General features: G+C 73.2%; 53 protein-coding genes (2 of these 53 only partly in view). 23 read left to right on the plus strand and 30 right to left on the minus strand.

Translation table 11 applies throughout. The features are described from left to right. Nucleotides 1–288, plus strand: the 3' end of a protein-coding gene (locus tag ACIBJF_RS15445) for an RICIN domain-containing protein (protein WP_399174205.1). It extends 1,425 nt beyond the left edge of the window; the window shows 288 of its 1,713 coding nt (coding positions 1,426–1,713); its start codon lies beyond the left edge, outside the window; its stop codon occupies nt 286–288. A gap of 153 nt (nt 289–441) precedes the next feature. Here the strand turns inward: ACIBJF_RS15445 and ACIBJF_RS15450 are convergent, their stop codons facing one another. The 4 genes from ACIBJF_RS15450 to ACIBJF_RS15465 form a co-directional block, all read right to left on the minus strand. Beyond that, on the minus strand, nt 442–1,611 hold the full coding sequence (locus ACIBJF_RS15450) for a lactate 2-monooxygenase (RefSeq protein ID WP_399174206.1): 1,170 nt from the start codon (nt 1,609–1,611) through the stop codon (nt 442–444). A gap of 85 nt (nt 1,612–1,696) precedes the next feature. Continuing rightward, entirely contained in the window at nt 1,697–2,368 is a 672-nt protein-coding gene (locus ACIBJF_RS15455; RefSeq protein ID WP_399174207.1) for a cyclase family protein, read from the minus strand. Then, a complete protein-coding gene (locus ACIBJF_RS15460; protein WP_399174208.1) occupies nt 2,365–3,960 on the minus strand; it encodes a purine-cytosine permease family protein in 1,596 nt (531 codons plus the stop codon). Before ACIBJF_RS15460 ends, ACIBJF_RS15455 begins: the two co-directional genes overlap by 4 nt. Nucleotides 3,961–4,115: 155 nt before the next feature. Next, nucleotides 4,116–4,679 carry a hypothetical protein gene (locus ACIBJF_RS15465; RefSeq protein ID WP_365325020.1) on the minus strand — a complete coding sequence of 188 codons (564 nt, stop codon included), beginning with the start codon at nt 4,677–4,679 and terminating at the stop codon, nt 4,116–4,118. 335 nt (nt 4,680–5,014) lie between these two features. Between ACIBJF_RS15465 and ACIBJF_RS15470 the strand changes: the two genes are divergently transcribed. Continuing rightward, nucleotides 5,015–5,449 (plus strand): protease inhibitor, encoded by a 435-nt coding sequence (locus tag ACIBJF_RS15470; protein WP_356316869.1) that lies wholly within the window; start codon nt 5,015–5,017, stop codon nt 5,447–5,449. A gap of 211 nt (nt 5,450–5,660) precedes the next feature. On the opposite strand, the gene ACIBJF_RS15475 is transcribed toward ACIBJF_RS15470, so the two are convergent. The 6 genes from ACIBJF_RS15475 to ACIBJF_RS15500 all read right to left on the minus strand — a co-directional run bounded on the left by ACIBJF_RS15475 (nt 5,661) and on the right by ACIBJF_RS15500 (nt 10,150). Next, nucleotides 5,661–5,870, minus strand: a complete 210-nt coding sequence (locus ACIBJF_RS15475; RefSeq protein WP_365325022.1) for a CDGSH iron-sulfur domain-containing protein — start codon at nt 5,868–5,870, stop codon at nt 5,661–5,663. Next, nucleotides 5,851–6,525: a HemK2/MTQ2 family protein methyltransferase gene (locus ACIBJF_RS15480; protein ID WP_399174209.1), complete on the minus strand. Its 675-nt coding sequence runs from the start codon at nt 6,523–6,525 to the stop codon at nt 5,851–5,853. Before ACIBJF_RS15480 ends, ACIBJF_RS15475 begins: the two co-directional genes overlap by 20 nt. Further along, on the minus strand, nt 6,526–7,545 hold the full coding sequence (locus tag ACIBJF_RS15485) for an iron-containing redox enzyme family protein (protein ID WP_399174210.1): 1,020 nt from the start codon (nt 7,543–7,545) through the stop codon (nt 6,526–6,528). A gap of 272 nt (nt 7,546–7,817) precedes the next feature. Beyond that, the gene (locus ACIBJF_RS15490) at nt 7,818–7,997 is read right to left on the minus strand and encodes a hypothetical protein (RefSeq protein ID WP_399174211.1); all 180 of its coding nucleotides are present in this window, start codon (nt 7,995–7,997) and stop codon (nt 7,818–7,820) included. A gap of 56 nt (nt 7,998–8,053) precedes the next feature. After that, nucleotides 8,054–8,551: an isoprenylcysteine carboxylmethyltransferase family protein gene (locus ACIBJF_RS15495; RefSeq protein ID WP_356316878.1), complete on the minus strand. Its 498-nt coding sequence runs from the start codon at nt 8,549–8,551 to the stop codon at nt 8,054–8,056. A gap of 90 nt (nt 8,552–8,641) precedes the next feature. After that, nucleotides 8,642–10,150 carry an MFS transporter gene (locus ACIBJF_RS15500; protein ID WP_399174213.1) on the minus strand — a complete coding sequence of 503 codons (1,509 nt, stop codon included), beginning with the start codon at nt 10,148–10,150 and terminating at the stop codon, nt 8,642–8,644. A gap of 171 nt (nt 10,151–10,321) precedes the next feature. Between ACIBJF_RS15500 and ACIBJF_RS15505 the strand changes: the two genes are divergently transcribed. The 5 genes from ACIBJF_RS15505 (at nt 10,322) to ACIBJF_RS15525 (ending at nt 14,220) form a co-directional block, all read left to right on the plus strand. Beyond that, nucleotides 10,322–10,663, plus strand: coding sequence for an ArsR/SmtB family transcription factor (locus ACIBJF_RS15505; protein WP_399174214.1), 342 nt, complete (start codon nt 10,322–10,324; stop codon nt 10,661–10,663). A gap of 6 nt (nt 10,664–10,669) precedes the next feature. Beyond that, nucleotides 10,670–11,197 carry an SRPBCC family protein gene (locus ACIBJF_RS15510; RefSeq protein ID WP_399174215.1) on the plus strand — a complete coding sequence of 176 codons (528 nt, stop codon included), beginning with the start codon at nt 10,670–10,672 and terminating at the stop codon, nt 11,195–11,197. Nucleotides 11,198–11,596: 399 nt separating this feature from the next. After that, nucleotides 11,597–12,451, plus strand: a complete 855-nt coding sequence (locus ACIBJF_RS15515; protein ID WP_399174216.1) for an SDR family NAD(P)-dependent oxidoreductase — start codon at nt 11,597–11,599, stop codon at nt 12,449–12,451. A gap of 6 nt (nt 12,452–12,457) precedes the next feature. After that, complete coding sequence (locus ACIBJF_RS15520; RefSeq protein ID WP_399174217.1) at nt 12,458–13,384, plus strand: DMT family transporter; 927 nt, start codon at nt 12,458–12,460, stop codon at nt 13,382–13,384. Between the two features lie 26 nt (nt 13,385–13,410). Beyond that, nucleotides 13,411–14,220 (plus strand): polysaccharide deacetylase family protein, encoded by an 810-nt coding sequence (locus ACIBJF_RS15525; RefSeq protein ID WP_399174262.1) that lies wholly within the window; start codon nt 13,411–13,413, stop codon nt 14,218–14,220. Nucleotides 14,221–14,482: 262 nt separating this feature from the next. On the opposite strand, the gene ACIBJF_RS15530 is transcribed toward ACIBJF_RS15525, so the two are convergent. Next, nucleotides 14,483–15,529: a galactosyldiacylglycerol synthase gene (locus tag ACIBJF_RS15530; protein WP_399174263.1), complete on the minus strand. Its 1,047-nt coding sequence runs from the start codon at nt 15,527–15,529 to the stop codon at nt 14,483–14,485. A 244-nt stretch (nt 15,530–15,773) separates the two neighbouring features. Here ACIBJF_RS15530 and ACIBJF_RS15535 point away from each other — a divergent pair, with 244 nt between their 5' ends. Continuing rightward, nucleotides 15,774–16,604, plus strand: a complete 831-nt coding sequence (locus tag ACIBJF_RS15535) for a ribonuclease BN (protein WP_399174218.1) — start codon at nt 15,774–15,776, stop codon at nt 16,602–16,604. A 27-nt stretch (nt 16,605–16,631) separates the two neighbouring features. Here the strand turns inward: ACIBJF_RS15535 and ACIBJF_RS15540 are convergent, their stop codons facing one another. The 5 genes from ACIBJF_RS15540 to ACIBJF_RS15560 form a co-directional block, all read right to left on the minus strand. Next, nucleotides 16,632–19,448 (minus strand): NHLP bacteriocin export ABC transporter permease/ATPase subunit, encoded by a 2,817-nt coding sequence (locus ACIBJF_RS15540; protein ID WP_399174219.1) that lies wholly within the window; start codon nt 19,446–19,448, stop codon nt 16,632–16,634. 1 nt (nt 19,449) lies between these two features. Beyond that, a complete protein-coding gene (locus ACIBJF_RS15545; protein WP_399174221.1) occupies nt 19,450–21,672 on the minus strand; it encodes an NHLP family bacteriocin export ABC transporter peptidase/permease/ATPase subunit in 2,223 nt (740 codons plus the stop codon). Beyond that, complete coding sequence (locus tag ACIBJF_RS15550; RefSeq protein ID WP_399174223.1) at nt 21,669–22,475, minus strand: HlyD family efflux transporter periplasmic adaptor subunit; 807 nt, start codon at nt 22,473–22,475, stop codon at nt 21,669–21,671. The genes ACIBJF_RS15545 and ACIBJF_RS15550 overlap by 4 nt, the downstream gene beginning before the upstream one ends. 99 nt (nt 22,476–22,574) lie before the next feature. Further along, complete coding sequence (locus tag ACIBJF_RS15555) at nt 22,575–22,790, minus strand: type A2 lantipeptide (RefSeq protein ID WP_399174224.1); 216 nt, start codon at nt 22,788–22,790, stop codon at nt 22,575–22,577. Between the two features lie 455 nt (nt 22,791–23,245). Then, nucleotides 23,246–23,659, minus strand: coding sequence for a PaaI family thioesterase (locus tag ACIBJF_RS15560; protein ID WP_399174225.1), 414 nt, complete (start codon nt 23,657–23,659; stop codon nt 23,246–23,248). A 184-nt stretch (nt 23,660–23,843) separates the two neighbouring features. Here ACIBJF_RS15560 and ACIBJF_RS15565 point away from each other — a divergent pair, with 184 nt between their 5' ends. Beyond that, nucleotides 23,844–25,235 (plus strand): S1 family peptidase, encoded by a 1,392-nt coding sequence (locus ACIBJF_RS15565; protein WP_399174226.1) that lies wholly within the window; start codon nt 23,844–23,846, stop codon nt 25,233–25,235. A gap of 120 nt (nt 25,236–25,355) precedes the next feature. On the opposite strand, the gene ACIBJF_RS15570 is transcribed toward ACIBJF_RS15565, so the two are convergent. Further along, nucleotides 25,356–27,500, minus strand: coding sequence for a SpoIIE family protein phosphatase (locus ACIBJF_RS15570; protein ID WP_399174227.1), 2,145 nt, complete (start codon nt 27,498–27,500; stop codon nt 25,356–25,358). A 197-nt stretch (nt 27,501–27,697) separates the two neighbouring features. Here ACIBJF_RS15570 and ACIBJF_RS15575 point away from each other — a divergent pair, with 197 nt between their 5' ends. From ACIBJF_RS15575 to ACIBJF_RS15585, 3 genes are all read left to right on the plus strand, one after another. Then, nucleotides 27,698–30,157, plus strand: coding sequence for a SpoIIE family protein phosphatase (locus ACIBJF_RS15575; RefSeq protein WP_399174228.1), 2,460 nt, complete (start codon nt 27,698–27,700; stop codon nt 30,155–30,157). Nucleotides 30,158–30,701: 544 nt separating this feature from the next. Further along, the gene (locus ACIBJF_RS15580) at nt 30,702–30,977 is read left to right on the plus strand and encodes a hypothetical protein (RefSeq protein WP_399174229.1); all 276 of its coding nucleotides are present in this window, start codon (nt 30,702–30,704) and stop codon (nt 30,975–30,977) included. Continuing rightward, complete coding sequence (locus ACIBJF_RS15585; protein WP_399174230.1) at nt 30,974–32,467, plus strand: cytochrome bc complex cytochrome b subunit; 1,494 nt, start codon at nt 30,974–30,976, stop codon at nt 32,465–32,467. Before ACIBJF_RS15580 ends, ACIBJF_RS15585 begins: the two co-directional genes overlap by 4 nt. On the opposite strand, the gene ACIBJF_RS15590 is transcribed toward ACIBJF_RS15585, so the two are convergent. After that, nucleotides 32,403–32,786, minus strand: a complete 384-nt coding sequence (locus tag ACIBJF_RS15590) for a cytochrome c oxidase subunit 4 (protein ID WP_399174231.1) — start codon at nt 32,784–32,786, stop codon at nt 32,403–32,405. The genes ACIBJF_RS15585 and ACIBJF_RS15590 overlap by 65 nt on opposite strands. Beyond that, nucleotides 32,783–34,447 carry a cytochrome c oxidase subunit I gene (gene ctaD, locus ACIBJF_RS15595; RefSeq protein ID WP_399174232.1) on the minus strand — a complete coding sequence of 555 codons (1,665 nt, stop codon included), beginning with the start codon at nt 34,445–34,447 and terminating at the stop codon, nt 32,783–32,785. The genes ACIBJF_RS15590 and ctaD overlap by 4 nt, the downstream gene beginning before the upstream one ends. Nucleotides 34,448–34,573: 126 nt before the next feature. Here ctaD and ACIBJF_RS15600 point away from each other — a divergent pair, with 126 nt between their 5' ends. The 6 genes from ACIBJF_RS15600 (at nt 34,574) to ACIBJF_RS15625 (ending at nt 39,082) form a co-directional block, all read left to right on the plus strand. Then, nucleotides 34,574–34,930 (plus strand): DUF6479 family protein, encoded by a 357-nt coding sequence (locus tag ACIBJF_RS15600; RefSeq protein WP_399174265.1) that lies wholly within the window; start codon nt 34,574–34,576, stop codon nt 34,928–34,930. A 109-nt stretch (nt 34,931–35,039) separates the two neighbouring features. Then, on the plus strand, nt 35,040–35,228 hold the full coding sequence (locus ACIBJF_RS15605; protein ID WP_399174233.1) for a hypothetical protein: 189 nt from the start codon (nt 35,040–35,042) through the stop codon (nt 35,226–35,228). 140 nt (nt 35,229–35,368) lie between these two features. After that, nucleotides 35,369–36,436, plus strand: coding sequence for a glucose-1-phosphate thymidylyltransferase (locus ACIBJF_RS15610; protein ID WP_399174234.1), 1,068 nt, complete (start codon nt 35,369–35,371; stop codon nt 36,434–36,436). Continuing rightward, entirely contained in the window at nt 36,433–37,404 is a 972-nt protein-coding gene (gene rfbB, locus ACIBJF_RS15615) for a dTDP-glucose 4,6-dehydratase (protein ID WP_399174235.1), read from the plus strand. The genes ACIBJF_RS15610 and rfbB overlap by 4 nt, the downstream gene beginning before the upstream one ends. After that, entirely contained in the window at nt 37,401–38,282 is an 882-nt protein-coding gene (gene rfbD / locus ACIBJF_RS15620) for a dTDP-4-dehydrorhamnose reductase (protein WP_399174236.1), read from the plus strand. The genes rfbB and rfbD overlap by 4 nt, the downstream gene beginning before the upstream one ends. After that, a complete protein-coding gene (locus ACIBJF_RS15625; RefSeq protein ID WP_399174237.1) occupies nt 38,279–39,082 on the plus strand; it encodes a class I SAM-dependent methyltransferase in 804 nt (267 codons plus the stop codon). Before rfbD ends, ACIBJF_RS15625 begins: the two co-directional genes overlap by 4 nt. On the opposite strand, the gene rfbC is transcribed toward ACIBJF_RS15625, so the two are convergent. The 5 genes from rfbC to ACIBJF_RS15650 all read right to left on the minus strand — a co-directional run bounded on the left by rfbC (nt 39,072) and on the right by ACIBJF_RS15650 (nt 44,193). Then, complete coding sequence (gene rfbC, locus ACIBJF_RS15630; RefSeq protein WP_399174238.1) at nt 39,072–39,680, minus strand: dTDP-4-dehydrorhamnose 3,5-epimerase; 609 nt, start codon at nt 39,678–39,680, stop codon at nt 39,072–39,074. The two genes, ACIBJF_RS15625 and rfbC, sit on opposite strands and share 11 nt — an antisense overlap. Nucleotides 39,681–39,683: 3 nt before the next feature. Next, entirely contained in the window at nt 39,684–41,633 is a 1,950-nt protein-coding gene (locus ACIBJF_RS15635) for a glycosyltransferase family 2 protein (RefSeq protein ID WP_399174239.1), read from the minus strand. A 127-nt stretch (nt 41,634–41,760) separates the two neighbouring features. Next, entirely contained in the window at nt 41,761–42,345 is a 585-nt protein-coding gene (locus ACIBJF_RS15640; RefSeq protein ID WP_399174240.1) for a hydrolase, read from the minus strand. 7 nt (nt 42,346–42,352) lie between these two features. Further along, a complete protein-coding gene (locus tag ACIBJF_RS15645; RefSeq protein WP_399174241.1) occupies nt 42,353–43,759 on the minus strand; it encodes an MFS transporter in 1,407 nt (468 codons plus the stop codon). Then, nucleotides 43,756–44,193: a MarR family transcriptional regulator gene (locus tag ACIBJF_RS15650; RefSeq protein WP_356315706.1), complete on the minus strand. Its 438-nt coding sequence runs from the start codon at nt 44,191–44,193 to the stop codon at nt 43,756–43,758. Before ACIBJF_RS15650 ends, ACIBJF_RS15645 begins: the two co-directional genes overlap by 4 nt. Nucleotides 44,194–44,357: 164 nt before the next feature. Here ACIBJF_RS15650 and ACIBJF_RS15655 point away from each other — a divergent pair, with 164 nt between their 5' ends. From ACIBJF_RS15655 to ACIBJF_RS15675, 5 genes are read left to right on the plus strand one after another with little or no spacing between them, the layout of a single operon-like run. After that, complete coding sequence (locus ACIBJF_RS15655; RefSeq protein WP_399174242.1) at nt 44,358–47,393, plus strand: FAD-binding and (Fe-S)-binding domain-containing protein; 3,036 nt, start codon at nt 44,358–44,360, stop codon at nt 47,391–47,393. Between the two features lie 10 nt (nt 47,394–47,403). Further along, nucleotides 47,404–48,513, plus strand: coding sequence for an enolase C-terminal domain-like protein (locus tag ACIBJF_RS15660; RefSeq protein ID WP_399174243.1), 1,110 nt, complete (start codon nt 47,404–47,406; stop codon nt 48,511–48,513). A gap of 41 nt (nt 48,514–48,554) precedes the next feature. Beyond that, nucleotides 48,555–49,565: an SDR family oxidoreductase gene (locus ACIBJF_RS15665; protein ID WP_399174244.1), complete on the plus strand. Its 1,011-nt coding sequence runs from the start codon at nt 48,555–48,557 to the stop codon at nt 49,563–49,565. 9 nt (nt 49,566–49,574) lie between these two features. Further along, nucleotides 49,575–50,075 (plus strand): metallophosphoesterase family protein, encoded by a 501-nt coding sequence (locus tag ACIBJF_RS15670; protein ID WP_399174245.1) that lies wholly within the window; start codon nt 49,575–49,577, stop codon nt 50,073–50,075. 23 nt (nt 50,076–50,098) lie between these two features. Further along, nucleotides 50,099–50,689 (plus strand): GNAT family N-acetyltransferase, encoded by a 591-nt coding sequence (locus tag ACIBJF_RS15675; RefSeq protein ID WP_399174246.1) that lies wholly within the window; start codon nt 50,099–50,101, stop codon nt 50,687–50,689. A 14-nt stretch (nt 50,690–50,703) separates the two neighbouring features. Here ACIBJF_RS15675 and ACIBJF_RS15680 read toward each other — a convergent pair whose 3' ends face one another. The 6 genes in view from ACIBJF_RS15680 to ACIBJF_RS15705 are tightly spaced (at most 21 nt apart) and all read right to left on the minus strand, a layout consistent with a single transcriptional unit that may run on beyond the window. Beyond that, nucleotides 50,704–51,339 carry an SRPBCC family protein gene (locus ACIBJF_RS15680; RefSeq protein ID WP_399174247.1) on the minus strand — a complete coding sequence of 212 codons (636 nt, stop codon included), beginning with the start codon at nt 51,337–51,339 and terminating at the stop codon, nt 50,704–50,706. Between the two features lie 21 nt (nt 51,340–51,360). Next, entirely contained in the window at nt 51,361–52,464 is a 1,104-nt protein-coding gene (locus ACIBJF_RS15685; protein ID WP_399174266.1) for an XdhC family protein, read from the minus strand. Beyond that, nucleotides 52,457–53,674, minus strand: a complete 1,218-nt coding sequence (locus tag ACIBJF_RS15690) for a VWA domain-containing protein (protein WP_399174248.1) — start codon at nt 53,672–53,674, stop codon at nt 52,457–52,459. Before ACIBJF_RS15690 ends, ACIBJF_RS15685 begins: the two co-directional genes overlap by 8 nt. Before the next feature lie 4 nt (nt 53,675–53,678). Continuing rightward, nucleotides 53,679–54,554, minus strand: a complete 876-nt coding sequence (locus ACIBJF_RS15695; protein WP_399174249.1) for an AAA family ATPase — start codon at nt 54,552–54,554, stop codon at nt 53,679–53,681. Nucleotides 54,555–54,569: 15 nt separating this feature from the next. Beyond that, nucleotides 54,570–55,424 carry an FAD binding domain-containing protein gene (locus ACIBJF_RS15700; RefSeq protein ID WP_390679982.1) on the minus strand — a complete coding sequence of 285 codons (855 nt, stop codon included), beginning with the start codon at nt 55,422–55,424 and terminating at the stop codon, nt 54,570–54,572. Beyond that, nucleotides 55,421–56,155, minus strand: partial view of a xanthine dehydrogenase family protein molybdopterin-binding subunit gene (locus tag ACIBJF_RS15705; RefSeq protein WP_399174250.1) — the final stretch only. The gene runs 1,743 nt beyond the window's last position; only the last 735 of its 2,478 coding nucleotides appear in the window; the start codon falls outside the window, past its right edge — the gene reads right to left on this strand; the stop codon is at nt 55,421–55,423. The genes ACIBJF_RS15700 and ACIBJF_RS15705 overlap by 4 nt, the downstream gene beginning before the upstream one ends.

Raw genomic sequence — 56,155 nt, forward strand, 5'->3', positions numbered from 1 at the left:
GGAGTGGTGATCCTCGGCACCTGCGCGGACGCCGGGGCGCAGCGCGGCGACGACGTGCGCTACGACCTCACCGTGCAGGGCGAGTTGCTGCCCCGCTGGGACCGGACGCTGGCCCTCGCCACCACCGCGTCGAACGCCGGCGCCGACCTCGTCGTCAAGGTCCGCGACGGGTCGGCCGGGCAGCGCTGGGCGACCGACGGAGCCACCGCGAGCCCGGGCTCGCTCTCCATCGCCGGTACGGGCGGTCCACCGGCGCGGCCGGCGACGCTGTCGGACCGGCACGCCTAGGGGCTGTCGGGTGCGGTGCGGAGACTCGCCGTAGGGGTGCGGGCCGGCTGCCGGCAGCGGGTCCGCCGTGGCCGGCCGCGCCCACGCGGCGGTCGCCGCGTATCGGCACAGCCCCGCGCCCCTCGGGGAGTTGCCGCTCCGTCGCCGGCACGGTCAGGACGACTCCTCGACCAGGTCCGCCGCCGAAACCGTCCCCGGACCCGCGTGCCCGGACAGGGCCAGCGTCAGGTCCAGCTCCGCCAGCACGCACCGGACGACATGCTCCACGCCGGCCTGTCCGTCCAGCCCGAGGCCGTAGACGTACGGCCGGCCGAGGAGCACGCAACGCGCGCCCAGGGCCAGCGTCTTGAACACGTCGTCGCCGGTGCGCACCCCGCTGTCGAACAGCACCGTCAGCCGGTCGCCGACCGCGTCCGCGACCCGGGGCAGCGCATCGGCCGCGGCGACCGAGCCGGCCACCTGCCGGCCGCCGTGGTTGGAGACCACCACCCCGTCCACCCCAGCGTCGGCGGCGAGCCGGGCGTCGTCCGGGTGCAGGACGCCCTTGAGCACGATCGGGCCGTCCCAGTGCTCGCGCAGGAACGCCAGGTCCGGCCAGGTGTGGCCGGCGTCCCCGAACAGGCCGAGGAAGTGCAGCACCGCCGCGTTCGGGTCCTCGTGCACGGGCTTGGCGAGTCCGGCCTGGAACGCCGGGTCGGTGAAGTAGTTCGCGGTGCCCACCCCGTGCAGGAACGGCAGATACGCCTGGTCCAGGTCGCGCGGCCGCCATGCCAGCAGCGGGGTGTCGAGGGTGACCACGAGCACCGAGAACCCGGCGGCCCCCGCCCGGCCCAGGAAACTCCGGGTCACCTCACGGTCCTTGCCCCAGTACAGCTGGAACCACCGCTCGGCGTCCCCCATCGCCTCCGCCACCTGCTCCATCGGCGTGCTCGACGCCGAGGACAGGACGAACGGTACGCCCTGCGCGGCGGCGGCCCGGGCGGCGGCGAGCTCGGCGTCCGGATGCATGATCGACAGCACGCCGACGGGCGCCAGGGCCAGCGGCGCCGGCAGTGCCCGGCCGAGCACCTCGACCGACAGATCGCGCTCGGCGACGTCGCGCAGCATGCGCGGCACGATCCGGCGCCGGGCGAGCGCGGCCCGGTTGGCGCGGGCCGTGCTGCCGTCGCCCGCGCTTCCCGCCACATAGCCCACGGGGCCTGGACCGAGCCGGTGTTCGGCCAGCTCCTCCAGCCGGGTCAGGTCGGTGGGGAGCCGGGGCACGGCACCCGTCATCCCGTTCAGATAGATCTCGTACTGGAAATCAGCCCAGTGCTTCGCCATCCGGCCGTCCCGCCTCTCGTTGTCGAGGTTGCGCCGCGCCGACGATACTCGTGGGTAAGTGTGGCTCCGTCCAGCGGGGATGCCGTCACTGCAGCCGCGCCACCGCACGCACCGGAGCGCCGTCCGCGCCGGGGAGCCGCAGCGGGAAGAGGTACACCTCCACCGCCGGAGCGCCCACCAGCCGGTCGAGGCCGGTGAGGTTCTCGGCGATCACCCCGCCCGCACCGCACAGCACCCGATGGGCCGGCAGGCCGAACTCCGCCTGCGGATCGCCCGGTCGGGGCGTCGGGTCGACGCTGAGCGCGTCCACCGCCACGGTGCGGGCACCGGCCTGTACGACGGCCCCGGCGGCCTCGGGGGTCAGCCAGGGGTGGTCGAGATAGGCGTCGGTGCCCCAGTGCGCCGACCAGCCCGTGACGAGCAGCAGGAGCGCGCCGGGCGCCGCGGCCAGCGCGTCGAGCGCGGGGGCCAGCAGGCGGGGCGTGATGGGGGAGCGGGGCGCCAGTCCCCGGACGTCGGCCACGACCGCGGGTCCGGCGAACCGGTCCAGGGGCAGTTCGTCCAGGCGGGGCCAGGCGTCGTCGACGTGGTACGGCGCGTCGACATGGGTGCCGGACTGCGAACCCAGGTGCAGGTCGAGGACGTTGACGCCGTCGACCGGGGCCCGCAGCGCGGCCGAGACCGTGACCTCCGGGTCACCGGGATACACGGGCATCCCGGTGACCACGGGCACCGACAGATCGAGCCAGCCGCTCATCGGCCGCCCTCGGCCGCGAGCGCCGTCGGCAGGTCGTCCGCCGGGCCCCCGGGGCCGGTGATCGGCGGCACCGGTGCCTCGACGGTACGCGCCAGTCGCGCGCCCTCGGGTCCGTACACCGCCCGGGGCTCGGGGAACAGCCGCAGCAGCGAAAGGAACAGCACGGCGGCCACCGCGAGCGACAGCGGCAGGCTGATGTCGACGCCGTTCGCCAGGTCGCCCAGCGGGCCGACGAACTGACCCGGGATGTTCGTGAACAGCACGCCGATCACCGCGGCCACCCACCAGGCCGTCATGCCACGCCAGTTCCAGCCGTGCGCGAACCAGTAACGGCCGCCGCGCTGACGGCGGTTGAAGACCTGCAGGGCGTCGGGGTCGTACCAGCCGCGGCGGGTGTAGAAGCCGAGCATCATGACGACCATCCACGGGGTGGTGCAGGTGATGATCATCGTGGCGAACGTCGAGATGGACTGCACGAGGTCCAGGCCGAACCGGCCGATGAAGATGAACGCGATGGACAGCACGCCGACCAGCAGCGTCGCCTGCACACGGGACAGCTTCGGGAACACCGAGGAGAAGTCCAGGCCGGTGCCGTACAGCGAGGTGGTGCCCGTCGACATGCCGCCGATCAGGGCGAGCAGACATACCGGCAGGAAGAACCAGCTCGGCGAGATCGCCAGCAGCCCGCCCACGAAGTCGGGCGCGGCCGGGTCGACGTACTTCGGCGCCTTGGCCGCGATGATGCTCGCGGTCGCCAGGCCGAAGACGAACGGCAGCAGGGTCGCGATCTGGGAGAGGAACGCGGCGGCGACCACCTTGCGGCGCGGGGTGCCGGCCGGGATGTAGCGCGACCAGTCGCCGAGGAACGCGCCGAACGAGACCGGGTTGGACAGCACGATCAGGGCCGCCCCGATGAACGACGGCCAGAACATCGACTGGGTCGCCGCGTCCGCCGAGGCCGTGAACACACCGGCGTACGACGGGTCGAAGTCACCGGCGAAGGCGATCGCGCCGAGCAGGAAGAGCACGGTCGCCGAGGTCACCGCGATCTTGTTGACGAACAGCATGAACCGGAAGCCGTAGACGCACACCGCGAGGACCAGCCCGGCGAACAGGGCGTACGCCACGACGTACGACGGCGTGCTGCGCTCCAGGCCGAACAGCCGGTGCGCGCCGCCGACCAGGGCGTCGCCGGAGCTCCACACCGAGATCGAGAAGAACGCGATGGCCGTCAGCAGCGAGAGGAACGAGCCGACCACGCGGCCGTGCACGCCCAGGTGCGCGGAGGACGAGACCGCGTTGTTGGTGCCGTTGACCGGGCCGAACACGGCCATCGGGCACAGGATCAGCGCCCCCGCGACGACCCCGAGAAGGGTGGCCGCGAGCCCCTGCCAGAAGGACAGCCCGAACAGGATCGGGAACGCGCCGAGCACGCAGGTGGAGAAGGTGTTGGCGCCGCCGAAGGCGACCCGGAACAGGTCCAGCGGGGTCGCGGTGCGGTCGGCGTCGGGGATGCGCTCGACGCCGTAGGGCTCGACCTCGGTGAGGGACGGCGGGGGCGCGGTGGGTGAGTCGGGGGACTGAGGGGTCACGGGGGCTCCAGCGAGGTGGCGGCGATGGAGCGCTGGGTCGCGCGGTGGTGGTGGACGGCCGTCGGTGCCGCGGGGGTGTCGCGGCGCGCGCGGCGGCCGTCCGGAGCGGTTCGCCGACGGTACGGCTTGGGCCCGGACCCCTGCCAGAGGACGATTCATCCATCTTCGTCGTCGTCAGTGGAGGAATCGGCCACCTCCTCCGCGTCGGGTCCCTGCGCCCGCACCCGCTGGACGTGTTCCAGCGACTCGCGCAGCTCGGTCAGCCAGTCCTCGGTGTGGCGCTGGACCAGGCGCACGCACCAGGCCAGGGCGTCACTTCGGCTGCGGGCGACGCCCGCGGCGATCAGGGTGTCCAGCACCTGACGCTCCGGCTGGCGCAGCCGGGTCATGACCGGTGCGGCGAGATGGGTGAACAGGGCGCGCTCCGGACCGCACACCACACCCCACGAGACCTTCCTGCGGAACAGGTGTTCGGCCTCCCGGGCCACCTCCATCCGGTCCTCGCGGGTCCGCTCGCGGAACTCCTGGATCCGGGCCCGCCGGGCGCTCTCCCGCTCGGCGTCCGGGGCGCCCTCGGCGAGCCGGGGCTCGGGGACGCGGCCGATCACCGTGATCTCCTCGCGGTCGGCGGTGACCTCGACCAGTTCCTCGAAGAGATCGTCCGGCAGCCGGCCGGCGAACCAGCCGCGCAGCTTCTCTTTTTGCTCGGGTGTAATCATGTAATCAGCGTTACGCGGCGGTCTTCATGAACGCAAGGAGTCGTGAAGGCGTCGTGAAAGCTTTCACTCACGGCGAACCCGGAATGTTTCAGGCCGATTAACGAGCCGGTGATTTTCGGCCATGGGAACGCTTTCCGCGATCAAGAACCGCTCAGTTACGCGGTCGGGCCCGTTCATTTCCGTAACTTCACGCCACTGTTTCAACACGCAAGGTTACTGAAAGCGGTGGGTTCGATGTGTGTTTCGGCGGCGGACTCGGCAGAGTGGCGCTCGCCGCTCCGGCGCCGACCGGCCCGGAGCCGGCACCCGTCTATCCGAGCGGAAGGATGCACACAATGCGGAACACCGCGCGCTGGGCAGCGGCCCTCGGCCTCACGGCCGCCGCCGTTTGCGGACCCCTGACCGGGGCCGCCGTCGCTGCACCGGGCGCCGCCCCGTCGTCGCTCTACGCGCCCTCGGCGCTGGTCCTCACCACCGGCCACGGCAACGACGCGGCCACGGCCACTCCGGAGCGCGCCGTCACCCTGACCTGCGCCCCCACGGCGTCCGGCACCCACCCGGCAGCGGCCGCGGCCTGCGCCGAACTGCGCGGCACCGGAGGCGACTTCGACGCCCTCAAGCCCGCCGGCGACGTGTGGTGCAACAAGCTGTACGACCCGGTCGTCGTCACCGTCGAGGGCGTCTGGCAGGGCAAGCGCGTCTCCTACGAGCGCACCTTCGGCAACACCTGCGTGCGGGACTCCGTGGGTGGCGGCGTCTTCGCCTTCTAGGGCGCCCTCCAGGACCGGGATCGCAGCGGACCCCGCACACGCCGGAACAGGTCCGCAACCGGGGAGTGCGGCCCCTGCGGCGGGGAACCTGCGATCTCGCACCGGAACCGACGGGCGGAGTGGGGCCGCCCGCCGGCTTCCGGGCACACAGCCGCTCCCCGGGCGGGCCCGTGGGGGGCCTGTCCCGGGGGGCGGCGAAAAGCAGCCGGTTTCAACCGCTGTCCCTGGTCTTGCGCCGGTGACTCGTGTCGCACCAGGGATAGCGGCGACTGCGCCGGCAGGTACACAGAGCGACCATGAACCGGTCCGAGGACACCGTGGTGCCGTCCTCCAACTCGACCTCCACCGGCCCCTCCACGAGCAGCGGCCCCGGTTGCCGGACGGTGATCCGGCGGGCGCGGTCAGCGTGTTCGTTCGGCACGGACGACCACCAACTCCTCCTCCTGTGCGGCAGGCGCGAGCAGACCGCGCCGGCGCAGCCAGTCCTCCCGTGAGCGCAGCACCGGACCGAAGGGGACCCAGCGGCGCCGGACCACCGAGGCCTTCAGGCGTGCGGCGCGCAGCAGTTGCAGGGTGCGGTCGGGATCGCTGAGCGCGGAGTGCACGATCAGCAGCACGCCTCCGGGGCGCAGCAGCACGGGCGCGTCCCGGCAGATCCGGTCCAACAGCAGCCGGCCGTCCCGGCCCGCGTCCCAGGCCCGGGAGCGGCCGCGCGGCCCGCGTCCGGCATCGGGGGCGGGGACGTAGGGCGGGTTCGCGAGGATGAGGTCGTAGGTGCGGCCCCGGACCGGTCCGAAGAGGTTGCCGCGCCGGATCCGCACCGGCAGCCGGGTCAGCCAGGCGTTCATCCGCGCCGTCCACACCGCCAGCCGGGACACGTCCACCGCGGTCACCTCGGCGCCGCGCCGGGCCGCCTCCAGGGCCAGCGCCCCGCTGCCGGTGCCGACGTCGAGCACCCGGGCGCCGGGCGGCAGGGCCTCCTCGCGGAGGGACTCGGCCAGCAACTCCGTGTCGTCCTGTGGGGCGTACACACCTGGAAGCAGCACAGCGATCACACGGCGCGAGTACCCCGGCATTCAGGATGTATGGGATATCTCCGGCGTCAGGGGTGTGCGCAGGGAGGATCGCCCGGCGCGCCAGTCGGCGAGCAGTCCCCGCGCCAGCCGGTCCTCCAGATACTCGGTCGTGTCGATCCCGAAGGTCACGTCCGCCGCGAGTTCCGGCTCCTCGGCGAGCAGCCCGCCGATCACCTCATGGCGTACGACCTGTTCGTGGACCGCGTCCGCCTCGACATGCTCGTCGTAGAAGAACTCCGCCGCGGGTCCGGCGCCGGTGCGGTGCATGGCCTCGGCGAGCCGGCGGGAACCCGGCGAGGAGGTGATCTCCACGTCGGCGAAGTGGCCCACCAGCGCGCCGCGCAGCCCGCGGTGCAGGCCGAACAGGGACATCAGGTTGACGACGGCCAGCATCTCCGCGCGGGCCGCGTCCAGGTAGCCGCCGTAGGAGGCGTCCAGGCCCAGGTCCGTCATCAGCGCGGCGAACAGGCGCGCGTGGATCCGGTCGGCCCGGCCGCCGCCGAACTCGTCGAACTCCACGGCCGCCATCCCCGCCTTGGCCCGGCCCCACAGCCGCGGCAGCACCCAGGCGTGCGGGTCGGCCTCCTTCAGGTGGTACAGGGAGCGCTGGGCGGCGTATTCGCGCAGCTGCCACAACTCACCCTCGGTGCAAAGGAAATGAGTGACTCCGCCGCCCTCGACCGGTTCGACCAGCAGCGCGGCGAGCGCGTCGTCGAGGCTGTCGTGCCCCGGCGTGTCGACGCGCAGCGCGGACAGGAACCGCCTCTCCAGCGCGGCGCGGACGCGCAGCAGGTCGGGATCCCACTCCCACTCCGGCTCCGGGCCGACGCCGGCGAAGCCCCGGTAGTGCAGCTCGTAGCAGAGGTACAGGGCGAGTTGCAGGTCGTCGCCGTAGGGATCCGCCTCCCCGGCCTCGGCGGGGCGGGGGAGGGGTCCGGTGCCGCGCAGACGGGCGGCGACCGCGGCGGAGAGGGGCCCTCGGGGCGATGGCAGCCGGGGCCCGCGCGCGTGGCTGTTCATGGGAGCCGGGTACCCCGGCCGCGGAAGGGCACGGCTGGTCGTGCCGCCCCTGGCACGGCCGTCGGCGGTCGCAGGGCCGCCCGGGCCGGAGGAGAGCACCGGCGCGACTGCGCCCTGGACGTACGAGCGAGCGCCGCGCCTGGGGCGCATGGACGGGCGCTCCGCGCCTGGGACGCACGGATGGCCGTCCGGGAGGGGACGTGTGGCCCACACGCCCGAAGCGCACATCGATCACCGCCCTGGGGTGCACGGCTGTCCCCCGTCCGGTCTCCTCAGTCCCCGTCCGCCTGCTCCTGCGCCTCCGTGTTCGGCGTGATGGCGTCCCCGGCGTTGCCGCCGGTGGCCTTGTCCTCGTCGCGCTTCTCGGCCTCCTCGACCTCCCGGAGGACTTCCTCCAGGGCGGTGTCGAACTGTTCCTTGCGGTCCTTCTCGTCGTCCTGCTCGCCGGACATGGCCTCTCCTTCCGCCGCCGTACCCCTGATCAGCTGAGTTACCCTCCGACGGCGTCTCAAGCGCCCTGCCAGGGAGTGCGCCGGGGCCGCCAGGCCGGTACCGCCCGACGGTAGCGCTCGTACTCGGCGCCGAAGCGTCGCACCAGTCCCGGTTCCTCGTACCAGCGGACGAAAGCCCAGGTCAGCACCCAGGCGCAGGCGGCATAACCGAACAGCACCGGCCGGGCGAGCAGCAGGCCCTGCCCGAGGAGTACGGCGACCACCGCGACGTAGATCGGATTGCGCACGTACCGGTAGGGGCCGCTCACCACCAGCCGCGCGGGGGGCGCGACCGGTGCCGGCGTGCCGAGCCCCTCCAGGGCGAACCGGGTGAAGGCCTCCAGGATGACGACGGCACCGGCCGCCAAAGGCAGCAAGCCGAGCAGCCGCAGCGGCGGCCACCAGTGGCCGGCCCGCCAGCCACCGGTCAGCCACCACGGCACCAGCACGGCCGCGCTGCCCGAGACGAAGACGAGGAACAGGGCGCTGCCGAGCGCCGCCGAGCCCTTGCGCATACGCCCACCATGACAGGGCGAGGGGCCGCCGTCTCCCTGCTGACGGCGGCCCCTCGGGCCGGATGGCGCGTGGCTGTCACATCGCGGCGGTCACATGTGGACGACCGGTGCCGCTTCCGCCTCCTGCTGCGGCACTCCGCGCCGGTAGAGCACGAAGGCGAGCACCGCGCCGGCCACGAAGAAGCCCGCGGACCACCAGAAGGCGGTCGTGTAGCTCTCGATCGTCGCCTGAGCCCGCACCAGCTTGCTGGTGGCGTCCCGGCCGGAGAGGTAGTCGGTGGCGGCGCTCGCGGCGAGGGTGTTCAGCAGCGCCGTGCCGATCGAACCGCCCACCTGCTGCATGGCGTTGACGGTCGCGGAGGCCACGCCCGCGTCCTCGGCCGCGACCCCGCCGGTGGCCAGCTGCATGGCCGGCGGCATGACCAGGCCGAGACCCACGCCGATCACGATCAGCTGGGGCAGCACGGCGCTCAGGTAGTGCGAGCCGAGGCCGATGCCGGTCAGCCAGGCCATGCCGGCCGTGGCGACCGCGAAGCCCAGCGGGATGACGGCCTTCGGGCCGAGCCGGGGCACCAGGACCGTGGTGCCGAGCTGCGCGGTCACCATCAGCGCGCCGACCATCGGCAGGAACGCCACACCGGTCTTCGTCGGGCTGAAGCCGAGGTTGAGCTGGAGGTAGTAGGTCAGGAAGAGGAACACGCCGAACATGCCCGCGCCGGTGATCAGCACCGCGAGGAAGGAGGCCGCGCGGTCGCGGTCGAGCAGGATGCGCAGCGGCAGCAGCGGATGCGGGGCCCGGGTCTGCCACCAGGCGAAGGCCGCCAGCAGCAGACCGCCCGCCATCAGGAAGCCCCAGGTCAGCGGCGAACCCCAGTGGTGGGTCTCGGCGTTGGAGAAGCCGTAGACCAGGGAGAACAGACCGGCGGCCACGAGGACCGTGCCGGGCACGTCCAGCTTGGCGTTCGCCGCGTCGCGGTGGTTGCCCAGCAGGATCCAGCCGCCCGCGAAGGCGACGACCGCGATGGCCACGTTGACGTACAGGGTCCAGCGCCAGTCGAGGGCGTCCGTCAGCACACCGCCGAGCAGCAGGCCCACGGCACCGCCGGCGCCGGCGATCGCGCCGTACACGCTGAAGGCACGGGCCCGTTCCCGGGCGTCGGTGAACGTGGTGTTCAGCAGGGACAGCGCGGCGGGCGCGAGCAGCGCGCCGAAAACCCCCTGCAGGGCGCGGGCGACGACCAGCATGGTGAAGCCGTTCGCGGCGCCGCCGAGCGCGGAGGCGGCGGCGAAGCCGACGACGCCCACGAGGAAGGCCGGCTTGCGGCCGAACAGGTCGGCGATCCGGCCGCCGAGCAGCAGCAGGGAGGCGAAGGCGAGGGCGTACGCCGTCACGATCCACTGCCGGTTGCCGTCGGAGAAGCCGAGGTCCGTCTGGGCGGACGGCAGGGCGATGTTCACGATCGTGGCGTCGAGGACGACCATCAGCTGGGCGACGGCGACGACCGCGAGGATCCACCACCGCCTCGGCGAGGCCACGCCTCCGTGTTCGCTCGCGGCGGCTCCTGCGCGGGAGCCTTCGGCCAGGGTCTTCTGTGGCATCGGGAACCACTCCAGGGCAAGTCGTTCGGGTGCGGAGGTACGAGAAGACGAACAGCTCGTAAACGAAACTGTTTCGTACACATCGAGCCTAAGGCACGTTTAGCGAAACGGCAACGTTTCTCTTCTTTCATTCCTTGACAGGCATATAACTGTCGAGGCATATTCAAGGCCATGTCCGACGCAGCGCTCTGGTCCGCCCTCGCCGACCCGCACCGACGGGCCATCGTCGCGCTCCTGCTCGAGCGCCCCCGGTCCGTCGGGGAGATCGTCGAGGCCTGCGGACTGAGCCAGCCGAGCACCTCCAAGCATCTGAAGGTGCTCCGGGAGGCGGGTCTGGTCCGGGTCCGGCAGGACGCGCAGCGCCGCGTCTACGCCCTGGACGCGGCACCGATCGCCGCCCTTGACGCCTGGCTCGCGCCCTACCGCCGGCTGTGGAACCGCAGCCTGGACGCCCTGGGCCGACGCCTCGACGAGGCGTCGGACGACACCCGACACCCCCCGCAGAAGGACTGAGGCACCATGCCCGTCGACCTCTCCGGCACCTATCTGACCCTGGACGACGGCCGCCCCGCCGTCCGGTTCAGCCGTACCTACGACCACCCGGTGGACCGCGTCTGGCGGTTCGTCACCGACCCCGACGAACTGGCCCAGTGGTTCCCCTCCCGCGCTGAGATGGAACTGCGTCCCGGCGGCACCATCCGCTTCAGCGGCGACCCGAACATGCCCGAGTCCACCGGCCGGGTGCTCGCCGTCGACCCGCCTCGGCACCTGTCCTTCGCGTGGGGCGGGGACGAGCTCCACTTCGACCTGGAAGCCGTCGGCGACAAGAGCACCCGGTTCACCCTCACCAACGTCCTCGACGAGGCGAACACCGCCGCCCGCAACGGCGCCGGCTGGGAGGTCTGTCTCGCCGCCCTCGACGCCAAGGCGCACGGCGAGCACTTCGAGGGCGCGCACGCGGGGGTGAGCGCGCCCTGGAAGGAGTTCTACGACGCCTACATCGGCGCCGGTGTGCCCTCCGGCGCGCCCGTGCCGGGCATGGACTGACCCGCCGCGCCGGTCAGCTCGCGAACACCCGGGCCAGAGCCGCGGACAGCGCGCCGGGCCCGGCCGGGAACACCCGTGCGCCCAGATGACCGTCCGGGCGCACCAGGAACGCGGTACTCCCGGCGCACGCGTACCGGGCGCGCCTTCTCCCGCCAGGCGCGCCGGCGTACGGTCGTGACGTCGGCCCCACGCCCCCGGCCCGCTCTCCCGGCCCGCAACCCATGGTCGTCCCGGACGCACCACCCGGCGACCCGGGACCCGTCCGTCCCACCGGCGGCGGGCGTTCGGCGGGGCTCCGCCGTGCGCGGTGTTTCAGTGTGTGGCGCCCTGGATACACCGCGAAGGTTCGGCCCCGGAGTTCGCGAGCCAGTGCCCCCACGTCGCAGTGAGGTCGTCACCATGTCCCACGCCCCGCCCCCCGCAGGACCCTCGAAACGCGCCGGGCCGGTCGCGATCACCGTCCCGGAGACGGGCTCCGTCCTCGGATCCGCCGGAAACCGGGCAGCCCCGGGTGGCACGGCCCTGGTGACGGGTGCCTCCTCCGGCATCGGCGCCGTCATCGCCCGCCGGCTCGCCGCCGAGGGAGGCTGGCGGCTGGTGCTGAACGGGCGGGACGCCACCCGCCTGGAGCAGGTGGCCGCCCCGCTCGACGCCCTGGCCGTGCCGGCGGACCTGACCCGGCCGGGCGCCGACCGTCTGCTCACCGATCTGGTCCTGGACCACACGGACCGCCTCGACCTGCTGGTGGCGTGCGCCGGCCTGGGCTGGGCCGGCGACTTCACCGGCATGCCGCACGCGCGCATCGACGAGATCGTCGGCGTCGACCTGCTGGCCACCCTGCACCTCGTGCGCGCCCTGCTGCCCCACATGGTCGCGGCCGGCTCGGGGCGCATCGTGCTCATCGGGTCCGTCGCGGGCAGCGTCGGCGTGCGCGGCGAGGCCGTGTACTCCGCCGCGAAGGCCGCCCTCGCCGCCTTCGCCGACGCCCTGCGCTACGAGTTGCGCCGCACCGGGGTGGGCGTGACCCTGGTGATCCCCGGCGCGGTCGACACGCCGTTCTTCGAGCGCCGGGGCGCCCCCTACACGCGGGCATGGCCGCGCCCGGTGCCGGCCGAGCGGGTGGCGGACGCCGTCTGGGACGCACTTCGGCACGGCAAGGACGAGGTGTATGTCCCCGGCTGGCTGCGGTATCCCGCCCAGGTGCGCGGTGTCGCGCCCGGGCTCTACCGGTGGCTCGCGGCCCGCTTCGGGTGAACGGCCATGATCACGGTCACGGTGCTGCTCGCGCTGCTCGCGGCCCTGAGCAACGCGTCCGCGTCCGTGCTGCAGCGTCGGGCCGCCGTCCAGGAGCGGTCCGAGGACGGCGGGGCCGACGGGACGGGGCCGGCCCTGCGCCGGTTCGCCCGGCTGCTGCGGCGCCCGTACTGGCTCGCGGGCGCCGCGCTGCTGGCGGTCTCGGGGCTGCTACAGGCCGGGGCGCTGGCCATGGGCAGCCTCTCCCTCGTCCAGCCGCTGCTCGCCACCGAGCTGCTGTTCACTCTGCTGGTCGGTGGTGTCGTCTTCCGGCGCCGCCCCGGACTGTGGACCTGGCTCGCCTTCATCGCCCTCGCCGCCGGGCTGGCCCTGTTCCTGCTGGCGGCCGCCCCGGGCGCGGGCCGGGCGACCGCCCCGCCCCGGGCCTGGCTGCTGGGCGGCGGCGGGGCGCTCGGCCTGGTCGTGCTCCTCCTGGCCGCCGCCCGTCCGACGAGGGGCGCGCCCCGCGCCGCGCTGTTCGGCCTCGCCTCCGCCGTGTGCTTCGCCGCCACCGCCGCGCTGCTCAAGGAAGCGGTGGGGCGGCTCGGACACGGGCCCGCGGAGATGTTCACCCACTGGTCGCCGTACGCCACGGCCGGCGCCGGACTCGTCGCCTTCCTGCTGCTGCAGAGCGCGCTGGACGCCGGATCGCTCACCGCCTCCCAGCCCGCGCTCACCCTCGGCGACGCGCTCACCAGCGTCGTCCTCGGCTGGGTGCTGTTCGCGGAGGCGGTCCACCTCGGGTGGCGGATGCTGCCGGAGGCGCTCGGTGTCGCGCTGATCGGGGCGGGCAGCATCGGACTGGCCCGGGCCCCGGCCGTCGGACGGGAGTGGGACACGCGGTCGCGGGACGGGAAGGACACCCGGAGGCGTCTGCATCGGACACACCGGTGAGGACACATACAGGAAGGCGGGTGGCGATGTCCCTCATGTCCGGCCGTCCATGGCGGACGGCCGCCGTCCTGCTGCCGGCGGCCGTCGCCGCCGCGCACATCGGACCGGCGGCCACCTGGCTCCCGGCGGTGCGGCTGATGCTGTTCCCGCGGCTCTCCGGCACCGGCCGCCGCCGGCACGTCGCGCTGACCTTCGACGACGGCCCGGACCCCGCGTCGACGCCGCGCTTCCTCGACGTGCTGGACGACCTCGGCGTGCGGGCGACGTTCTTCGTGCTGGGTGAGAACGTGGTGCGCCATCCCGCGCTGGTCCGGGAGACCGCCCGGCGCGGACACGAACTGGCCGTGCACGGCTGGACGCACGACCGTCCCTGGTGCCCCGCGCCCGCCCGGGACGCGGAGCAGGTCGCCCGGACGGTCCGCGCCCTGCACGACATCTCCGGTCACCGGCCGCAGTTCTACCGGCCGCCGTACGGGATCCTCACCTCCGGCCGCTGGCTGGCCGCACGGCGGGCCGGGCTGCGGCCGGTGCTGTGGTCGGCGTGGGGCAAGGACTGGACGGCCGAGGCCACCCCGGCGTCCGTGCGGGCCCTGGTCGCGGCGGACCTGCGCGGCGGCGGCACCGTCCTGCTGCACGACTCCGACCGGCTCTCGGCCCCCGGCTGCTGGCGCTCGGCCCTCGGCGCACTGCCCGCCCTGGTGCGGGACTGCCGCGAGGTCGGCCTCACGGTCGGCCCCTTGCGCGACCACGGCTGCGCTGCCGAGCAGGCCGACCGGCAGCCCACCACACGGCCGGCCCGGCCGACCGGCCACCCGACGCTCCGGGCCCGGTGCTGACAGCCTCTGCTTTGCCGAGTTCAGGGCGGCGGACCTGATGTACCCGGCCGGATTCCCGGAGGTTTGGTGCCCTGTGTTCCCGTGCCGCAGCCGTGTGGTGCCGCAGGAATGCCGGGTTCCGCGTCCCGGAGGGCAGGGCGAGCAGTCGCCCGGCGCGGCGGGAGGTCGGCCGACGCACGGGACCCGGGTCGCCGGCCTCGGTGTCGGCCGCCCGGCACACCGGGCCGGTCCCCGGCGGTCGTCGGTGTCCCGGGTCCCCGCGTCACAACCCCGCCACATACGCCATCGGGTCGTCCCGGAACAGGGCCCGCCCCCGCGCCACCCGTTCCGGCCGCACCGGGCCGTCCTCGGTGAGGCTGCCGAGAGCCGTCAGCAACGCGGGCCCGTCCGGGGCGAGTTCCGACACGCCCAGGTCGGCCATCCGGCGGACCCCGTCCACCCCGTGGCCGGGCAGCGGCCGATAGCCGATCACGGGCAGCCCGGCGGCCAGGGCCTGTACGGCGGTCTGGCCGGCCGCGTTGTCCACCAGGGCGTAGGCGGCGGCCAGCAGCCCGGGCATGTCGTCCACCCAGTCCAGGGCGAGCACCCCGGGCACCCGGGCCACCCGCTCCCGCAGCCGCGCGTTGCGCCCGCACAGCACGACCGGCAGATAGCCGGCCCCCGTCAGCAGCCGGGCGGTGGCGTCCGGGCGGTACGCCGCACCCCAGGCGCCCGCCGAGAGCAGGACCGGCGGCCGGCCGGGCGCGGGCCCGGCGAAGCACTCCCGCCACCGCGCCGCCCCGGGCGCCGGTGCGCGGAAGCCGGGCGCGACCGCCGGGCCGGTCGTCACGGCGGGCGTGTCCAGGGCCCGGCGCACCTCGGCCGCCGCCCCGTCCGTGAGACACAGGTACCGGTCGTTGCCGGGATGCAGCCACTGCCGGTGCACGGCGAAGTCGACGAGATACACGGCGCTCGGGACCCGCAGCCGCCCCCGGGCCCGGAGATGACCGGTGAGCTGAGCGGCGAGATGGAAGACGGACACCACCACATCGGCGTCCAGCCGCTCCACCAGTTCCGTCAGCCCGGCGGCGGCGAGCCGGGCCAGCGGCACCCCGCTGGGACGCGGCCCCCTGCCCTCGCGCAGGAACGCGCCGTAGACGCCGGCGTACGCCCACGGGAAGTGCCGTACCGAGGCCTGGTAGGAGCGGCGCAGCCCGCCGCCCAGGCCGTACGGCAGCAGGCGCAGGACGTCGGCCACATGCGGCTCGTGTCCGCACGCCGCGGCTCGGCGCGCCAGTTCGGCGGCCACGGTGTCGTGACCCGCGCCCATGCTGGCGCTCAGGATCAGCGGCCGCCGCCGGCCGCTCGGCGGGGACGCGTCCGTGGAGGGCACCTCGGCAGGAGTACGCACGGGGTCCGATTCTCCGGTGGGCGCCGCCCGCAAACCGGTCACTCCGCCGCCGTGTCGCCGGACCGCGGACGCGCGACACGACGGCGACGCGAGTTGCCCGGAGCGCCGCGGGGTGGATGAATCGGCTCAGGACAGCGTGTGGGCGGCGAGCACGGGAGGAGCCGTGAGGCGGTGGCGGCGCGGCCTGCACCGCGCTTGGGAGTGGCTCAGGGTCGGGGTCCTGCTCGATCGCGGCCGCGAACTGGAACTGATGCACCGGGCCATGGGGTTCGCCACCCTGGCCCTGGTGACGCTGGCGCCCCTGCTGATCGTGGTCGCCGCCGCCGATCCCCTGGTGCGGGGCGGTTTCGCCTCCTGGCTCACCGACGGCATGGGCCTGTCCGGCCGGTCCGCCCGTGTGGTCACCGACGTCATCAGCCCGCCGCGCAACGTCATCGGCACGACCAGCGTGTGGGGTGGTGTCCTGCTGGCCGTCTTCGGGGTGTCCTTCGGCGGCAGCGTGCAGAACGCCTACGAACGGATCTGGGGCGTGCCTCCCGGCCCCTGGCACCGGGTGTGGCGGCAGGCGACCTGGCTGGTGGCGCTCACCGCCTACCTCTACCAGGAGGTGGCGACCAAGGACGCCCTGCACGGGGGCCAGCGGATCGCGCTGTCCGCGGTGAGCGCCATCGCCTTCTTCTGGTGGGGGCAGCGCTTCCTGCTGGGCGGCCAGGTCAACTGGCGCTCCCTGCTGCCCGGCGCGCTCGCCACCGTCGTCGGCCTGGCGGGCCTGCGCGCCTTCTCCTACCTCGTCTTCACCCCGCTCATCGTCACCAACGCGCTCAGCTACGGCGCGGTCGGCACCGTCCTCGTGGTCGAGTCCTGGCTGATCGGCGTCGGGTTCGTCATCTACGGCGGCGCCCTGTTCGGCCGCTGGTTCACCGAACACCACTGGACGCCGCACCACGACGACCAGGGGGAGGAGGGGTGCACACCGCGCCGGGGGAAGTACTGAACGGCCCCCGGCCGGTCGCGGCGGACGTCACGTCAGCTGCCGGCGCACCAGCTCGTGCAGCCGGCCCGTGGTGTCGGCCAGCAGGTCCGCCGGTGCGCCCTGCTGGACGACCTTCCCGTCCTCCATCACGATCACCCGGTCGGCGTCCAGGACCGTCGACAGCCGGTGCGCGATGACGACGCGGGTGGCGTTGAGCTTGCGGGTGCTGTCGATGACGATCCGCTGGGTGTCGTTGTCCAGGGCGCTGGTGGCCTCGTCGAAGAACAGGATGCGCGGGCGCCGGATCAGGGCCTGCGCGATCATCAGCCGTTGCCGCTGACCGCCGGAGATCGCGCCGTTGCCGCCCACGATCGTGTGCAGCCCCATCGGCATCCGCTTGATGTCCTCCGCGAGCCCCGCCATCTCGGCCGCCGCCATCGCCTCCTCCGGCGTGTACGGCTCGGTGCCGCAGATGACGTCCAGGATGGAGCCGGTGAACGGCTGCGCGTGCTGGAGCACGACCCCGCACTGGCGGCGCACGGCCGACTGGTCGAGCGCCGCGAGGTCCTGGCCGTCGTACAGGACACTGCCGGAGACCGGCTTGTCGAAGCCGATGAGGAGCCGGAGCAGGGTGGACTTGCCGCAGCCGCTCGGGCCGACGACCGCGACGAACTCGCCCGGCCGGACGGCGAAGGAGACGTCGTCCAGGACGAGCGGGCCGTCGTCGGCGTACCGGAAGGACAGCCGGCGGGCCTCGATGGCGCCCGACAGCGGACCCGGCCGGGTGCTCGACGTCCGCACCTCGGGGGTCGCCTCGAAGACCGGCTCGATCTCCTCGAACAGCGGCAGCGCGGCCACCGCCGAGACGAAGGAGCCGGTCAGCTGGGTGACCGAGGTCAGCACCATCGTCACCGAGGTGTTGAAGGTCAGGAAGTCGGCCGCCGACATCGCGCCCCTCGCCGGGCCCGCCAGCAGCATGAACATCAGCAGCGTGCACACCGGCAGATAGATCCCGCCGAGCACCGTGGTGAGGTTCTTGATCCGGCCGACCTTCTGCTGCAGCTCCCGGCTGCGTGCGAACTCCCGCGCCCAGGCCGCGTACGCGTAGTTCTCCGCCGCCGCCACGCGCAGCTTGGGAAGGCCGCGCAGGGTCTGGAAGGCCTGGTTGTTCAGCTTGTTGCCGAGCACCGTCAGCTTCCGCTGCCAGCGCACCTGCCACAGCCCGAGCCCCAGGAACACGGCGGCGATGACGACGAGCATGCCGAGCGCGGCCAGGGCCATCGACGGGCTGTACCAGAACAGCAGGCCCAGGTTCATCGCGCCGACGGTCACCGACTGGGCGACCACCGGGCCGACGCCCGCCAGCAGCCGGCGGATCGCGCTGATGCCCATGGCCGCGCTGGCGAGTTCACCGGTGGAGCGCTGGGTGAAGAAGCGGGTGGGCAGGCGCAGCAGCCGGTCCCAGACGGCCGGCTGGAGCGCCGCCTCGATCCGGCCCTCCAGGCGCAGGATGGACAGGTTCTCCAGCAGCGTGAACGCCGCCGCGACCACCCCGCTCACCATCACGGCCAGGCACACCTGGACGATCAGGCCCGTCTGCGCCCTCGGCACGTACTCGCCGAGCACCTTGCCCGTCGCGACCGGCACCAGCGCGCCGATCGCGACCGTCACCAGCCCGGCGAGCAGCAGACCGAGCAGATCGCCGCGGGTGCCCCGTAGGCTGAACCGCAGCAGACCGAACGGCGTCAGCGCCTTGTCGGGCAGCGGCCGGTAGAACATCACCGCGCGCGGCTCGAACTCCTCCGCGTTCGCCTTCTCGATCGGCGTCTCGCGTCCGGTGCCGGGGTGCACGGCCACATACCCGCCGCGCCGCCACAGCAGTGCGACCGGCGCGCCCGACAGCGCCCGGTGCCCGACCAGCGGGCCCACGTTCTCCCGCCACCAGCGCCCCTGCAGCCGTACGGCCCGGGCGCGCACCCGGGAGGCGAGCGCCACCCGTTCGACGGGGTCGAGGCGTTCGCTCTCGGTACCGCTCTGCGCCGGCTCGGCGAGCTTGATCCCGGCCGCCTCGGCGACCAGCTTGCACGCGGCGTAGCCAGCGTCGGCGTCGGCCGCCGTCGTCCGGCGGGCCGAGCGCTTGCCGATGGAGGCCAGCAGGGTCTGGTCGGCCTGGGCGCGCACCGCCTCGCCGGCCTTGATCCCGGCGGCGGTGCGGGTCTCGTGAGTGCGCTCCAGTTGCTCGATCCACCGGTCCAGCGCGGTCAGCAGCCGGTACTGCTGGTCGACCATGGACTGCCACAGCGCCGGGTCCATCAGCAGGTCGGCGGCGGCCTCCGCGCCGTACAGCGAGCCGTACTGGACGCTGCCCGGCGGCACCTGCATCCAGAACACGTCGTCGTCGGTCGGCGTGGCGGCCCGGTCCTCCGCCATCGGCGCCTGGAACAGAACGGACAGGCCGCGGCCGACGCCGAGCGCGACCGCGTACTCCAGCGGGCTGGTGGCGGGCGGCACGTACTGGGGGTTGCCGTACTCGTCGTACGACCAGGTCTGGGTGTTCGCCGGCTGGTACAGCTCGCGCAGGTTGACGCGGTGCACGACGCAGTCCCGGACCGGGCGGGCCACCAGGGTGTGCTGGGGTCCGGCGACCGGGCCGAGCAGCAGCGTGCCCGGCTCCAGCCGGCCCAGGTGGTGCCAGTGGCCCTGCTGGACGGCGTCCACCGCGAACAGGTCCAGGGCGCCGGCCGCGACCAGCCACAGCACCTGCGGGCCCTCCAGGTCCAGGCGGTTGAAGCCGGCGCAGTCGATGCGGGTGCCCATGGACCCCAGCGCACCGAGCACGAGGTCGCCTTCGCCGACGGTCGTCATCTCATCGCTCCCTGACCAGCGCGGCGTACGCGCCACCGTGCGCCACCAGCTCCTCGTGCCGCCCGCGCTCCACGACCGTGCCGTGCTGGAGCACGACGATCTCGTCGCTGTCGCGGACCGTGCTCAGCCGGTGCGCGATCACCACGCAGGCACAGCCGCGCCGGCGCAGGTTGTCCATCACGACCAGCTCGGTCTCCGCGTCCAGCGCGCTGGTCACCTCGTCCAGCACGAGGATGCTCGGCCTGCGGACCAGGGCCCGGGCGATTTCGAGCCGTTGCCGCTGGCCGCCGGAGAAGTTGTGCCCGTCCTGCTCGACCTTGCTGTGGATACCACCCGGCCGGCGCATCACCACGTCGTACAGGGCCGCGTCCTTCAGCGCCTCCACCACGGCCTCGTCCGGGATCGACGGGTCCCACAGCGCCACGTTGTCGCGGACCGAGCCTTCGAAGAGGAACACGTCCTGGTCGACGAAGGAGACGGAGGCGGCGAGCGCGCCGCGCGGGATGTCCTCCAGACGGCGGCCGTCGATGCGGATCACCCCGTCCCAGGGGGCGTACAGGCCCGAGATCAGCCGGGACACCGTGGACTTGCCGCTGCCGGAGCCGCCGACCAGGGCCACCTGCTGCCCCGGTCCCACGGTCAGGTCGAAGCCGCTGAGCAGCGGTTTGTCCAGCGGGCTGTAGCCGAAGGTGATGTTCTCCAGCTCGACGTGCCCGTGCAGCCGGCGCGTGGAGTCGGCGCCGCCGGGGCGGGCGTAGAGCGGGTCGGCCTGGAAGTTCTCCACGTCCTTCAGCCGGGCCACGTCGGCCGCGAAGTCCTGGATGCGGCCGGCGACGCCGTTCAGCCGGGTGAGGGGAGCGGTGAAGCGGGTGACCAGCGCCTGGAAGGCGACGAGCAGACCCACCGAGATGTGCCCCTCGACCGCGCGCAGTCCGCCGATCCACAGGATCAGCGCGCTGTTGAAGGTGGCGAGTGTCGGCGCGACCACTCCGAGCCAGGCGCTCGGCACCCCGAGCCGCTGCTGCTCCTCCAGCGTGGTGGCGTGCTGCCCGGCCCACTTGCGGAAGAAGCCGTCCTCACCGCCGGTCGCCTTCATCGTCTCGATCAGCTGAAGACCGGTGTACGACGTGTTGGTCAGCCGTGCCGTGTCCGCGCGCAGCTTCGCCGTACGGGTCGCGCGCAGCCGGACGACCAGCCGCATGGCGACCACGTTGAGCAGGGCCACGCCGATGCCGACGAACGTCAGCTGCGGGTCGTAGGTGTAGAGCAGGACGGCGTACAGGACGACGACGATCGCGTCCACGCCGGCCGCCGCCAGGTCGCGGGCCAGGGTCTCGGCGACCTGGTCGTTGGACTGCAGCCGCTGCACCAGGTCGGCGGGGGAGCGCTGGGCGAAGAACGTCACCGGCAGCCGCAGCAGGTGGCGCAGGAAGCGGGCGCTGGAGAGGGTGGAGGAGATGATTCGGCCGTGCAGCAGGTTGGCCTGTTGGAGCCAGGTCAGCACCAGGGTGAGCAGGACGCAGGTGCCCATCGAGGCGAACAGCACGCCCAGCAGGGAGGTCTGGCCGCCGATGAGGAACGTGTCGATGTAGGTGCGGCTGAGCGCGGGCACGGCGGCGCCGACCGCGACCAGCAGGAGGCTCGCCAGGACGGCGGCGGGCAGGGTGCCGGCGGTGCCGCGCAGCCGGGCCGGCATCGCACCGAGCACGCCGGGCCGTCGCCCGCCCTTGGTGAAGCCGTCGCCGGGCTCCATCACCAGCACCACACCGGTGAAGCTGCCGTCGAACTCCTCCATGGGCACGAAACGGCGGCCCTTGGCGGGGTCGTTGATGTACACGCCGCGCCGGCCGAAGCGGCGGCCCATGCCGTCGTAGACGACGTAGTGGTTGAACTCCCAGAACAGGACGGCCGGTGCCTGCACCTCGGCGAGGGCGGCCAGGTCCATCTGCATGCCCTTGGCCGTCAGTCCGTAACTGCGGGCCGCCTTCAGCAGGTTGGAGGCGCGCGAGCCGTCGCGGGAGACGCCGCAGGCGATGCGCAGCTCTTCCAGCGGGACGTGCCGGCCGTAGTGGCCGAGGACCATGGCGAGGGAGGCGGCGCCGCACTCGACGGCCTCCATCTGGAGCACGGTGGGCGTACGGACCGTGCCGCCACGGGGTTTGGGGACCGGCCGCTTGGCCGGGGCGGCGCGTCTGCGGCCGCGGGTTTCCTGCGTGGCGGTCACGGAAGGAGCCAATCGACGGGGCGCTGGTCGGCCAGCTTGATCGAACCGGAGGCGAGCGTCATGGAGTCGAGCCGGAACGGCGGCCCGCCGGTGGTGGACCAGTGGTAACCGCTCTTGGTCGTGGCGGATTTGTCGAGGGCGACCAGTACGGCCACCGGGCGGCCTTTGCCGGTGAACTGCTGCCCGAGCTGGCTGTCGCCGAGGAACGCGGAGATCGACTGGGCGGACTGCGCGGTGCGGTCCACCGACTTCACATGGCCGTGCAGCACGCCGTAGGTCTGCGTCGGCACCGAGGAGACGGTGAGGTCGACGGCGGCGTGCGCCGGGATGGCGGCGGCGTTCTCGGCGGGCACGTACACGGTGGCGTACAGCGGGTCGGAGGCGTGGGCGATCTTCTCCACGGCGGCGACGTTGGTGCCGGTCTGGATGATCTGCCCGATGGTGGCGGCGAGCGTGGTGACACGGCCCGCGGCGACCGTACGGACCACGGAGTCGCCCTGGCTCGTACGGACCTTGAGGACCGGGGCGTTCGCGGGCAGCCGCTCGCCCTGCCGGGCGAGGACGGCCGTGACCTGGCCGGACACCGGGCTCTGCAGCAGATAACTGCCCTGCCCGTGCGTGAGGATGGCCGGTGCGCTCACCGTGGAGGCGACCGAACCGGTCACCGCCCACACGGAGGCGGCCGCCATCACGACGACGGTGACGCCGAGGGCGAGCCAGCCCTGGGGGCGCGCCAGGCGCACCGGGAGGTCCAGCTCTTCCGGCGACTGGAGCTTGGCGAGGGCCTGTTGGCGGAACTGCACGGAACTTCCCTCACCTTGGGGAGAGACGCGGGTGTTTCAGGCAACCGAGAGCCCCGGAGCCGGGAAACGGCTCCGGGACTTCGATGCGACGAGGTGCGATCAGAGACCGGCGACCAGGTCGGTGACCGGCTGCACGTTCAGGCCGGTGACACCCTCGACCGTGCCGACGGCGGTGGAGACCGCGCCGGAAACCGGGGCAACGCCGTTCACGGCGCCGGTGACGGTGTTCAGGGTGTTCACGGACAGACCGCCGGAAACGTTGTCCAGCTCGGCGTCCGAGATCTCGAGGGTCTCGACCTGGGGGGTGGAGTTCATGGTGGAACTTCCCTTCCTAATGGATATTTCACAAGGGGGGAGCGGCCCCCCTCTGGGGACAGACGGACGGCCGCGACCGCGGGCGCCGGGCCCCCGTCGCCGGGAGCCCGCCGCGACCCCCGCGGTGCGATGGATCAAAGCACGCAGGCGGGGCGCGCTTCCAATCAACCAGGGCTCTCACCAGGGCACTTGATGCGCGAAGGGGTACATCCGTGCAGGCGTGCGCACGCCACGTCGGCGACTCCTTCACATGCGGCACGGCATCGGCGCGTCCGGTCTCTTGCCCACCGGACGGCGAATCCGGCACTCCTCGCCAAAGGAGTGCGCGGGGGCGCGCGAATGTGCAGATCCCCCGTCGTCCGTGACTTGGTTGAGTATTCAATGTGCAGATTCCCTGAAGCAGGGATTCCGCAATGCGCCCGGAACGGACCGTTACCGCTCGGTAGCAGTCCGTGTCAGCCCAGAATCGCGTACACCGTGCTCGCCCGGGCCGCGAGCGCGCCCGAATCCGCGTCGCTGAGCGTGATGTCCGCGAATGCCATCCGGCGGCCCAGCTTCGTCAGGACCGCTTCGATCCGGACATCCGCACCGGTCACCGCCCGCTGGAACGACGTCGACTGCTGAACCGTCGTCATCGGCACGAAACCGCCCCGCGCGGCGGACACCGCGATCACCGTCGCCGTGTCGGCGGCCGCCATCAGCGCCTGCCCCGACAGCCCCCCGCCCTCCCGGGCCAGCCGCTCGGACCAGGGCAGTCGCAGCACGGCCCGGTCCTCGCCCACCGCCTCGACGGCGAGCCCGAGATCGAGCACCCAGGGCGCGAAGTTGGCGGAGAGGATCTTGTCGGCTTCGGCGGGGGTCAGCGTCATATGGGGGATTGTTCCCGGCGCCCGCCTGCGACACGCGGAGCCTGGCCGATTCGCCCGCCCGGCACGGCCGTTGGGAAACGGAATTGAACACACCGCACGGCCGGTGCGTACGTACGGCCATCCAGGCGCCCCGATACGAACTGCCCGTCAGCGGCAGACCCCCGTCCCCAGGAGGTCGAGAAGTTTGAGTCACAAGCGAATGCCCAAGCGCAAGGCAGCGATAGCGGTGGGCGGCGTCGCGGCGCTCGGAGCGGCGGCCCTTCTGCTGCCCAATGCCAACGCCTCGCAGGACAAGAGCGGCGACAACGCGGCGTCGGGCACCACCGGCACCGCGAAGACCCTGAAGGCCACGCAGGCCTCCGGCCTCGCCGCCCAGCTCCAGAAGATCCTCGGTGACGCCTTCGCCGGGTCGTACTACGACAGCGGCAAGCAGCAACTCGTCGTCAACGTGGTCAACGGCGACAGCAACACCATCGTCCAGGCGAAGAAGGCGGGCGTGGTCGTCCGCCAGGTGAAGAACAGCACGCGCGACCTCAAGGCCGCCGCCGGCACGCTGAAGACCAAGGCGACGATCCCCGGCACCTCCTGGGCCGTGGACCCGCGCACCAACAAGGTTCTGGTCACCGCCGACTCCACCGTCACCGGCGCCAAGTGGGACAGACTGCAGTCGACCGTGCGGAGCCTCGGCTCCGGCATGGCGACGCTGAAGAAGTCCGCCGGCACGTTCAAGACCTTCGTCTCGGGCGGCGACGCCATCTTCTCCCAGGTGCAGGGCGGCGGCGTCCGCTGCTCCCTCGGCTTCAACGTCACCGCCTCCGACGGCAGCCCCGCCTTCCTGACGGCCGGTCACTGCGGAGTCGCCGCCAAGGACTGGTCCGACTCGCAGAACGGCCAGCCCATCGCCACCGTGGACCAGGCCACGTTCCCCGGCAACGACTTCTCGCTCGTCAAGTACAACGACCCGGCCACGCAGGCGCCCAGCGAGGTCAACACCGGCAACGGCCAGACCGTCCAGATCACCCAGGCCGCCGACGCCACCGTCGGCGAGACCGTGTTCCGCATGGGCTCCACCACCGGTCTGCACGACGGCCAGGTCACCGGGCTCGACGCCACCGTCAACTTCCAGAGCGAGACCGACCCGAACGGCGTCGACACCGTCAACGGCCTCATCCAGACCGACGTCTGCGCCGAGCCCGGCGACAGCGGAGGCTCCCTGTTCACCCAGGACGGCGGCGCGGTCGGCCTCACCTCCGGCGGCAGCGGCGACTGCACCAGCGGCGGCGAGACCTTCTTCCAGCCGGTCACCGCCGCCCTGCAGGCCACCGGCGCGACGCTGGGCAACGGTGGCGGCGCCGGCAACGGCGCGGGCGACCAGTCCAGTGCGGGCGGCGACCAGACCGGCGGCTCCGCCGACCCGTCGGCCTCGGCGGGCGACCAGTCCGGCGCCGGTGACCAGTCCGGTGCGGGCGGCGACCAGACCGGCGGCTCCGCCGACCCGTCCGCCTCGGCCGGCGACCAGCCCGGTACCGGTTCCGGATCCGCGGACGACGGGTCGTCCCTGACCAGCACGCGCTGACCGCTCCGCGGGGAGTGCCGCGAGCCGCCCCGTCCCCATCTCCCCGCCGGCCTCACCTGCGGTTCCGGCTGGCGGGGAACGGTCCGGCCCTTCCGTGGAGGGCCGGACCGTCGCATGCCGTCAGGGGCCCTCACACGCCCGAAGCAGCAGCACCGCCACGTCGTCCGACCGCTCGCGCGCCGCCGCGCTGTGCCGGATCACCTCGTCCGCGAGCCGCTCCAGCGGGTCGTCGCCGCTCTCCGACAGCAGCGCGGCGAGGCCGATCAGCGCCTCCTCGATGTCCGTACCGGGTGTCTCCACCAGACCATCGGTGTACAGGACGAGCACCGAACCGGGAGCCAGGGACACCTCGGTCGTCGGATACACCGCGTCCGGGTCGATCCCGAGCAACGGGCCACCGGCCAGGTCCAGCACCCGCACCTGCCCGTCCGGCCGTCTCAGCAGCGGCGGCGGATGCCCCGCCCGCGCCATGACGGCCTGTCCGCGCGCCGGGTCCAGCCGCAGATACAGGCAGCTGGCGAACAGCTCGGTGCCGAGGTCGATCAGCAGCCGGTTGGTGCTGCTCATGACCTCGTGCGGGGCCTGCCCGACCGTGGTGTACGCCCGCACCCCGGTGCGGATCTGCCCCATCAGGCCCGCCGCGGTCACGTTGTGTCCCTGGACGTCCCCGATCACCGCGGCCGTGAGCGGCAGCGTGGGCACCAAGTCGTAGAAGTCGCCGCCGATCTCCATGCCGTGGGTGGCCGGCAGGTAGCGGGCGGCCGCCTCGATGCCGGGCGGCGGCGCCAGCGAGTTCGGCAGCAGGGCCTGCTGGAGCCCGTGCGCGAGCCGGTGCTTGGCGTCGTAGAGCAGGGCCCGCTCCAGCGCCTGCGCGATCAGTCCGCCCAGGGACGTCAGTACGGCCCGCTCGTCGGCCGGGAAGACATGCGGCTCGGCGTACGCCAGCACACACGTGCCCACCGGCCGCCCAGACGCGATCAGCGGCAGATACGCCCAGGCCGCGAAGCCGTCCGGGGTCGCGTGCCGGCCCGGATACAGCCGCTCCAGCTGCTCCCGGGAGTCGAAGAACGCGGGCACCCCGCTGTTCAGCGCGTGGGTGCCCGGGGTCCGCTCGGTGAGCGGCAGCCCGTGGAACCGCTCCACGGTGTGCGGATCCGGGTACCCGCGGTGTCCCAGCACGTGCAGCCGCCCGCCCCGCGAGCCGAGGATCACCATCGCCTGGCTGCCGACCGCCGGCGCCACCTCGTCCCAGACCAGCTGCACCACGTCCTGCACCCCGACCGCCTCGGTCAGTGCGCCCGCGAAGCTCAGCACCTGGGAGATCGTCACCAGCCGGGGCGGCGGCGCGTCCTTGCGCGCCGGCCCGCGCGCCATCTCCGCCACCGCCCTGGCCCGGCTGATCCGCACGCTCAGTCCCGTGGTGCTCGGATACATCCGGAACGACAGCCACTCGCCCGGCGGGCGCAGCGCCGTGAACGACATCACCTGCTGGCTGAGCAGCGCCCCCCGGTAACGGTCCTCGTACATCGGATCGTTCAGCCAGGGCACCGACCCCCACAGCGGCGTGCCCAGCAGCTCCCCGGCCGGTCTGCCGAGCAGCTCGGCGGCGGCCGTGTTGAGGAACCCGATCCGGCCGTGCAGATCCAGCGACACCAGCCCGTACGGCAGCCGGGACACCATCCGCGTCGCCTCCACCGAGCCCAGCGTGTCCGCCACGGCCGACGCCGGCTCCGACAGCACTTCGGCCCCGTGGTCGAGCGGCCGGCCCTCCCGCGCGGCCCGCTCCAGCCGCACCGCCAGCCGCTCGCAGGCCGCCCACAGATGGTCCCGCTCCCAGTCGGACAGCTCCGGCGGATGGGCCCCGGGCCAGGTCACGAACACCGCGCCGTACACCTGGTGCTCGGTCGCCACGGGCAGCGCGGCCAGTGCGAACGGGTACGGCAGCACCACCGCGATGCGCGGATAGCAGCCGGCCATCTGCTCCTCGCCGCCCACCCACACCAGCCGCCGGTCGTGCACCGCGTCGGCGACCGGGATCGGCGCGGACAGCCCGACCCGCTCCCACGGCGCCGCGAACGCCCGGGGCATGCCCGCGTGCACCGCCAACTCCAGGACCGGCTCGTCGGGCCTGAGCAGGTAGACCCCGCCGGAATGCGCGTGCACCTCCTGCATCATCGAGACCAGGGCAAGCGACAGCACCGGATGGGCGGCCGGTGCCCCGTCGGCCGCCGGGGCCGGTCCCGGCACGTCGGACACGCCGACCACCTCCTTGCCCGGCCGCGTCGCGCATCCTGGGCACCACACTCCCTCGCGGGCGCGCGCCGCGCACGGCGAAAACCCCGGCCGCGCGCCGGGGGCCCTCCGGTGGGGGGCGCCTTTCGGCTGGGCGGCATTCAAGTGAACGGGCTCGTCACGGCTCCGAGCCTTCACAGGGGCTGCGCAGGAGCCCCACACGCGCTGTAATGGCGAACGTGGTGAGGAGCGAGGGCGCTGCGATCAGCAGAACGAGAACGGAGCGTGCCGAAGCCGCCCTGGACACGCTCGCCGCGGCACCCGCCACGCCGGACCGGCTCCGGAGGGTCCTCGAACAGGCGCTGGTGTTCGCCGGGGCGGCCTTCGCCGGGGTCTACACGCCCGGAGGCGACCCGGCCCAGCTGCTCCTCGCCGAGTCGGCCGGCCTGCCGCGCACCCTGTACGGGCTGCGCGACGGCTATGCGGCCGCCGGCGGTTCCCCGGTCGCCGAGGCCCACCGCACCGGAAATCCGCTCTGGCTCGGCCCCGAACAGCTCGCCGGCTGCGCCGAGGCACGGCGTACCCCGTCCGCGGACTTCTCCGTGGCCGCCCTGCCCCTGGGCGGGGCGGGCGGCGGCTGTCTGCTGGCCGTCAGCGAGCACCCCGGCGGCTTCGGGCCCGACGACCGCGCCTGCCTGGAGCTGGTCGTCCGCGCCATCGCCGTACCCCACCCGTCCGCGCCCGCCGACGAGGGCGGCGAGTTGTCGCCGGACGCCTTCAGCCTCGCCATGGACACGGGCCGGATCGAGGTCGGCGACGAGATCCTGCGGCTGTTCGGGCTCGCCCGGGACGCCTTCGACGGCCGCGTCGAGACCCTGCTGGGACTCACCGTCCCCGAGGACCTGCCCGCGCTGATGTCCGTGGTCGAGGCCGACCACATGTCCATCGGCGACCGCGAGCTGGAGTTCCGCATCCTGCAGCCCTCCGGACCGCCCAAGTGGCTGCGGCTGCGCGGCCGGCAGCTGCCCGCCGGCGAGGGCCGCTCCGCCCGGCTCGTCGGCACCGTCGCCGACGCCTCCACCCTGCGCTCCGACGTCACCGACGTGGCCCGGGTCCAGCGCCTGGCCGCCGCCCTCGCCACCGCCACCACCGTCAAGGACGTCGGCAAGGCCGTCGTCGCCGCCCTGCGCGGGCCGCTGCGGGCCGACCGGCTCGCGCTCGCCGAACTGGAGAACGACCGGCTCGTCGTCACCGTCCTCGACCCGCCCGAACCCGAGTCCTGGCCGGAGGTCTGGCGCACCGAATGGCGCACCGAATGGCCCGACGCGCCGGTGCGCGCCATGCCCACCCTGGCCGCCGCGCTGCGCGAGGGCCGCTCCCGGATCTGGCCCGCCGGCAGTCCGCTGGAACCCGCCCTCGCCGAGGTCGGCCCCGGCGGCCTGGCGGTGCTGCCGCTGCCCGCCGGCGGCCGCATGGCCGGCGCCTGCCTGATCGGCTGGGACCGCCCGCACCACTTCAGCCCCGACGAACGGGCCCTGCTCACCGCCTGCGCGGGCCTCGCCGGGCAGGCGCTGCTGCGCGCCCACGCCTTCGACGCCGAACACGAACTCGTCGGCATGCTCCAGCGCACCCTGCTGCCGCGCCGGCTGCCCCGGCTGCCCGGCGCGGTCGCCGTCGCCCGGTACCTGCCCACCACCGCCGGCCTGGAGGTCGGCGGCGACTGGTACGACGTGATCCCGCTGGCGGACAACCACGTGGCGCTCGTCATCGGTGACGTCCAGGGCCACAACGCGGGCGCCGCCACGCTGATGGGCCAGATGCGCACCGCACTGCGCGCCTACGCCGCCGAGGGGCACGCGCCCGACGTGGTCGTCGCGCACGCCAACCGCCTCCTGCTGGACATGGAGACCGACCTGTTCGCCACCTGCGCCTACGTCGACGTCGACATGGAGCAGGGCACCGCCTGGTGCGTGCGCGCCGGCCATCTCCAGCCCGTGCTGCGGCACCCGGACGGCACCGCCGAGATCATGCGGGCCGAGGGCGGGCCGCCGCTGGGTGTGCTGGGGCAGGCCGATTTCCCGATGACCCCGCTGCGGCTGCAGCCCGGCACCGTGATCGCGCTGACCACCGACGGCCTCGTGGAGTCGCCCGGCGCCGACATCGACGTCGGCATGGACCGGCTCGCCGCCCAGCTGGCCGCCGCCGACCCCGAGCATCTCGGGCTGGTCGCCGACGCGCTGCTCACCGGCGCCCACCGCGGCGACGACGTCGCCCTGCTGCTGATGCGCTACGACGGCATGGCCGTACGCCCGCTGCGGGAGAGCTGGACGGTGTGGCGGGTACCGGAGGCGGTCCGGCACGCCCGCCGTTTCACCCGGCGCACCCTGCGCGGCTGGGGCGTCTCGCCGGACACGCTGGACACGGCCCTGCTGGTGGTCTCCGAACTCGTCACCAACGCCCTCGTGCACACCAACGGCCAGGTCCGCCTCGACATGAGCCTGATCAACCACCGGCTGCGACTGGCCGTCGCCGACGCCTCCCCGCGCAGCCCCGTCAAGCCCACGAGCATCGGCTGGGAGGCCACCGGCGGCCGGGGCATCCTCCTGGTCGAGGCGGTCTCGGTGGCCTGGGGGACACTCCCGGTCAGCGGCGGCAAACAGGTCTGGGCGGACCTCGTACCCAGGGACTGACGGGCGGTGGTCGCGTCGTGGTGGGCGCGGAAGTGGTGAGGGGCTGCTGCGGCGGCGGGTCGGTGCTGGGCGGCCGGCTGTGGTGGCCGGTCTCGTACCTGGCGGCTGGCTGTGGTGGCCGGTTTCTACTTGGGAGGCTGGCCGATCGCCGCTGCGGATCGCGCACTGGCGGGCTGTTTGCCGCCGCGGGTCTCGTCCGGATGGCTCGTCGCCGCCCAGGCTCGCCCGGGCGCCAGCTGTCCCGGGTCAGCCCTGTCCTCGGCTGCTGAGCAGCCACGGTCATGCCCTCCCTGTCGCCAATCCGCCGCCGACGCTCTGCCCGTCCGCCGACGGCCGACCCCTGGACCCGTTCTGGGTGGATGATCGCGACCGCCCGCCCCCGTCCGATGGCCGTCGATTGCCGGCCCGCTGGCTCGTCCCCTGCTCGCTCCTCCCCGTCGGTTGACCCCCGCCCCCGGCCGCTGACCGCCACACGGGTGCGTTTCGGTAGGTTGGGGAGGATTGGGGAGGCGCATCGGGGAAGGGGTGCCTAGGGTCGATTGGTGTGGCTCACACCTTCGACGAACTCGTGCAGAAGCAGCGCGCGGCCGACGCGGCCCACGCCACGGTCGACGAACTGCGGGACGCCTACGGCCCGCCGGCCGAGCGGCGGATGACCGGCGCCCAGTCGGGCACGTACGAGACCGCGCTGCGGGCCTGGCGGGACCTGGACCGGGACGTGCAGACCGCGCTGAGCGAGTTCGCCAAGGAGACGGGCCGGCCGCGTCCCGAGGTGGAGGCCGAGGTGGCCCGCGCGGCGGCGGAGCCCGAGGACGCATGAACCGTGCCGGCCGCCGCACCGAGCGGCTCGTCGACGCAGCGGACGCCCGGCTGCCCGTCATCGAGGGCGGCCCGCTGCTGCGCAAGGCGTTCCCCGACCACTGGTCCTTCCTGCTCGGCGAACTCGCCCTGTACAGCCTCCTGGTGCTGATCGTGACCGGGATCTGGCTCACCCTGTTCTTCCAGCCGGAGATGCGCGAGGTCGTCTACACGGGCCCCTATGCGCCGCTGCGGGGAGTGCGCATGTCGGTCGCCTTCGACTCCACCCTGCACATCAGCTTCGACGTGCGCGGCGGACTGCTGATGCGGCAGACCCACCACTGGGCCGCGCTGGTCTTCGTCGCGGCGATCGGCGCGCACCTGCTGCGGATCTTCTTCACCGGCGCCTTCCGCCAGCCGCGGGAGCTGAACTGGGTGATCGGCGTGACCCTGTTCGCGCTCTCGCTCGCCGAGGGCTTCGCCGGCTACTCGCTCCCCGACGACCTGCTCTCCGGCACCGGATTGCGCATCGCGCAGGGCATCATGCTGTCGATCCCGGTCGTCGGCACGTACGTGGCGTTCTTCGTCTTCGGCGGCCAGTACCCGGCCCACGACATCATCACCCGCCTGTATCCGGTGCACATCCTGCTGCTCCCGGGTGCCCTCCTCGCGCTGGTCGCCGTGCACCTGATGCTGGTGGTGTATCTCAAGCACACCCAGTGGCGCGGACCGGGCCACACCCAGCGCAACGCCGTCGGCAAGCCGTTCTTCCCGCAGTTCACCGGCTCCTCCGGCGGCCTGGCCGTCATCGTCGCCGGCGTGCTGGTGCTCCTGGCTGGCATCGCCCAGATCAACCCGGTGTGGAACTACGGCCCCTACCGCCCCGACCAGGTCTCCACCGCCTCCCAGCCCGACTGGTACGTCGGCTTCCTGGAGGGCGCCCTGCGGCTGGTCCCGCCGTGGGAGACGAACATCGCGGGACACACCCTCATGTGGAACGTCCTGCTTCCCGCGGTCGTCCTGCCCGGCCTGCTGTTCGCCGTCCTGTACGCCTATCCGTTCGTGGAACAGCGGCTGACGGGGGAGTGGTGGGCCGAGCGCCACCTGTGCGACCGGCCCCGCGAGCGGCCGGTGCGCACCGGCCTCGGCGTGGCGGGCACGGTCTGGTACGGCGTGCTGCTGCTGGCCGGCGGCAACGACGTCATCGCCCAGACCTTCCACGTCTCCGTCAACGCCATCACCTGGGTGCTGCGCGTCGCCTTCGTCGTGGCGCCGGTCCTCGCCTTCCTGGTCACCCGGTGGCTGTGCCGGGCCCTGACGGCGGCCGAGAACGAGCGGCTGGCCGAGGGCGTGCCCACCGGCGAGATCCGGCAGAGCGTCACCGGCGGCTACGAGACCGACCACGAGCCCGCGCAGACGTTCCGGCCCGGTGCCCCGCACAGACCCCTCACCGGTGCGCGTACTGGTACACCATCCCGAACACCCCACGCGCCAGAACGCCCAGACCGATGAGGAACAGCCACAAGCCGAAGACCACGCCGGTCGCCGTCAGCGCGAAACCCAGCGCGGTGACGATCGGCCACAGGCTCTCGTCGGGGAAGAACGCCACCGGCCCGGCCCCGTCGGCCACTTCCGCCGCCGTGCGGTCCTGCGCCCGGGTGCCCCGGCGCCGGTACTGGATGAGGCAGAAGAACGCCACGAGTGCGGCCATCGCGCAGGCCACGACCAGCACCGCCGTGCCCGTCTCGTCCTGCGACCACACCCCGTACAGCGCCGCCGATCCGCCGAAGAAGGCCGCGACCCCGCCGAACAGCATCGCCTCGGCCTTCATCGCGCGCGCTCCTCTCCGGCCGGGCTCTCGATCTCCGGATGGTGCAGGTCGAACGCCGGGGACTCGGAGCGGATCCGGGGCAGCGCCACGAAGTTGTGCCGGGGCGGCGGACAGGACGTCGCCCATTCCAGGCCGCGCCCCCAGCCCCACGGGTCGTCCAGGGTGACCTTCTCGCCCTTGGCGGCGGTGCGCCACACGTTGTAGAGGAACGGCAGTGTGGAGACGCCCAGCAGGAACGCGCCCGCCGACGACAGGGAGTTGAGCAGCGTGAAGCCGTCCTCGGGCAGATAGTCCGCGTACCGGCGGGGCATGCCGGCCTCGCCGAGCCAGTGCTGCACCAGGAAGGTCAGCTGGAACGCCGGGAACAGCAGCCAGAAGTGCACCTTGCCGAGCCGCTCGTCCAGCATCTTGCCGGTGAACTTGGGCCACCAGAAGTAGAAGCCGGCGAACATCGCGAACACCACCGTGCCGAACAGCACATAGTGCAGATGGGCCACGATGAAGTAGCTGTCGGTCAGATGGAAGTCCAGCGGCGGCGAGGCGATCAGCACCCCGCTCAGCCCGCCGAGCAGGAACGACACCAGAAAGCCCATCGACCACAGCATCGGCGTCTCGAACGACACCGAGCCGTTCGTCATCGTGCCGATCCACGCGAAGAACTTGATGCCCGTGGGCACCGCGATCAGGAACGACATGATGGAGAAGAACGGCAGCAGCACCGCGCCGGTGGCGAACATGTGGTGCGCCCACACCACCGCCGACAGCATGGTGATCGCGATCGTGGCCCCGATCATCGGCAGATAGCCGAACAGCGGCTTGCGGGAGAACACCGGGATGATCTCCGAAATGATCCCGAAGAACGGCAGCGCCACGATGTAGACCTCGGGATGCCCGAAGAACCAGAAGAGGTGCTGCCACAGCAGCGCGCCCCCGTCCGCCGCGTCGAAGACGTGCGCCCCGAACTTGCGGTCCGCCTCCAGCGCGAGCAGCGCCGCCGTGAGCACCGGGAACGCGGGCAGGATCAGGATCGAGGTGAAGAGCACGTTCCAGGTGAACATCGGCATCCGGAACATCGTCATGCCCGGTGCGCGCAGGCACAGGATCGTGGCGATGAAGTTCACGGCGGTGAGCGTCGTCGACACACCCGAGACCACCAGCCCCATCGCCCACAGGTCACCGCCCGCGCCGGGGGAGAAGTAGGCGCTGTTCAGCGGCGCGTAGGCGAACCAGCCGAACGGCGCCGCCCCGCCCGGCACCAGAAAGCCGGAGACCACCATCAGGCCGCCGAACAGGTACATCCAGTACGACAGCGCGTTCAGCCGTGGGAAGGCCAGGTCGGGCGCGCCGATCTGCAGCGGCATCACGGCGTTGGCGAACCCCGCGAACATCGGGGTCGCGAACAGCAGCATCATGATCGTGCCGTGCACAGTGAAGAACTGGTTGTAGCCGTGCTGGCTCAGGAACTGCAGACCCGGCCGGGCGAGTTCCGCGCGCATGCCCAGGGCGAGCAGTCCGGCGAGCAGGAAGAAACAGAACGCCGTGACCATGTAGAGCCGGCCGATCACCTTGTGGTCGGCGGTGGAGGCCCAGCGCAGCAGGGTCCGGCCGGGCCGCGGGGCGGGCGCGGTGTAGCGCGCGACGACCTCGTGGGTGTCCGACATTTCCGGTAGTTCCGTCATCCCGGTTGACGCTACTCCCCGTGACCTGGGGGCTCCCGTGCGCCACGCCCTCACGGCCGGGGTCGTATCCGCCGCTCGGCCGGGTACCCGACGGCCATGAACTCCGCCATGTACACAGCCGCTCCGGGCGCCCAGGTGTTCGGATACGTCCTCATCCTGCTCGCCGGGGTCGCCTGCGTCGCCGGACTGCTGTGGGCCTTCCGGCTCGGTTACCAGGTGCGCCGGCGCGAACCGGCCCCGCCGCGACCCGACGAGCAGCCCCGGATGCCGCCGTCCGGACCCGTCCACGAGATCCGTGAGATGCGCGAACCGGACGAGGTGCCCCGCGCCGCGGACGACAGCGAACGGCTCACGCCGTACCAGGTCGGCAACGTCCGCTCCCGGCGCGCCGACGACCAGCGCCGTCCGCGCTGGTCGCCCGGTTCCAGCGGATCCTTCGGCGGCGGGGGCGGCGGCCGGACCTGACCCGTGCGCGTTTGCGGGCGCACCGGCGCGGGGACCCGGAAATCTCTCGCACACAGGCCGGCCTGGACCGACGGACCGGTCCCGGCCGGCGTAGGAACGCAGAAGGAAGATGGTCGCCGTGACCCCGCATGCCAGTGACAAGCCCGCCCCCCTGCCCCACGCCGAGACCGGCTGGGCGAAAGCCCTCCGGCGGCGTGACCGGGGAGTGCGCACCTGTCTCCCCGCCGTCCTGGAGCGCGGATCCGAGCAGCGGCAGGCCACAGCGCAGGACGACAACATCGTGCGGGGCGAGGACTGAGCGAACCGGGCAACCCCGCCTCGAAAAGCGGCGGGACACCGCTGCGGTAACGTTCCGTCGACACCAGAGCCACACCGTCGCAAGAATCCGATCATACAAACAAAGGTCCGATCCGGACGATCGCCGTTAGGGTGTGGCGAATGAAGGCTCTGGTGCTCTCCGGCGGCTCCGGCACCCGGCTGCGGCCGATCACGCACACCTCGGCGAAACAGCTGGTACCGGTGGCCAACAAGCCTGTGCTGTTCTACGGCCTGGAATCGATCGCCGAAGCCGGCATCACCGAGGTGGGCATCGTCGTCGGGGACACCGCGGCGGAGATCGAGCAAGCCGTCGGCGACGGCTCGAAGTTCGGCCTGGACGTCACCTACATCCACCAGGAGCGCCCCCTCGGCCTCGCGCACGCCGTCCTCGTCGCACGGGACTTCCTCGGCGACGAGGACTTCGTGATGTACCTCGGCGACAACTTCATCGTCGGCGGGATCCGCTCGCTGGTCGAGGAGTTCCGCGCTAACCGGCCCGACGCGCAGATCCTGCTCACGCGCGTTCCGGACCCGCGCGCCTTCGGAGTCGCCGAACTCGACGCGTCCGGTCAGGTGATCGGCCTGGAGGAGAAACCCGAGCACCCCAAGAGCGACCTGGCCCTGGTCGGCGTCTACCTCTTCACCCCCGCCGTCCACGAGGCCGTACGCGCCGTGCAGCCGTCCTGGCGGGGCGAGCTGGAGATCACCCACGCCATCCAGCACCTCATCGACGCGCGCGCCGACGTGCGGTCGACCGTCATCGGCGGCTACTGGAAGGACACCGGGAACGTCGGCGACATGCTGGAGGTCAACCGGACCGTCCTGGAGCGCCTGGAGCGGCGCATCGACGGCGAGGTGGACGACGCCTCCGAGACCGTCGGCCGGGTGGTCGTCGAGGAAGGCGCGAAGATCACCAATTCCCGGATCGTCGGCCCGGCCGTCGTCGGCGCCGGTACCGTGGTCGGCGATTCCTACATCGGCCCCTACACCTCCATAGCGGAGAACTGCCGGATCGTCGACAGCGAGCTGGAGTTCTCCATCGTTCTGCGGGACTCCTCCATCACCGGGGTGGGCCGGATCGAGTCCTCGCTGATCGGCCGGCACGTCGAGGTCACCCCGGCGGCCGGAGTACCCAGTGCCCACCGACTCGTCCTCGGAGACCACAGCAAGGTGCAGATCCGTTCATGAACCTCCTCGTCACCGGCGCCGCCGGGTTCATCGGCTCCGCTTACGTCCGCATGCTCCTCGCCGACGAATCGCCCGACGCGCCCCGCCTCACCGTGCTGGACAAGCTCACCTACGCCGGCACGCTCGCCAACCTCCCCTCCGGCCACCCCCGGCTGGACTTCGTGCAGGGCGACATCTGCGACGCCGCCCTCGTCGACAAGCTGATGGCCGAAGCCGACCAGGTCGTGCACTTCGCCGCCGAGTCGCACGTCGACCGGTCCATCGAGGGCGCGGGGGAGTTCGTCCGCACCAACGTCCTCGGCACCCACACCCTGCTGGACGCGGCCCTCAGACACGGCACGGGCCCGTTCGTGCACATCTCCACCGACGAGGTCTACGGCTCCATCGACACCGGCTCCTGGCCGGAGGAGCACCCGCTCGCGCCCAACTCGCCGTACTCCGCCTCCAAGGCCTCCTCCGACCTGCTGGCGCTGGCGTACCACCGCACCCACGGCCTGGACGTCCGGGTCACCCGCTGCTCCAACAACTACGGCCCCCACCAGTTCCCCGAGAAGGTCATCCCGCTCTTCGTCACCAACCTCCTCGACGGCCTGAACGTCCCGCTGTACGGCGACGGCCGCAACGTCCGCGACTGGCTGCACGTCGACGACCACTGCCACGGCATCGACCTCGTGCGCACCAAGGGCCGCCCCGGCGAGGTCTACAACATCGGCGGCGGCACCGAGCTGAGCAACAAGGAGCTGACCGGACTGCTCCTCGACGCGTGCGGCGCCGGCTGGGACCGGGTGGAGTACGTCACCGACCGCAAGGGTCACGACCTGCGCTACTCGGTGGACTGGAGCAAGGCCCGCGACGAGCTCGGCTACCGCCCGCGCCGCGACTTCACCGCCGGGCTCGCCGAGACCGTCGCCTGGTACCGCGACCACCGGGACTGGTGGGAGCCGCTGAAGCGGCGGAGCGCGCGATGAGGTGGCTGGTCACCGGAGCGGGCGGCATGCTCGGCCACGACACCGTGCGCGAACTGCGCGGGCGCGGCGAGGAGGTCACGGGCCTCGGCCGCGCCGCCCTCGACATCACCGAACCGGCCACCGTGCGAAAGGCGTTGGCCGAGCACCGGCCGGACATCGTGGTCAACTGCGCCGCCTACACGGCCGTGGACGCCGCGGAGGCCGACGAGGAACGCGCGCTGCTCGTCAACGGCGAGGGGCCCCGGCTGCTCGCCCGCGCCTGCGCCGCGCGCGGCGCCCGCCTGATCCACGTCTCCACCGACTACGTCTTCTCCGGCGAGACCCGGACCTCCCCCTACCCCGAGGACCATCCGCCGGCTCCGCGCACCGCCTACGGCCGCACCAAGCTCGCCGGGGAGCAGGCCGTACTCGCCGAACTCCCCGGCAGATCCGCCGTGGTGCGCACGGCCTGGCTGTACGGCGTGCACGGCCGGAACTTCGTCCGCACCATGCTGGAGCTGGAGGCGACCCGCGACACCGTCGACGTCGTCGACGACCAGCGCGGGCAGCCCACCTGGAGCGCGGACGTGGCCGCCCGGATCGCCGACCTCGGTCCCAGGATCTCCCCCGACACGGGCGCGCACGGTGTCTTCCACGCCACCGCCTCCGGCGAGGCCAGCTGGTACGAGCTGGCGCGCGAGGCGTTCCGGCTGGCCGGCGCCGACCCGGACCGGGTGCGCCGCACCGACAGCCGGGCCTTCGTCCGGCCCGCGCCCCGGCCCGCCTACAGCGCCCTCGGCCACGAACGGTGGCGGGCGGCCGGTCTGGCACCGCTCAGAGACTGGCGGTCCGCCCTGCACGAAGCACTGCCCCACATCCGCAAGGAGATGTCACAGTGAAACGGCACGAGTTCCTGCGGGAACTCCACAAGGTCAGCGCGAACCGCAACTACCTGGAGATCGGCGTCAACGACGGCCGCAGTCTGACACTGTCCCGGGTACCCAGCATCGCGATCGACCCCGCGTTCAAGGTGGTCACGGAGATACGCTGCGACGTGCACCTGGCGAAGGCGACGAGCGACGACTTCTTCGCTCGCGAGAACCCCCTCGCGCATCTGCGCGGCGGCCGTCACCCGTTGCGCAACCTCGCCCGCAACCGCAGCCCGTTCGGCTACTGGCGGCGCACCACCCTGGACCTGTCGTTCATCGACGGCATGCACCTGTTCGAGTACGCGCTGCGCGACTTCATCAACATCGAGAAGCACTCCGACTGGGCCAGCGTGATCGTCTTCGACGACATGCTGCCGCGCAACGTCGACGAGGCCGCCCGTGACCGGCACACCGACGCCTGGACCGGCGACGTCTACAAGCTGATCGAGATCCTCAACCGCCACCGCCCCGACCTCGTCACGGTCCTGGCCGACACCGCGCCCACCGGCCAGCTGGTGGTCTTCGGCGCCGACCCGGAGAACACCGTCCTCCAGGACAAGTACGACGAGATCATCGCGGAGTTCGAGGTACCCGACCCGCAGAAGGTCCCCGAGTCCGTCCTGGGGCGCACCACGGCCGTCAAGCCCGAGGAGTTCCTCGCCGCCGGCTTCTGGAAGGCGCTGGTCGCGGCCCGCAACCGGGGCACCAGGCGCGCCCGTGGCTGGGAGCCGCTGCGCCGCGCGCTGGCCCCGTACGCCGTCAGCCGCTGAACTCCCCTGAGCGCAGTCGCTGGTAGTGGGCGGAGCAGTCCGCGTACGTGGGCAGCAGCCCGGACCGCTCCGCCTCGGCCAGCGAGGGCGCCTCGGCGTCCTTCGGCGACAGCACCGGCTCGATGCCCTCCGGCCAGGCGATGCCCAGCGCCGGATCGAGCGGATGCACCCCGTGCTCGCGCTTCGGCGCGTACCCGGTCGAGCACAGGTACACCACCGTCGCGTCGTCGGTGAGCGCCATGAAGGCGTGCCCGAGCCCCTCGGCGAGGAACACCGCGCGCCGGGTGTCCTCGTCCAGCCGTACGGCCTCCCACCGCGCGTAGGTGGGGGAGCCGACGCGGATGTCCACGACCACGTCGAGGACGGCTCCGCGCACACACGTCACGTACTTGGCCTGGCCGGGCGGCACGTCCGCGAAGTGGATGCCGCGCAGCACGCCCCGCCGGGACACCGAGCAGTTGGCCTGGGCGAGGCCGAGGTCATGGCCGGTGGCCTCGCGGAACTCCGCGCCCCGGTACCACTCGTGGAAGCTGCCCCGGTCGTCCGGGAACACCTGGGGCTCCAGCACCCAGGCGTCGCCAATCCCCAGTTGCCGCACGCCTCATGCCTTCCGTGTCGTCGTGGTCGTCCGTGTTCCCAGCAGCTCGCCGAGCAGGCGCCGTGCCCTGCGCAGCAGCCGGCGCAGCATACCGGGCGGCGACGGGCGGACCACCTCGACGGCGCCGTGCGTGCGGCCCACCCGCAGCAGCAGGGGCAGCTTCAGGGCCCGTCCGCCGGCCAGGCGTAGTTCGGTGCGCCACAGGGCGTTCCGCAGCTCGCGCAGCGGCAGATCGGCCGCCAGCAGCGCGTGGACCCCGTCGGCGGGCGTGAGCACGGCCGGCCGGTCCACCGTCCGGCCGGAGGCGCCGGCCAGGCGGAGCGTCGCCTGCGTGCGGTCGGAGACGTACAGCGGCAGCGCGACGGTCAGCGTCTCGGCGTCGGAGACCGCCGCGTCCGCCGGGGTGAGCCGGTGCAGTCCTAGGGACTTGGCGGCGCGGTCCACGTCCAGGGACAGGTTGCGGTACTGCTTCGTCCAGTACGGCAGGACGACCCGGTCCGCGACGATCCCGGCCGGCGGCAGCGCGGACCCCCGCGCCGGGGCGGGTCCCAGCCGGCACTCCTTGGTCCAGCCGCCCAGCCCGACCCGCACGTACAGGTCCCACAGGCCGCCGTGCAGCGGGTCGCCGCCGGCCGCTTCGGCGGGGTCGACGGTGGCCGTGGCGCGCAGCACCAGCCGGGTGCCGCCGTCCTCGGCCGGGAGCCGTTCCCGGGTGACCTCCACCGGCTGGAAGAAGGAGGCCGCGCTTTCCCGGTCGCGCACGATCAGGTCGACGGTGGCGGTGTCGAAACCGTCCCCGGCGGCCGCGGCCAGCCAGGACGCGGCCTCGGCGAGATCGCGGGGCGCGCCGTCCGCCGGGGGCGCGGGGGCGTTCGCCGGGACGGTCAGCTCGCCCTGCGCGGTGGTGTACTCGGCGGTGAGGTCGATGCGCAGGGTGCCGTCGCGCCAGGCGACGCCGGCCGGGACGGCGCGGGGCCGCACCCCGGCCTCCCACTCGGCGTAGGCGACCAGGTCGTCGTAGCGGTCCTCGTGGATCAGCGCGGCGACGACGCGCTGGCCGGGGCGCAGCCCGGGGGAGACCCCGGGACCGAAGCGCTCGACGACGACCGCGTGCATCTCCTTGAACAGCTCACGCCGGTAGTCGTCCGGCATCGCCAGCAGCCGGCGGCCGCTCATCCGCTCGACCATCTCCACCCGCAGCCAGCGGCGCAGCAGCCTGTCGCGCAGCGGGCCCGGCTCGGTGTACCGCTCGACCACGTCGAGGGCCTCGCGGAGGTTGTGGAAGTAGCCGGCCGGGTCGAAGCGCTGGAATCCGGCGTTGGAGGCGTCGTCGCGTTTGAGGTGGTAGTAGCAGACGTAGTCGCTGAGCACCGAGACGTTGTCCGCGCGCAGATAGGCCTCGGTGATGAAGACGTGGTCCTCCAGGCGCCGCCGGCCCTCCGGGAAGCGCAGGCCGGTGCGGTCCAGGAAGGAGCGCCGGAGCATCTTGTGCGGGGTGAGGCTGTCGATCAGGGGGGCGTTCGCGACCGTGGCGTGCGGATGGTTGCGGCGGAACAGCTCCACCGGCACCGGCCGGCCCTTTCCGGCCATCTTGCCGACGATCACATCCGCCTTGTTGGCGACCCCGTAGTCGTACATCCGCTCCAGGGCCTCGTCGCCGAGCCGGTCGTCGTTGTCGACGAACATCACGAACTCGCCGTGCGAGGCCTCGATGCCCACGTTGCGGGGCTTGCCGGACCAGCCGGAGTTCTCCTGGTGGATGACGCGTATGTGCGGGTGCTCGGCGGCGAGCGCGTCCAGCCGGGCCGGGGTGGCGTCGGTGGAGCCGTCGTCCACGAAGATCACTTCGTAGGCGTCGGGAGGCAGCGACTGGCGCAGCAGCGAGGCGATGCAGTCCTCGATGTACGGCCCCGGGTTGTACACGGGGACGATGACGCTGACCTTGACCGGCATCCGGCTCCAAGCCCCCTCTGTTCGCTTCCCGTTGCCTCGGTGGCACGGGTGGGCGTGGCCGAATGCTAACCCGGCCCCTCGCGCGGAGGTGCGGGCACCCCCACGGCAAGGGGCCGGACCGGCCGGGTCAGGCGTGGGTCTTGGCGAGCAGCTCCAGGATCTCGGCGGTCATACCGCTCTCGCCGAGCCGCGGGAAGATCCGCTCGACGCTGTTCGCGTGCGCCTCGGCGTCGGCGTCGGCCATCGCGTCGGTGGCGAGGGTGACGTGGTAGCCGTGGGCGTAGGCGTCGCGGGCGGTGGACTCCACGCCGATGCTGGTGGCGATGCCGGTCAGCACGATCTGGGTGATGCCGCGGCGGCGCAGCTGGACGTCCAGGTCGGTGCCGTGGAAGGCGCTCCAGTTGTGCTTGGTGACGGGGATGTCGCCGGGGTGGCCGGACAGCTCCTCGACGACGATGTCCCAGCCCTCGGGGAAGGACAGGCCGCGCGCCTGGCGTTCGGTGCGGCCGGGGACGGCGTCGGCGCCGTCGGCGGCGAAGGAGACGCGGACCAGGACCACGGGAAGGTCCCGGGACCGGAAGGCCTCGGCCAGTTCGGCCGTGCGGGAGACGACGTCCGAGGCCGCGTGCGGCTGGACGGGCATGGCCACGATGCCGTTCTGCAGGTCGATCGCGACGAGGGCGGTACGGGGGTCGAGCGTGGTGAGCGACATGAGTCGGTCAGGCCTTTCCGCTGGTTCGGGGGGTGGTGGTGCCGAGCCGGCCCAGGGAGCGGTCCGGCAGGGTCGTCGCCAGCAGCAGGGCGGAGCCGGCGAGCATGAACAGGGCCAGGCCGTGCAGCCCGGCCGTGTCGGCGCGGTGCGGGTAGAACGCCGCAGTGGCGGCGGACGAGCCCAGCGCGCCGAGGTACATGAAGGTCCGCAGCAGTCCGGCCGCGGAGGCGATCCGCTCCGGATCGGCCTGCCGGTACAGGGCGTTCTGCGTGGCCAGGCCGATCAGGCCCTGCGGGACGCCGAGCAGCGCGCCGACCGCGAGCAGCAGCCACAGCGGGCTGTCGGCGCGCACGAGGAGCAGCAGGGCGCAGCCCGCGACCTGGAGCGCGGAGCCGATGAGCAGCTTGCCGCGCACCGCCTCCCGGCGTCCGGTGAGCGTGGACACGATCAGCGCGGACACCGACAGCGGCAGCAGGACGAGCCCGGCGGTGGAGGCGCCGAGCCCGCGCCCCTGCTCCAGCCACTGCGTGTAGCCGTACATGAAGGCGTAGGAGGTGGTGTAGGCGAGCAGCTGCCGCAGATAGGTGGCGAGCTGCGGTCCGTTGCCGCCGAGGACGCGCAGGTCGATGAACGGGTCCGGCACCCGCAGCTCGCGCAGGACGAATCCGGCGGCGGCGAGGGCCGACAGCACGGGCAGGTACCAGCGGTCGGCGCGCGGGTGCATCAGGAACAGCATCAGCGCGACCAACATCAGCGCGAACAGGGCCATGCCGGGCAGGTCGACGGCCCGCCGCCGGGTCTCGGACCGGGGCAGCCGCAGGCTGCCGAGCACCAGGCAGACCGCCGAGAGCGGCACGTTGACCGTGAACACGGCGCGCCAGCCGCCGAGGCCGATCAGCAGGCCGCCGAGCGCGGGCCCGACGACTGCCACCGTCTGGTTGGCGACGGCCAGCGCGGCCAGCACCCCGGCCGGGCTGTCCTGCCCGGTGCGTTCGGCCTCGCTGCGGGTCAGCCGCATGGCCGCCGGGTACGCCGCCGACGTCCCGAAGCCCAGAAGGACCCGCGCCGCGACGAGTGCGCCCAGCGAGGGCGCGAGCGCGCCGAGCAGACCGGCGACGCCGACCAGGGCCGTACCGGCGAGGTAGAGCCGGCGCGGGCCGTACATGTCCACCAGGCGGCCGATGACGGGCTGTCCGACGGCCGTGGCCAGATAGAGCGCCGAGACCAGCCAGGCGGTCTCGGCGGGCGGGGCCCCGAAGGCGACGCCGATCGGCACCAGCGCCACGGCGATCATCGAGGAGTTGATCGGATTGAGGACCGAGCCGAACAGCATCGGCGGGATCAGCCGGCGGTCGAATCGGGCGGGGGCGGGGCGGGTGGCCTTGTCGGTGCGTCCGGTGAGCCTCGATGTCACGGGCGCGACAGCCGTTCCATCAGCTCCAGTGCCGTCAGGACGGTCTGCCGTTCCTCCTCCGTGTAGCGGTCCTGGAAGGCGCGGGCGAGCCACTCCTCGCGGACCTGGCGGTTGCCCTCGATCCGGGCCCGCCCGGCGTCGGTCAGGGTGACCAGCTGGCGCCGGCCGTCCTCGGGGTCGGGGGCGCGCCGGATCAGGCCGTGCTGGTCCAGTGCGGCCAGGGTGGTCGCCATCGACTGCGGGCGTACGCCCTCTGCCGCGGCGAGTGCGCTGGCCGTGGCGGCTCCGTGCTTGCCGACCAGGGTGAGCGCCGACTCCTGGGACGGGCTGAGGTCGGTGTTCTGCGCGACCTCGCGGATGCGGCGCCGGAGCCGGCTGAACACCACGCGCAGATCGCGCGCGGCGCGGGCGGCGGAGTCGGAGATGTCAGCCATGCCACCACCCTAGGACCGACAGTCCAAACTGTCCAGTTCAACCTGTCCAGTTTCCCCTGTTCAGCTTTCCTGTTCAGTTTTCCTGTTCAGTTTTGCCTGGCGAATTGCCGGGTACTCGCCGGTCCTCGGACAGCGCAGTACGTCGGTGAACCCAGGGAGCGCAGATGACCCCTCCGGACACGTCCGGCCTGGAGGCCGCTCTGAGTGCCGAGGTGGACGGCGAGGTCCGCTTCGACGCCGGCAGCCGCGGCGCCTACGCCACGGACGGCTCCAACTACCGGCAGGTCCCCCTGGGCCTCGTCGTCCCCCGCACGGTGGAGGCGGGCGCGCGGGCCGTGTCGGTGTGCGCACGCTTCGACGCCCCCGTCCTCTCCCGGGGCGGCGGCACCAGTCTGGCCGGACAGTCGACCAACACCGCCGTGGTGATCGACTGGAGCAAGTACTGCACCCGGCTGATCTCCGTCGACCCCGACCGGCGCACCTGTGTGGTGGAGCCCGGGATCGTGCTGGACGAACTCAACCGCCAACTCGCCCCGTACCGGCTCCAGTTCGGGCCGAAGCCCGCCACCCACAGCCACTGCGCGCTCGGCGGGATGATCGGCAACAACTCCTGCGGCGCCTCCGCGCAGGCCTACGGCAAGACCGTCGACAACGTCCGGGGCCTGGAGATCCTCACCTACGACGGACAGCGCACCTGGACCGGACCCACCCCGCCCGACGAGCGCGCCCGCATCGTCGCCGCGGGCGGCCGGCTCGCCGAGCTCTACGGCGGCCTCGAGCGCATCGCCGGCGAGTACCTCGCCGACATCCGCCGCGGCTACCCCAAGATCCCGCGCCGCGTCTCCGGCTACAACCTGGACTCCCTGCTGCCCGAGAACGGCTTCGACGTGGCCAAGGCGCTCGTCGGCAGCGAGAGCACCCTGGTCACCGTCCTGCGCGCCGAACTCGACCTCGTCCCGGTCCCGCCGTACCAGTCGCTGCTGGTCCTCGGCTACGACGACATCTGCGCCGCCGCCGACGACGTACCCCGCCTGCTGGAGCACTGCTCGCCCAGCCAGCTGGAGGCACTGGACCACCGCATGGCGCAGCTGATGCGCGAGGAGGGCGCCTACCTCGACTCGCTCGCCATGCTGCCCGAGGGCGGCAGCTGGCTGATGGTGCAGTACAGCGGCGACAGTCAGGACGACGTCGACGAGCAGGCGCACGCCCTGCTGCGGGCCATCGGGCGGGACGAGAAGGAACGCAGCGTCGCCTTCTCCGACGACCCCGAACGCGAGCAGAAGATGCTCAGGGCCCGCGAGGCCGGACTCGGCGTCACCGCGCGCCCGCCGGACGACCGGGAGACCTGGGAGGGCTGGGAGGACTCCGCCGTACCACCGGAGCGGCTCGGCGACTATCTGCGCGACCTGAAGGGCCTGTTCGACGAGTTCGGTTACGACCACCCGACCCTGTACGGCCACTTCGGGCAGGGCTGTGTGCACACCCGCATCCCCTTCGACCTCAAGACCGCCCACGGCGTGGCCGACTTCCGCCGCTTCGTGGAGCGCGCCGCCGACCTCGTCGCCTCCTACGGCGGCTCGCTGTCCGGGGAGCACGGCGACGGCCAGTCCCGCGGCGAACTGCTCACCCGTATGTTCGGCGAGCGGCTGGTGACCGCCTTCGGCGAGCTGAAGGCCCTCTTCGACCCCCGCGACCGGATGAACCCCGGGAAGGTCGTCCGCCCCAACCCCGTCGACGGACAGCTGCGGCTCGGCCCCGGCTGGCGCCCGGTCACCTCCCCGACCCACTTCGGCTATCCCGAGGACGGGCACTCCTTCAACCGCGCGGTGATGCGCTGCGTCGGCATCGGCAACTGCCGCAGCCACTCCGGCGGCGTGATGTGCCCCTCCTACCGGGCCACCATGGAGGAGGAGCACTCCACCCGCGGCCGGGCCCGGCTGCTGTTCGAGATGCTCGGCGGGCACGCCGACTCCGCGATCGAGGACGGCTGGCGCTCCACCGCCGTACGCGACGCGCTCGACCTGTGCCTGGCCTGCAAGGGCTGCAAGTCCGACTGCCCGACCGGCGTGGACATGGCCACCCTCAAGGCCGAGTTCCTCGCCCACCACTACGAGGGCCGGACGCGCCCCGCCGCGCACTACTCCATGGGCTACCTCCCGCTCTGGGCCCGGCTCTCCCGGATCGCCCCCTCCCTGGTCAACTCCGCGCTGCACGCGCCCGGCCTCGCCCGCGCGGGCAAGCGGCTGGCCGGCGTGGACGGCGCCCGCCCGGCTCCGGTGTTCGCCGAGGAGTCCTTCGTCCAGTGGTGGCGGGCCCAGGGCCGCGAGCAGCCCGACCCGGCCGACCCACGCACCGTCGTCCTGTGGCCCGACACCTTCAGCAGCTACTTCCACCCGGCGATCGCGAAGTCGGCGGTACGCGTGCTTCAGGACGCGGGCTTCCGGGTCGCCGTGCCCACCGAGCCGGTGTGCTGCGGCCTGACCTGGATCTCCACCGGCCAACTCCCCGTCGCCAAGAAGGTGTTGAACCGCACCCTCACGGTGCTGCGCCCCTACCTGGAGGCGGGCACCCCCGTCATCGGCCTCGAACCCTCCTGCACGGCCGTCTTCCGCGCCGACGCCCCCGAGCTGATGCCCGCCGACCAGGACGTGCAGCGGCTGGCCGGACAGGTCCGCACCCTCGCCGAACAGCTCGTCCACCACGCCCCCGACAGCTGGCGACCACCGCAGCTCGCCCGGCAGGCGACCGTGCAGACCCACTGCCACCAGCACGCCACCATGAAGTTCGACGCCGACGAGGAACTGATGCGCCGCGCCCACCTGGACGCCGACGTCCTCGACGAGGGCTGCTGCGGGCTCGCCGGCAACTTCGGCTTCGAACGCGGCCACCACGAGGTCTCCATGGCCGTCGCCGAACTGGGCGTCCTGCCCTCCGTGCGCGCCGCCGCACCGGACAGCCTGATCCTCGCCGACGGCTTCAGCTGCCGTACCCAGATCGAGGAGGGCGGCACCGGCCGCCGCGCCCTGCACCTCGCCGAGGCCCTGGCGCTCGCCCTCGACGGCAACCTGCCCAGCGACCACCCGGAACGCCTGGCGGACCGCCCGTCCGAGCCTTCGCGCACGGTGCGCTGGGCGACGACGGCGACCGTCACCGCCCTCGCCGCCGGCGGTGCCGTGCTCGCGGCGCGGCGGCGGGCGTGAGGAGGCATCCGTGAGCGACCGGCCGACCGTCGACGGCGTCGACACCGCCGTCTACACCGTGCCCACCGACGCCCCCGAGGCCGACGGCACCCTCGCCTGGGACAAGACCACCCTCGTCCTGGCCACCGTGCGCTGCGGCGATACCACCGGCCTCGGCTACACCTACGCCCCGGCCGCCACCGCCCACCTCGTCCGCGAACTCCTCGCCGGCACCGTCACCGGCCTGCCGGCGCTCGACATACCGCGCGCAAACGAACGCATGTGCCGGGCGGTGCGCAACGCCGGACAGCCCGGCGTGGCCGCGCAGGCGATCGCCGCCGTCGACATCGCCCTGTGGGACCTCAAGGCCCGCCTGCTCGGCCTGCCCCTCGTGGACCTGCTCGGCGCCGCCCGCGACGACGTGCCCGTCTACGGCAGCGGCGGCTTCACCACCTACGACGCGGCACGCCAGGACCGCCAACTGCGCGGCTGGACCGAGGATCAGGGCATCCCCCGCGTCAAGATCAAGATCGGCGAGTCGCGGGGCGGCCGGGAGGACCGCGACCTCGAACGGGTCGCCCGCGCACGGGAGAGCGTCGGCGACGCGGCCGAGCTGTACGTCGACGCCAACGGCGGCTACACCGGCGGACAGGCCGCGCGCATCGGCGACGCGCTCGCCGGCCGGGGCGTGACCTGGTTCGAGGAACCGGTCTCCTCCGACCACCTGACCCAGCTCGCGGACCTGCGCGGCCGCCTCCCGATGGACGTCACCGCCGGCGAGTACGGCTACACCCTGCCGTACTTCGAGCACATGCTGGCCGCCGGGGCCGTCGACTGCCTCCAGGCGGACGTCACCCGGTGCGGCGGCATCACCGTCTGGCTGCGGGTCGCCGCGCTCGCCCAGGCACGCGGGATCGACGTCTCCGGCCACTGCGCACCGCACGCCCACGCGCACGCCGCCGCGGCCGTGCCCAACCTCCGCCACCTGGAGTGGTTCCACGACCACGTCCGCATCGAGCGGCTCTTCTTCGACGGCGTCCTCGACCCCAGCGGCGGCAGCATCACGCCCGGCGCCGACGGGGCACCCGGACTGGGGCTGACCCTCGTGGAGGAATGTGCCGCGCCGTACCGCGTGGAGTGAGGTCACCGTGTGAAACCCCCGTGCGAGAAAGGGAGATGACCATGCCTTCGACCGTCGTCATCACCGGGGCCAGCGCCGGGATCGGGCGCGCCACCGCCCGACTGTACGGCCGGCGCGGCGCGAACGTCGTCCTGGTCGCGCGTGGCGAGGGCGGCCTGCGGGCGGCGGCGGACGAGGTCGCGGCCCTCGGCGGACGCCCCCTCGTCCAGCCGGCCGACATGGCGGACCAGGCCCGGGTCGAGGCCGTCGCCGAGGCCGCGGAGAAGGAGTTCGGCCCGGTCGACGTGTGGATCAACTGCGCCTTCGCCACCGTGTTCGCGCCGTTCGAGGAGATCACCCCCGAGGAGTTCCGGCGGATCACCGACGTCACCTACCTCGGCTTCGTCAACGGCACCCGCTCGGCCCTCAAGCGCATGCTGCCCCGCGACCGGGGCACGATCGTGCAGGTCGGCTCGGCGCTGGGAGAGCGGTCGATCCCGCTGCAGTCCGCGTACTGCGGTGCCAAGCACGCCATCAACGGCTTCACCTCCTCCCTGCGCACGGAACTGCTGCACCGCGGCAGCCACGTCCATGTCACCGTCGTCCAGCTGCCCGCGGTCAACACCCCCCAGTTCGAGTGGGTCCGCTCGCGGCTCTCCCGGCACCCCATGCCGGTGCCGCCGATCTACCAGCCCGAGGTCGCCGCCCGGGGCGTGGTGCACGCGGCCGACCACCCGCGCCGCAAGCAGTACTACGTCGGCGCCGCCACCGTGGCCACCGTCTGGGCCAACCGGCTCGCCCCGGCCCCGCTCGACCGCTACCTCGCCCGCACCGGCTACGACTCCCAGCAGACCGACCGCGTCCCGCCCGCCGGACTGGACAACCTCTTCGCGCCGGTGGACCAGGACCCCAGCGAGGACCAGGGCGCCCACGGCTCCTTCGACGACAGCGCCCACGCCCGCTCCTGGCAGCAGACCCTGGCCCGGCACCCCGCCGCCACCGCCCTCGGCGCGAGCGCCGCGCTGCTCGGCGCCGCACGCGGCCTGCGCCGGCTGACCTCCCGCGCCACCTAGGCTGACGGCGTGCGCCTGCTGCTCATGTCCGACACCCATCTGCCCAAGCGCGCCAAACGGCTCCCCGAGCCGCTGCTGGCCGAACTCCCGTGCGCGGACGTCGTGTTCCACGCCGGGGACTGGGTCGACACCGCCACCCTCGACCTGCTGGAGAGCCGCAGCCGCAGGCTCATCGGGGTCTACGGCAACAACGACGGCCCCGAGCTGCGGGCCCGGCTCCCCGAGGTCGCGTACGCCGAACTGGACGGCCTGCACTTCGGCGTGGTCCACGAGACCGGCCCCGCCCAGGGCCGCGAGGCCCGCTGCGCCGCCCGCTTCCCCGACCTCGACGTCCTCGTCTTCGGCCACAGCCACATCCCGTGGGACACCACCGCCCCGACCGGTCTGCGTCTGCTCAACCCCGGCTCACCGACCGACCGCCGCCGCCAGCCCCACTGCACCTACCTGACCGCGACCCTCACCGACGGCACGCTCACGGACGTCACCCTGCACCCGCTGCCGCAGCGGTAGGGAGCGTCTGCCATCATCCGTGCGTGATCGACAACTCCGGTATACCCGCCGTCGTACCGGCAGGCCGCATGGCCCGGCAGCCGCAGCCCGTGCTGCCCCTGACCACCGGCGGCCCGGAACTGCGGCCCTGGAGCCCCGACGACGCCGGCGCGCTGCTCGCCGCCGGGCAGGACCCCGCCATCCGGCAGTGGAACCTGTTCACCGTCGGCGGCCTCGACGAGGCCCGGCGGCGGATCGCTCGCATGCACGAGCGGTGGCGGGCGGAGACCGGCGCCGTGTGGGCCGTGGCCCGGCCGGACGGCCCGGCCCTCGGGCTCGTCGGGCTGAACGACGTCGACCTCGCGGGCGGGTCCGCCGAACTCGTCTACTGGCTGCTGCCCGAGGCCCGTGGTGGCGGGGTCGCCGTGTCGGCGGTGCGGCGGCTGGGCCGGTGGGCCCTGGACGACCTGGGGCTGCATCGGCTGCGGCTGTGCCACTCCACGGCGAACCCGGCGTCGTGCCGGGTGGCGGAGAAGGCCGGGTACGGGCTGGAGGGCACCCAGCGCAGTGCCCTGCTGCACGCCGACGGCTGGCACGACCAGCATCTGCACGCGCGGGTTCAGGGTGACCGGTAGGTGACGTCCGGCTCTCACCGGCGTCGAGAGGTGTGCCTTCCTCGCACGCGCCGCAGCAGCCTTGTCGCCACCCATGTCAGCAGGCCGACCGCCGCCACGAGGACCGCTGCTCGCTTGACCACCGGGAGCCCAGCCGTGCGCAGGAGGTCCAGTGGTTCCGGCTCCTCCCACTGCTGCGGCTGCTCCTCGGCGGTCGGTGCCGGCGTCCGCTCGGCCAGCCGTTCCGCCAGGCAGGACGCGAACTGGCCCACCAGACGGTCGCCGACCTCCGCCAGCACCCCGCGCCCGAACTGCGCGGGGCGGCCGGTCACCGTGAGGTCGGTCCGCACCGACACCGCCGTGCCGCCGTCGCGTTCGGTCAGGGTGCCGGTGACCGTCGCCCGGGCCGTGCCCTGTCCCCGGGTCTCCCGGCCGCTCGCCACGAGCACCATCCGGTGCGCCGCCTCGTCCTGCTCCTCGAAGACCGCCGTGCCCCGGTAGGCCACGGTGACCGGGCCGACCTTGACCTTCACCGAGCCGGTCACGGTCTTGCCGTCGTAGTCCTCCACCACCGCGCCCGGCAGGCAGGGCGCGACCCGTTCGATGTCGAGGAGTGCGTGCCAGGCGTCGTCGACCGGCACGGGGACGGTGAACTCGTGGTGCAGTTCCATGACTGGCTCCTTCCGGAACGGTCAGGCGGCGGGCGGGTGGATGGCTCCGGCGGTGGTGGTCAGGGGGGCGCCGCTGCCGCCCCAGCGCAGGGCGACGATCTCGGCGGCGACGGACACGGCGACCTCCTCGGGCGTACGGGCCCCCAGGTCGAGGCCGAGCGGTGAGCGCAGCCTGGACAGTTCGGCCCAGGTGAGGCCCGCCTCCGTGAGCCGTGCGCGGCGCTCCTCGTGCGTCTTGCGGCTGCCCATCGCGCCGATGTAGGCGGCCGGGCGGCGCAAGGCCTCCTCCAGCAGCGGCACGTCGAACTTCGGGTCGTGGGTGAGGACGCAGATCACGGTGCGGTCGTCGGTGTCCGTGCCGGCGAGATAGCGGTGCGGCCAGTCGACCACGACCTCGACCGCCGCGGGGAAGCGTTTGGGCGTGGCGAAGACCGGGCGGGCGTCGCACACGGTGACCCGGTAGCCGAGGAAGTCGCCGATGCGCGCCACCGCGGCCGCGTAGTCGATCGCGCCGAAGACCAGCATGCGCGGCGGCGGCGCGAAGGACTGCAGGAAGACGGTGACGGCGTCCTCGCGGCGCTCGCCGTGCGGCCCGTAGTGCCTGAGCACGGAGGCGCCGAGCGCGAGTTCGCCCCGTGCGTCGGCGGTGACGGCGACGTCGAGGCCGCTCGCGCCGAGGGTGCCCGCCGCCCGCTCCGGCCAGACCACGAGCGTGGCGCCGCGCGGCGCCGGTCCGTCCACCACCGTGGCCACGGTCACCGGCTCGCCCCCGGCGACCGACGCGGCGACCGCGCCCAGCGCCGGGTCCGACCCGGGCGTCACCGGCCGTACCAGCAGGGTGATCTCGCCGCCGCAGGTCAGCCCGACCGCGAACGCGTCCTCGTCGCTGTAGCCGAAGGTCGCCAGGCGCGCCTCCCCGCTCGCCACGACCTCCTGGGCGAGCTCGAACACCGCGCCCTCCACACAGCCCCCGGACACGCTCCCCACGACCTCGTCGTCCGGGCCCACCGCCATGGCGGCACCGGGGCCGCGCGGCGCGCTCCGGCTGACCGCGACGACCGTGGCCAGCCCGAACGGCATTCCGGCCGCGTGCCAGTGCGCCAGCGCCGGCAGGATCTCACGCACCATCCGCTCCTCTCACCGGTGCCGCGGCGCACCGCGCACCGCGCACCACCGCCGCCAGCCGCTCCAGCGCCGCCAGGCTGTGCCCCGCGACGAAGGCGTCCACGCTGGGCAGCGCCGCCGCCATCCCGGCCGCCAGCGGCGCGTAACCGGGGCGGGCCTTGCGGGGGTTCGCCCAGACCACCTGGTGGGCCAGGGCGTGCAGCCGGCGCATCTGCTGCCCGAGCAGTTCCGGATCGCCGCGCTCCCAGCCGTCCGAGAGCAGGACGACGATCGCGCCGCGCGCCATCCCGCGCTGCCCCCAGCGGTTCAGGAACTCGCGCACCAGCTCGCCGAGCCGGGTGCCGCCGCGCCAGTCGGGCACGGCCGCCGCGACGGCCGCCATCGCCCAGTCCGGGTCCCGGTGCGAGAGCTCACGGGTGACCCGGGTCAGCCGGGTGCCGATGGTGAACACCTCGGTGCGGCCCGCGCGCACCGCCGCGTGCGCGAACCGCAGTAGCGCGTCGGCGTACGGCGCCATCGAGCCGCTCACATCGACGAGCAGCACCACCCGGCGGGGCCGCTCCACGCGCGCGTGCCGCCGCAGCCGGGCCGGTTCCCCGCCCCGCCGCAGCAACTCCCGTACGGTGCGCCGCGGATCGACCTCGCCGCGCCGGGCGGGCCTGCGCCGCGCCGAGCGGCGCGCCTGCCCCTGGAGGGCGAACGCGGCGAGCAGCCGGCGCAGTTGGTCCCGTTCGGCGGGGCCGAGCGCGGCGAAGTCGCGGTGCCGCAGCACCTCAGCCGAGCTGGCGAGCGCGGCGACCGGCGGCCCCGGCGGTTCGCCCTCGCCCGGCGTACGGCTTTTTGTGGGCGCCCCCCGGGCGACCAGCCCCAGCCGGGGCGGGGCAGCGGCAGGCACCGGCTGGCGGGCCCGCTCGCCGGCGGTCCCGAAGTACGCGGCGAAGACCCGCTCGTACCGCTCAAGGTCGTCGTGCCCGCCGCACAGGGTCGCCCGCCCCGCCCAGTACACGTCCGCCCGCACCTGGGGCCGCAGGGCGGCCACGGCCCGCAGGAAGGCGTGCAGCCGTTCGGTGCTCGCCTCGACACCGGCCGCGCGCAGCGCCCGCACAAAGCCGAGCAGCACGGCGTCGGCCCCGAGGTGTTCGGCGTCCCCCTCGTGCCGTACGGCGTCCGTGGCCCGCGGGCCGCCCGTCCCGTTCCCGGTCGTGCCCATGCCGTCACCCGCCCCGGGCCGCGAGGACCGCCGCGAGATCGAGCCCCCGCGCCCGGTCCGTGTCCTCCCGGTACTTCAGCACCGAGCCCAGCGTCGCCACCGCCAGCTCCGCGTCCACCTCGCTGGCCCCCAGCGCGTCCAGGGCCTCGGCCCAGTCCAGGGTCTCGGCCACACCGGGCGGTTTGAGGAGCTCGGCGCCCCGCAGCGCCTGCACCAGCGCCGTCACCTGCTCGGCAAGCCGCGCCGACACCCGGGGCAACCGACGGCGCACGATGGCCAGTTCGCGGGCGAAGGAGGGATGGTCGAACCAGTGGTAGAGGCACCGGCGTTTCAGCGCGTCGTGCACCTCGCGGGTGCGGTTCGAGGTCAGCACGGCGACCGGCGGGTGCTCGGCGCGCAGCGTGCCCAGCTCCGGGATGGTCACGGAGTACTCGGACAGCAGCTCCAGCAGGAACGCCTCGAACTCGTCGTCGGCCCGGTCGATCTCGTCCACCAGCAGCACCGCCGGCTGGGTCTGGACGGCCTGCAACAGCGGCCGGGCGATCAGGAAGCGGCGGTCGTACAGCTCGCTCTCCAGCCGGTCCGCGTCCGTGACGCCGGCCGCCTCGGCGGCCCGCAGGTGCAGCAGCTGGCGCGGGAAGTCCCAGTCGTACAGGGCCTGCGAGGCGTCGATGCCCTCGTGGCACTGCAGCCGGATCAGCGGCGCGCCGAGCGCTTCGGCGAGGGCGGCGGCGAGCGCGGTCTTGCCCACGCCCGCGTCGCCCTCGCAGAACAGCGGCCGGTGCAGCCTCAGGGCCAGGAAGCAGGTGACGGCCAGCCCTTCGTCGACGAGGTACCCCGTCTCCTCCAGGCGGGCCCGCACCTGCTCCGGGTCGTCCATCGCGATGATCGGCGCTCACCCCATTCCGGTGGCGGTCAGCACCGCCCGCCTGGTCAGCACCCGCGCCAGGTGCTGCCGGTACTCGGGCGAGGCGGACAGGTCCTGCGCCGGCCGGGTCCCTTCCGCCGCCGCCTCGGCGGCCCGGGCCACGGCCTCCGGGCCGTCGGCACCCGCCAGCGCCTCCTCGGCCGCGGTCGCCCTGAGCGGGGTCGCTCCCATGTTGGTGAGCCCGACGCGTGCCTCGACGATCCGCCCGTCGTCGCGCCGTACCAGCGCGGCGACGCCGACAGTGGCCCACGACTGGGCGACCGGATGGAACTTCTCGTAGTGGAAGCCCCAGCCGTCCGTCTTCGGGACCCGCACCTCCAGCAGCAGTTCGTCCTCGGCGAGCGCCGACTGCAGGTAGTCAACGAAGAAGTCCCGCGCGGCGATGGTGCGCCGCCCGGCGGGTCCGGCCACGACCAGTTCGGCGTCCAGGGCGAGCGCCACGGCGGGCAGGTCGCCGGCCGGGTCGGCGTGGGCGAGCGAGCCGCCGAGGGTGCCCCGGTGCCGGACGGCCGGGTCGGCCACCGTCGCCGTCGCCTGGGCGAGCAGCCCGGCGTGCCGGCGCACCAGCGGGTCGTGCACCACCTCGTGGTGCGTGGTCATCGCGCCGATGACGAGGGAGTCACCGTCCTCGCGGACCCCGCGCAGCTCGGGGATCCGGCCGACGTCCACGAGCAGTTCCGGGAAGGCCAGCCGCAGCCGCAGCAGCGGTACCAGGCTCTGCCCGCCGGCCAGCACCTTGGCCTCGTCGCCCGCGTCGGCGAGCGCGCGTACCGCGTCCTGCACGCTGTCCGGACGGGTGTACTCGAACGCGGGGGGAATCATGCCGAACCCTCCTCACCGGGCTGACCGTACTGGCCCAGCTCGCCCGACTGAGCCACCTGCCCGGACTGTCCGGACTGGGCCGGACCCGTCCCGGCGGTCCCGCCGGCCGTACCGGAGCGCGCCTCCCGGATCGCCTGCCACACCCGGTGCGGCGAACACGGCATCCGCACGTCCCGCACCCCGAGCGGCCGGAGCGCGTCCACGACGGCGTTGACCACGGCGGGTGTCGAGGCGATCGTCCCCGCCTCGCCCACGCCCTTGACACCGAGGGCGTTTGAGGCGGCCGGTGTCTCCGTCCGGTCGGTGACGAAGTGCGGCAGGTCGGCCGCCGACGGCAGCAGGTAGTCGGCCATGGTGCCCGACAGCAGGTTGCCGTCGTCGTCGTACACGGCCTCCTCGTACAGCGCCTGCGCGATACCCTGCGCGAGCCCGCCGTGCACCTGCCCCTCGACGATCATCGGGTTGACGACCCGGCCGACGTCGTCGACGCAGACGTACGACCGGATGCGCGTGCGCCCGGTCTCCGTGTCCACCTCGACCGCGCACAGGTGGGTGCCGTGCGGGTAGGAGAAGTTCTCCGGGTCCACGACGTGCTCGGCGTTGATCGTGGGCTCGACGCCGTCGGGCAGGTCGTGGTTGGTGAACGTCTCGAAGGCGATCTCCTGGATGGTCTTGCGGGCTTCCGGCGAGCCCTTGACCGAGAAGACGCCGTCGCTGAACTCCAGGTCCTG

The sequence above is a fragment of the Streptomyces sp. NPDC050743 genome, assembly GCF_044456925.1.
GTDB lineage: Bacteria > Actinomycetota > Actinomycetes > Streptomycetales > Streptomycetaceae > Streptomyces.

Excerpts from the sequence above, each read along its gene's own strand:
- ACIBJF_RS15450 (WP_399174206.1), bottom strand. The coding sequence starts at position 1,611 with ATGGCGAAGCACTGGGCTGATTTCCAGTACGAGATCTATCTGAACGGG.
- ACIBJF_RS15455 (WP_399174207.1), bottom strand. The coding sequence starts at position 2,368 with ATGAGCGGCTGGCTCGATCTGTCGGTGCCCGTGGTCACCGGGATGCCC.
- ACIBJF_RS15465 (WP_365325020.1), bottom strand. The coding sequence starts at position 4,679 with ATGATTACACCCGAGCAAAAAGAGAAGCTGCGCGGCTGGTTCGCCGGC.
- ACIBJF_RS15470 (WP_356316869.1), top strand. The coding sequence starts at position 5,015 with ATGCGGAACACCGCGCGCTGGGCAGCGGCCCTCGGCCTCACGGCCGCC.
- ACIBJF_RS15480 (WP_399174209.1), bottom strand. The coding sequence starts at position 6,525 with ATGCCGGGGTACTCGCGCCGTGTGATCGCTGTGCTGCTTCCAGGTGTG.
- ACIBJF_RS15485 (WP_399174210.1), bottom strand. The coding sequence starts at position 7,545 with ATGAACAGCCACGCGCGCGGGCCCCGGCTGCCATCGCCCCGAGGGCCC.
- ACIBJF_RS15490 (WP_399174211.1), bottom strand. The coding sequence starts at position 7,997 with ATGTCCGGCGAGCAGGACGACGAGAAGGACCGCAAGGAACAGTTCGAC.
- ACIBJF_RS15495 (WP_356316878.1), bottom strand. The coding sequence starts at position 8,551 with ATGCGCAAGGGCTCGGCGGCGCTCGGCAGCGCCCTGTTCCTCGTCTTC.
- ACIBJF_RS15500 (WP_399174213.1), bottom strand. The coding sequence starts at position 10,150 with ATGCCACAGAAGACCCTGGCCGAAGGCTCCCGCGCAGGAGCCGCCGCG.
- ACIBJF_RS15505 (WP_399174214.1), top strand. The coding sequence starts at position 10,322 with ATGTCCGACGCAGCGCTCTGGTCCGCCCTCGCCGACCCGCACCGACGG.
- ACIBJF_RS15510 (WP_399174215.1), top strand. The coding sequence starts at position 10,670 with ATGCCCGTCGACCTCTCCGGCACCTATCTGACCCTGGACGACGGCCGC.
- ACIBJF_RS15515 (WP_399174216.1), top strand. The coding sequence starts at position 11,597 with ATGTCCCACGCCCCGCCCCCCGCAGGACCCTCGAAACGCGCCGGGCCG.
- ACIBJF_RS15520 (WP_399174217.1), top strand. The coding sequence starts at position 12,458 with ATGATCACGGTCACGGTGCTGCTCGCGCTGCTCGCGGCCCTGAGCAAC.
- ACIBJF_RS15525 (WP_399174262.1), top strand. The coding sequence starts at position 13,411 with ATGTCCCTCATGTCCGGCCGTCCATGGCGGACGGCCGCCGTCCTGCTG.
- ACIBJF_RS15530 (WP_399174263.1), bottom strand. The coding sequence starts at position 15,529 with ATGGGCGCGGGTCACGACACCGTGGCCGCCGAACTGGCGCGCCGAGCC.
- ACIBJF_RS15540 (WP_399174219.1), bottom strand. The coding sequence starts at position 19,448 with ATGACGACCGTCGGCGAAGGCGACCTCGTGCTCGGTGCGCTGGGGTCC.
- ACIBJF_RS15555 (WP_399174224.1), bottom strand. The coding sequence starts at position 22,790 with ATGAACTCCACCCCCCAGGTCGAGACCCTCGAGATCTCGGACGCCGAG.
- ACIBJF_RS15560 (WP_399174225.1), bottom strand. The coding sequence starts at position 23,659 with ATGACGCTGACCCCCGCCGAAGCCGACAAGATCCTCTCCGCCAACTTC.
- ACIBJF_RS15575 (WP_399174228.1), top strand. The coding sequence starts at position 27,698 with ATGGCGAACGTGGTGAGGAGCGAGGGCGCTGCGATCAGCAGAACGAGA.
- ACIBJF_RS15585 (WP_399174230.1), top strand. The coding sequence starts at position 30,974 with ATGAACCGTGCCGGCCGCCGCACCGAGCGGCTCGTCGACGCAGCGGAC.
- ACIBJF_RS15590 (WP_399174231.1), bottom strand. The coding sequence starts at position 32,786 with ATGAAGGCCGAGGCGATGCTGTTCGGCGGGGTCGCGGCCTTCTTCGGC.
- ctaD (WP_399174232.1), bottom strand. The coding sequence starts at position 34,447 with ATGTCGGACACCCACGAGGTCGTCGCGCGCTACACCGCGCCCGCCCCG.
- ACIBJF_RS15600 (WP_399174265.1), top strand. The coding sequence starts at position 34,574 with ATGTACACAGCCGCTCCGGGCGCCCAGGTGTTCGGATACGTCCTCATC.
- ACIBJF_RS15605 (WP_399174233.1), top strand. The coding sequence starts at position 35,040 with ATGGTCGCCGTGACCCCGCATGCCAGTGACAAGCCCGCCCCCCTGCCC.
- ACIBJF_RS15610 (WP_399174234.1), top strand. The coding sequence starts at position 35,369 with ATGAAGGCTCTGGTGCTCTCCGGCGGCTCCGGCACCCGGCTGCGGCCG.
- rfbB (WP_399174235.1), top strand. The coding sequence starts at position 36,433 with ATGAACCTCCTCGTCACCGGCGCCGCCGGGTTCATCGGCTCCGCTTAC.
- rfbD (WP_399174236.1), top strand. The coding sequence starts at position 37,401 with ATGAGGTGGCTGGTCACCGGAGCGGGCGGCATGCTCGGCCACGACACC.
- ACIBJF_RS15635 (WP_399174239.1), bottom strand. The coding sequence starts at position 41,633 with ATGCCGGTCAAGGTCAGCGTCATCGTCCCCGTGTACAACCCGGGGCCG.
- ACIBJF_RS15640 (WP_399174240.1), bottom strand. The coding sequence starts at position 42,345 with ATGTCGCTCACCACGCTCGACCCCCGTACCGCCCTCGTCGCGATCGAC.
- ACIBJF_RS15650 (WP_356315706.1), bottom strand. The coding sequence starts at position 44,193 with ATGGCTGACATCTCCGACTCCGCCGCCCGCGCCGCGCGCGATCTGCGC.
- ACIBJF_RS15655 (WP_399174242.1), top strand. The coding sequence starts at position 44,358 with ATGACCCCTCCGGACACGTCCGGCCTGGAGGCCGCTCTGAGTGCCGAG.
- ACIBJF_RS15665 (WP_399174244.1), top strand. The coding sequence starts at position 48,555 with ATGCCTTCGACCGTCGTCATCACCGGGGCCAGCGCCGGGATCGGGCGC.
- ACIBJF_RS15680 (WP_399174247.1), bottom strand. The coding sequence starts at position 51,339 with ATGGAACTGCACCACGAGTTCACCGTCCCCGTGCCGGTCGACGACGCC.
- ACIBJF_RS15690 (WP_399174248.1), bottom strand. The coding sequence starts at position 53,674 with ATGGGCACGACCGGGAACGGGACGGGCGGCCCGCGGGCCACGGACGCC.
- ACIBJF_RS15695 (WP_399174249.1), bottom strand. The coding sequence starts at position 54,554 with ATGGACGACCCGGAGCAGGTGCGGGCCCGCCTGGAGGAGACGGGGTAC.
- ACIBJF_RS15700 (WP_390679982.1), bottom strand. The coding sequence starts at position 55,424 with ATGATTCCCCCCGCGTTCGAGTACACCCGTCCGGACAGCGTGCAGGAC.